The organism is Parvularcula maris (assembly GCF_024505085.1).
In the GTDB taxonomy this organism is placed as follows: domain Bacteria; phylum Pseudomonadota; class Alphaproteobacteria; order Caulobacterales; family Parvularculaceae; genus Parvularcula; species Parvularcula maris.
This window is the reverse complement of sequence record NZ_JANIBC010000010.1, coordinates 1-57671: the sequence shown is the minus strand read 5'-3', so window position 1 is coordinate 57671 and position 57671 is coordinate 1. Positions and strand designations below refer to the sequence as shown.

Here is a 57671-nt window from a genome sequence, read left to right as displayed (position 1 = left end):
GCCTCGGTCAGGAGAGAGCACCATGCAGAAGAGCCCGTCCCCCAAGCCGGTCGTCCGCCCGGTCCCCACCCCCAAGCACAGCCCCGCCGCCATGGCGTCCAAGGGCAAGCCGGTGGCCGAGCGCCGCTCCCCCAACGCCGCCAATTTCGGCAGCTTCCTCGGCGCCGCTCCCTGAACCTCGGGGAACTTGTCCCCTAGGGCTGGACCTCAGGCACGATCGCGGCAAAACCCCGAGCTTCAGGCGGCGCCGGACGGCGATGCCGAGATCGGAAGGAGCGAAGCCGTGGCCCTGATGGACAGTCTCAACCCCGCGCCCGCCGACCCCCTTCTGGGGCTGATGCTGGCGGCGAGAGCGGATGAGAGGCCGGGCAAGACCGACCTCGGTGTCGGCATCTACAAGACCGAAGCGGGCGATACCCCCGTCCTCCGTGCGGTCAAGGAGGCGGAGCGCCGCCTTCTCGAGACCGAAACCACCAAGGCCTATGAAGGCCCTCACGGCAATCCTCTCTTCTGCGAAGCCATTGGCGAGCTGACGCTTGGCGGGCTCGGCGACCGGCACACGGCGTTCACGACGCCCGGCGGCTGCGGCGCGCTCTTCATCGGCATGCAGGCAGCCAAGCTCGCCTCGCCTGATGCGCGGCTCTTCCTCTCCGACCCGAGCTGGCCCAACCATGAGGGCATCGCCGCCGCCTTGGGCATCGAGACCGTCTTCTACCCCTATGTCGGAGACCGGACGGGCGCGCCCGACATGGATCTCGTGCTGAAGGGCCTGGAGGGTGCGAGGGCAGGGGACATCCTCCTGCTGCAGGGCGCCTGCCACAACCCGACGGGCACGGACTTCTCGGCCGAGCAGTGGGTGCGCCTCGCCGAAGAGGTGGAGAAGCGCGGTCTCCTGCCTTTCGTCGACACCGCCTATCAGGGGTTCGCGCGGGGCCTCGAAGAGGACGGGGCGAACGTAAAGGCGTTTCTGGAGCGTATACCCGAGGCGATCCTGACCTACTCCTGCTCGAAAAACTTCGGCCTCTACCGCGAGCGGACGGGTGCACTGATCATCCAAGCCCCAGGCGCGAAGGCGAAGGACGCCGTCGCCACCCAGACGGCGGCGCTCGTGCGCGCCTCCTACTCCATGCCCCCCTCCCACGGCGCCGCCATCGTCGCGACGATCCTGAACGATGCCGAGCTTCGCCGGTCTTGGGAGGAAGAGCTAGGCCAGATGCGCGGCAGGCTGAACGGTCTGCGCGAAGGGTTCGCAAGCGCTCTCGTGCGCGCCACGAACGACGACAGCCTTTCCCGGATCGCCGAGGAGAAAGGGATGTTCTCTCAGCTTCCCATCGAGGCGGAGGACACGCTGGTTCTGCAGCGCGAGAAGGGCATCTACATGCCAGGCTCCGGGCGTGTGAACATCGCCGGTCTCAAGGAAGACCGGTTGGGTGAGCTCGCCGCCGACCTCGCTTCCTACCTAGTCCGGTAGGCTGATCTTCCCCATGCCGATGGCCGGCGCACCGAGAATGCGGCTCTCGAAGACGGCAGGGTCGCCGGCCACCAGCTCGTTGGCGAGAAGCGCAAACAGCACCGCCTCCTTCGCATCGGGGTTCATCCCCAGCCTGTCCGTCGTATGAAGACCGACACTAGGAAGCGCCTCGGCGATCTGCCCACGGAGCAGCGGGTTGTGCGTGCCTCCGCCCGAAAGAAACACCGCATCGGGACGAAGCGGCGCGATGGCCTGGGCGATCGAGTGGGCGGAGAACCGGTTGAGGGTGGCCATAGCGTCCTCATGGGAGAGGCCGGGGGCCGTCTCTTCTTTCTTCGCCTCGAACCAACCTAGACTGAAAAGCTCCGGACCCGTCGTCTTGGGCACGGGCAGCTTCAGGAACGGCTCTTGAAGAAGGCGGACTAGAAGCGTTTCGCAGACCGTGCCGCGCTTCGCGACCAATGCGTCCTCATCATAGGCGAGGGGCGCGAAATACCGCCTCATATAGCCGTCCATGATGGTGTTGCCGGGGCCGATATCGGTGGAGAAGGCCCGGTCGTCTTGGTCCGCCCTCGGCAGAAAGGTGATGTTGGCGATGCCGCCAATGTTCAGCAGCACCCGCGTCTCGTGATGGTCGCTCATCAGGAGAAGGTCGCCGTAAGCTGCAAGCGGCGCGCCTTCCCCGCCCGCCGCGATCTGCTTCTGACGAAAGTCCGAGAGGGTGATGATCCCGGTGCGGACAGAAAGGTGGTCGCCATCACCTAACTGCAGGGTAGCGTTGGGTTTTTCCGGGCGCCCGTGAAGAGAGCGGGGGGCGTGGTAGACGGTCTGGCCGTGGCTGGCGATGAGGTCGACGCTGTCCTTATCCCTGCGCCAGTCCGCTAGCTGACGGTTGACGAGCTCCGCATGGGTCTCGGCGATGGTGACGTTCAACAGAGTCAGATCCTCGAGCGAGACCTGACCCTTAGCGAAGACCTCAAGCACCGCCTCACGGAACGAGGGCTCGTAGGGCGCCGTGGCGAACGTTTCCAGGGTGAAACGGGTATCGGTGCCCGAACCCTTTAGCCTGCAGAGCGCCATATCGAGACCATCGAGGGAGGTGCCGCTCATCAGTCCCAGGACGAAGCGCTCGCCCTTGGCTGCGATGGCGGAGAGGCGCGCAAGGCTCGCTGCGCTCATGCGGTCTGTTCCAGAAGGTCGAGACTGGCCAGCCGCTCCTTGGTTTCCTGGACCTCCAGCTCCTTCGGTCTAGCGTTCGCAATGGTCCGCACCCGGTCCGCCCGCGCCATGGTCTCCCGGCTGAGGGTTTGGGCCGCCCGCGCCACCTGCTGCATATCCTCCTTCACCCCGTTGCAGTGGCAGATGATCTCGCAGCCGGCGGCCAGCGCACGGCGGCTGCGCTCTTCGATCGTGCCGCCCAGGGCGTTCATGTTGATGTCGTCGGTGAGGATGAGGCCGTCATAGCCCCACTCGTCGCGGATCAATCCCTTGATGATCGTCTCGGACAGGGTGCCGGGGTTGTCCTTGTCGAGCGCATGGTAGAGCACATGGGCGCTCATCAGCATGGGCTCCTTCAGCATACGCTTGAAGGGCAGGAAGTCGCGCTCCTCCAGCTCCTCGCGGGCGGCGGTGACCTCGGGCAGGTTGTGGTGGCTGTCCGCATTGCCCCTGCCATGGCCGGGCGCGTGCTTGATGCAGGGCGCCACCCCTCCCTCCCGCATCCCGACCGCGATCGAGCGGCCCAGAAGCGTGACGAGCTCGGGATCGTCGCCGAGGGCGCGCTTCTGCAGGAAAGGGTGGCCGTCCGCCCCCACGACATCGAGGGTCGGCACGCAGTTGGCGTTGATGCCCACCTCTTTGAGCTCCATCGCCATCAGCCGGGCGTTGAGCCAGACGGCTTCGCTGGCTGTCTCGGGATCCTCCCTCGCCATCTCGGCGAAGCGGTGGGGGGAGGGGGGGTGGCGGAAGTTCGGCCCCTTGAGCCGCGCCACCGTGCCGCCCTCCTGGTCGACGAAGACAGGCGCCAGGGGATCGCCCGATGCCTCGCGCATCTCGTCCGTCAGACGGCGGAGCTGCTCGGCACTGTCGATGTTCCTGCCAAAGACGATGAAGCCGAAAGGCTGCTGCTCGCGGAAGAAGCCTTTCTCCCAATTGGTGAGGGTCAGTCCTTCGCAGCCATAGATAGCCGAGGTAAGTCCGCTCATCGGGCCTGTCTTCCTTCGCGTTGCGACCGCCCTTCCTCTCAGCCGATCTTAGCGCAAATGAGGCAGGAGCGGGGTTAAATCTCCCCCTTTGATTGTCGCGACAAGGTTAAGAGAGTCCGTAAAAATGTTCAGATCGGCAGCGCATCCGGCAGCGAGCTGTCCAAACTCACCCTCCCGACCCAAGAACCGGGCGGGTTCGAGGGCGGCGCAGCGGACAGCCTGGTGAAGGGGCAGGCCGAGACGGCTGACGGCATGACGGACAGCGGTGAGCATGGTGAGGTTCGATCCGGCGAGCGTGCCTGCGTCATCGGTCAAACGGCCGTTCTCTTCCCTGATCGTTTTGCCGTCGAACTGAAAGCTGCGAAGGTCCGTACCCGCAAGCGACATGGCATCGCTGACCAGGATCATCCGCCCGTCTGCCTTGGCCCTGAAGGCGAGCTTCAGGACAGCGTCGTGGATATGGTGCCCATCGGCGATGACCATGCACCAGGCCTCGCTCTCTAGGGCGGCCGTGACCGGTCCGGGCTCCCGGCTGAGAAGCGGCGGCATGGCGTTGAAGAGGTGGGTGAAGCCGCTCACCCCCGCACCGAGCGCGCCTCGGGTCTGATCGTAGTCCGCCGCGGTGTGGCCGGCGGAGAGCACGGCCCCCTGGGCCGCAAGCTGACGAAGGACAGAAGGCTCGTGCCGCTCCGGCGCGAGGGTGAGAAGGAGGCTGCCTCCCGGCGGCGGGGCGAGGGACCGGGCCTCTTCGGCGTCCAGCGTTCGGAAGTGCTTGTCGTTGTGGATGCCTCTTTTAGCAGGGGCCAGATGCGGCCCTTCGAGGTGGAGCCCGATCACGCCGGGGACGTTCTCCTCCAGCGCCGAGCGGATGGCCGCCGTCGCCGCCGCGCTCTTCGCCGGTGTGTCGCTGATCAGGGTGGGCAGGAGGCTGGTCGTGCCAAACCTACGGTGCGCCTCTGCGATCCGCATCATCGTCGCGACTGAAGGGTCGTCGTTCAGCAGCACCCCGCCGCCGCCATTGACCTGAAGATCAACGAAGCCAGGGGTTACGGTCATGCCCGAGAGGTCGTAGGTCTCGCCATTAGCGGGTAGGTCAGCGGAGAAGACCAGCCCCTCGATCAGCCCGCCGCGCAACAGCAGGGCCAGATCGTCCGCGACCCGGTCCGGCAGGACCAGGCGAGCTCCGGTCAGTGCGGTGAGAGCGGACGCCATCGAGATGGCCTGCGCTCAACCCGCGTTCTTCGCAAGGGGGGCCTGGCCGCCGCGGCCCTTATAGGTGGCGGCAATCGACTCCTTGAGATCCTCCGGCTTGACCGGCTTGGAAAGGTAGTCGTCCGCACCCGCCCCCATCAGCTCCTCGCGGGCTTCGGCGAAGGCGTCGGCGGTCACGGCGATGATCGGGATTGCCCGCTCGGGACCCTCCAGCGCCCTGATACGCCTGATCGCCTCGACGCCGTCCATGACCGGCATCTGCTTGTCCATCAGCACCACGTCGAAGCCGCCATTGGTGACCGCGGTGACGGCCTCCGCGCCGTTCTCGACGATGGTGAGCCCGCTGACCTTGTTCTTCAGGATGGCCTGGATCACCATGGCGTTCACCGCGTTGTCCTCCGCCGCGAGGATGCGCAGGGGGCGGAGGGTCTCTTCAGACGGTTCCTCGGCGCTCTCCTGCTCCTCCTCTTCGAGCGCGCTGACGGGGGCGTCGCTCGGCGGGATGGTGACCGTGATGCTCGTGCCCCGGCCCACGGCGCTCTTGACGGTGATGTCGCCGCCGAGAAGATCGGTGATCTGACGGCAGATGGCGAGGCCCAGCCCCGTACCCCCGAAGCTTCTGGTGCTGCCCGCGTCGATCTGGCGGAAGCTCTCGAAGATGCAGGCCTGGTCGGCGGGTGCGATGCCGATGCCGGTGTCCGAAACCGTCAGGGTGAGGTCGTCCTCGCCGCCGCCGGAAAGGCTGAGCTTGACCGAGCCCTCCTCGGTGAACTTCACTGCGTTGGAGAGAAGGTTGGAGAGGATCTGACGCAGGAGCTTGTCATCGGTGGGGAAGAGCTTCGCCGAGGGGCTGAAGGCGACCTCGAAGCCGATCTTCTTCTCCTTGGCCTTGGGCGACCAGAGGTTCGCCACGTCCGTCGCGGTGCGGACGACATCCACTTCGCTGATCCGCGCCTCCACCCGTTTGCCCTCGAAACGGGCCACATCGAGCACGTCGCTGACGATCGCGTGCAGGTGCTCGGCCGAGCGAAGGGCGGTGGAGAGCTTGAGATGGGCGTCGGTGCCCTTGGGCAGGCCCTGGACCACATTGGCGGTCAGGTTGATGACGGCGTTGAGCGGTGTACGGACCTCATGGCTGGTCGTGGCCAGAAACTCCGTCTTGGCGGCGTTCGCCTGCTCCAGGGCGGCGTTGCTCTCGCGGAGCTGGTCGTTGACGTCCTCGAGCTTGGCGTTGTGGGCCTTGGTGATGCGCTGCAGCCTGATCGACTGGCGGATGCGGGTGACGAGGAACAGGACCAGGGCGAGGGCCGCGAAACAGGCCGCGGTGCCGAGGGCGAGCTGCTGGCGGCGTTTGGCCTCGGACGCGGCGACTTCGGCCTCGAGGCGCTGGGAGCGCTCGTTCGAGATCTCCAGCTCCTTGGCGGAGAGCTCGAACTCGGCGTTGAGGATGGCGAGGTTGGCCGAGGCCGCGATGTCCCGCTCGGCATCGACGAGGCGCTTATAGGTCTCCAGATGCGCCAGCGCCCGGTCGGTCACGCCGAGCTCGCGGTAGAGGGCGTAGACCATCTGATGGGCCTCGCGTGAGGCTTCGGTGGCGGTCTTCAGGCTCTCGGCGGGGAAGTTGTTTGCGAGGGAGGCAAGGGCTTCCTGCGGCTTTCCCGCAGTGGCTAGAAGTCGGGCTTCGATCGCCCCGGCATTGGGGGGCAGGGAGAGGGAGGGGTTCTCGGCGATCAGCGCCTTCACCCCGGACAGGGCGTCTGCGGCGGCAGCCATCTCTCCGGCCTGCCACTCGACGAGGGCGAGGTTCGACTGGATGGTGAGCTGCCAGAAGGGGAGCGCCCTGACCGCCTCCATCTCCAAGGCCTCGCGCAGGAGCCTCCTTGCGATGTCGAGACGACCGGCGAAACGGTGGGCGTTCGCGGCGTTGTTGAGCCCGGCCACGGTGAGCATCGGGTCGTCGGCGCCGATGGCGCGGCTGCGCTCGATATATTCGATGGCGCGGTCGTACTGGCGGGCGTTCTGGTAGAGCGTGCCGATGGCCTGCAGCGAGATCGCCATGTAGCGGCGGTCGCCGAGCTCGGCGAAGACCGTGAAGGCCTCCTGGAAGTCCTTGAGGGCGCGGCCGTCCTGGCCGAGGCTTCTGGCGATGCGGCCATCGGCGATCAGCAGCTTGCCGTAGACCGGCGTGTTCTCCGCCTCGATGGTGGCGAAGACGTTGTCGAGATGGGTGCCCGCTTCCTCCAGGCGGCCCAGGCGGAACAGGGCTTCGGCCTCGAGCCAGGCCGCGCGCTGCAGGACGGCGGAGCGCGGCGTCGGGCCGGCCATCTCGAGGGCCGCGGCCTCGCGCGCCAGGGCAAGACCCGTTTCGGTGTCGGAGGGGACGGCAGCCTGGGCGCGTTCGAGCAGCGAGACGGGTCCCGTGCCGGCCTGGTTACCGGCGGCGGGCTGCAAAGCGGCTGCGCTCATTAGAGCAAGCAGGGCCGCGAGGGTTCTTTTTTGGCTCATGGTCGAAGCCTCGCTCACGGGAGGTCTCTAGATCACAAGGCATTAAGAATGTCTTCGCGGCTCCCCTCCTGGTTGTGCCCACGAAAAACCCGCCCGCCAGAGGGGAGCGGGCCATTGTCTTCCAGAGAAAGCCAGTGAGGCGTCAGAAAGCGGAGCGGAACCGGATGCCCGCCGTGGTGCCGCTCTGGCCCGCGGTCAGCAGCGGATCGGTGTCGTGCTGGGCGAAGAGGCTCAGCTCGGACCGGCCATCGAGCACCGGGCGGCCGTAGAGAACTTCCGCCACATAGCGGCGGTCGGCGCGGTCGACGCCAATGAGGTCGGCGGTGACGGCCCGCTCGCCGGTCTCACGGTCGATCACGTCAAGGGTGCGCAGGGCGAGATCGCCGCTCTCCACATGGAGGGGCTGGGCGATCGAGAAGCGCACCCGGTCCTCGCCGAAGAGGCCGCGCTTCGACACGGCGAGCTGGTAGGACGAGGTGAGAATGCCGCCCTCGTCGATACCGAGAAGCCCGCTGGCCGCGCCCGCCCCCGTGGTCCGGCCTGCACTGGCCGAGCCGGAGAGCTGGAGGCCGAAGGGCAGGGCGCTTTCGACGCCGACGGTCACCGCCCCGGTCTGCGCTGCCTCGCCGAAGCTCAAGCCGCCGACGCTCTGCCCGCCAAGGAAGCCCTGGCGCTCCTGTAGCAGCGTGTAGCCGAAGGTGAAGCTCGTGCCCTCGGTGACCGCGTAGCCCAGCGCAGCGTTGACGGCGGAGGCGCTGTAGCCCTCCGTACCCGCGACGCGCTCGGTCAGCTCGCCCGAGAACGGGTTGACCACGAGGTCGGCGTCCTGGCGGTGGGTGATGCCGCCCGAGAAGCTGAGGCGGCCCGTAAGCTGGCCTTCAAGCTGCAGGTAGGCGCCGCCCGAGGCGAGGCCGAGGACCGGGTTCACGCCGCCGGTGAGGACGTCGTGGTCGGAGACCATGGCGAAGCTGTCGCCGGTGAAGGCAAGGGCACCGGCACCGTGGCCGAAGCGGAAGGCAAGGCCGGTGCGCTCCGAGGTGAGCTCGCCATGGGTCTCGAAGGGCACGGCGCCTTCAGGCACGGCCAGGCCGTGGGCGGGCTTGCGCGCCTCGAGGGTAAGGGTGAAGCCCTGACCCTCGCCACCGAAGAACTGGCTGGCGACGGCGCCTGCATCGGTGAAGCCCTGACCGGCCACCGAGAGACCGGCCACCGACTGGATGGTGCCGATGGGCGTGCCCAGGCGGCCAGCGAAGACGGTCTCCGCCGCGGTCTCGAGGCTGACGCCGGGGTCGATGACCGAGGTGGTGAGGACGCCGACGGGGATCTCGAAGTCGCGGAACGTATTGCCGACGGTCTCGAAGGCGGTGAGGCTGGCGGTGGGATCGACCCGCGCCATGAGCTGCGGGGTGAGGCCTGCGCCGATGACGGAGGTGCCTAGCCCTGCGCCCTCGAAGCGGAGGGCGTTGATGTCCAGGGGCCGTTGCGAGGCCGAGACGTTGAGGAGGCCGTGGCCGTAGACCGCGTCCACACCCGGTGCGCCGAGGTCGTCGGCGGAGCGGAAGAGGATCTCGGCGGTGGCCTCGGGCTCCTGCTGCAACCACTCCCAGCGGCTCTGCAGGAGGGCTGCGGCGCCGGAGACGATGGGCGTCGCGAAGCTGGTGCCGGAGGTGCGGCCGATGCCGTCCTCGGTGGCGACCAGGAGCTGCTGGCCAGGGGCGACCAGGAAGCGGCTGGCCATGGAGACGCAGTCGCTGCCGACGGTGAAGCAGGCATCGCCGGGGGTGTTGGAGAAGCTGGCGATGTTCCCGCGCGGGTCGATGGCGCCGACCAGGATGATCCGCTCCACGGCGCCGTGGGTGCCGTTCATGTTGACGTCGAACTCCTGGACGACGCCGTCATTGCCGGCGGCCAGGACGAAGAGCGCGTCGCGGGTCGCTTGGGCGACGCGGCCGTTCTGGAAGACCTCGTCCCAGCCCTCGGCAAAAGTGGCACCGCTCTCGCCGATGGAGAGGTTGATGATCGAGGCACCTGCGCGGCCCACGGCGGTGATGGAGGCCATCACATCCTGCTCGTCGGCGTAGCTCTGCGCATCGAAGGGGTTGGAGAGCGTGACGGTGGCGTTCGGCGCCACGCCCATTACGCCCTCGCCGTCCAGCGCCCCGGCGGCAAGACCCGCCACGGCGCGGCCGTGGTTCTGTCCGGCGAAGATGCCGCCGTCGAGCTCGGGGGCTTCGGCCAGGGGGCCTGCGCCTTCGAAGGCCTGGTCGACGACGCCGATGGTGACGCCCTCGCCGTAGCCCGCGATCTCGGAGAGGCGCGGCGACCATTTGACGGCGCTCATCCAGTGGTCAGGGTGGTCGACGCCGACAAAGGTGAAGAGCTGGTCGTTGAAGTCGATCAGGAAGCGCGTGCGGTCGGCCTCGCTCATGGCGAGGAAGTCGCCGAAGCCCGAGCCTTCAAGACCGTGCTTCTCGAAGAAGCCTTCCAGGAAACCTTCGGTGAAACCAAGGCCCGTTTCGGCTTCGATCAGGCTGCCGTAGCGCTCTTCGGCGCGGGTGTAGAGGTCCTGATAGGTGTCGTAGGCACCGATCAAGGAGCCCACGGCGCTGGCCACCTGGGTCATCTGCTGGGTGAGGCCGGAGAGACCACCCATCGCGCCCATCACCCGCTGCACCTCGGCAAAGGCGAGGGGGTCGAGGTGCATTTCGAGGGCGACCATGTCGAGGCTGCCCAGGGTCTGTTCGAGAGCGGCGAGTTCCGCGGCCAGATCACCGAGCTGACGCAAGGGATCGAGGTGCATCTCGAAGCGCTCGAAGGAGATGCCGTCGCCCGAGAGGCTGAGCGCGTTCAGGGCGCGCAGCATAAGCGGATCGAGATGCATCTCCAGCGGGTCCAGATGCATTTCGAGGGGGTCGAGGTGCATCTCCAGGGTCCGCAGGTGGGCACTCAGCACGTAGAGCTGCACGGCCAGCGGATCGAGATGCATCTCCAGGGGGTCCAAATGCATTTCGAGAGGGTCGAGGTGCATCTCAAGCGGATCCAAGTGCATCTCCAAGGGATCCAGGTGCATCTCAAGGGGATCGAGATGCATTTCGAGCGGATCCAGATGCATCTCTAGAGGATCAAGGTGCATCTCCATGGCAGAGGCGAACAGGCCCAACGGGTCGAGATGCATCTCCAGGGGGTCCAGATGCATCTCCAGCGGATCGATGAAGAGCGCCAGCGGGTCGAGGTGCATCTCAAGGGGATCAAGGTGCATTTCGAGCGGATCGAGATGCATCTCCAAGGGATCCAAGTGCATCTCCAGCGGGTCCAGATGCATTTCGAGAGGATCGAGGTGCATCTCCAGCGGATCGATGAAGAGCGCCAGCGGGTCGAGATGCATCTCAAGGGGATCGAGCTGCATTTCGAGCGGATCGAGCTGCATCTCCAGCGGGTCCAGATGCATTTCGAGAGGATCGAGGTGCATCTCCATGGGCCGGAAGGTACCCCAGAAGAGGCTGCCCTGACCGGACATCATGGCCTGGTTGCCGCTCAGACTGCCGTATTGAAGGGCGACGAAACCGAGAGCGAGGGGATCCAGATGCATTTCGAGCGGGTCAAGATGCATCTCCAGCGGATCCAAGTGCATCTCCAGCGGATCGAGATGCATTTCCAAAGGATCCAGATGCATCTCCAGGGGGTCCAAATGCATCTCGAGCGGGTCCAAGTGCATCTCTAGGGGATCAAGATGCATCTCGTTGGCGGTGAAGATCGTGGAGCCGAGAATCTTGCTCAGCGGATCTAGGTGCATTTCCAGGGGGTCGAGATGCATCTCTAACGGATCGAGGTGCATTTCGAGCGGATCCAAATGCATCTCAAGAGGGTCGAGGTGCATCTCCAGCGGGTCCAGATGCATTTCGAGAGGATCGAGGTGCATCTCCAGAGGGTCGAGGTGCATCTCCAGAGGGTCGAGGTGCATCTCCAGAGGGTCGAGGTGCATCTCCAGCGGGTCCAGATGCATTTCGAGAGGATCGAGGTGCATCTCGCGGACGGTGAAGTCCGTTGCAAACGCCGTGCTGCCGACGATTCCTGCGACCAGTGCCGCGGCGCAAGTGCTGACCAGATACTTCTTCATGTGTCTGCTCCCGGCGGGCGTAAACACGCGGCGCCCCTGCGCCTGCCCGCACATTAGGAATCTGTTAGGGCACAATCTCAACTTTTACGCAACCATAGAGTTTGGTTCCGGGACGGAAACCGGTCAGGTATCTCGGTTAGCGTGACTCGTTCACAGCCCAGTCGCCGCCTGGGTTAAGCGGTTAAAGGTTAAACTTGTTAGGTTCTCACAGTGAATCCCGTTAACCTTCGATATGGTTTCACGCTACAACCTGGAGTAGAGACGCGGATTTCCGGCTTGCGCGGAGTGGTCCTTGTCGGGCATAGGCTGGCCCTCCCGGACGCGACCTAAAGGTTCCCATGCGCCTCACCATGCTCAAGGCGAAGCTCCACCAGGCGACGCTGACCATGACGGACCTCCACTATGAGGGCTCGATCGCCATCGACACCGAGCTGATGGAGGCTGTGGGCCTGCTGCCCAACGAGAAGGTCGATGTGTGGAACATCACCAACGGTGCGCGGCTGACGACCTATGCCCTGCCGGCGGAAGCAGGCAGCCGCCAGATCATGCTCAACGGCGCCGCAGCTAGGCACGCCCACGCAGGCGACCGGGTCATCATCACGGCCTTCTGCGAGGTGGACGCCGAGGAGGCGGAGACCCACCGCCCCGTGGTGGCGCTGATGAACGAGGACAACAGCGTGAAAGAGGTGATCAGGGGGTAGGGTGTGTCATCGAAGGCAGCATGTCGGTGTGCGAAGCCTCGAGTCCTTATTGAGCGCTTTCCCATGGCTTGTCCGTGGGACCCATCACCGGAAGTCTCACTCGGTCATCTACTTTGAGGAGTTGGGCACCACGGTCTCCGGCTTCGCCTGCGCCGTGGTGAAGCGTCGTTAAGAGGCTTTCAGCAGCTCGATCCGGTTCGAAGGCAGGCGGTCAGGTATCCGGAAGTCCTGCCCCTCCCGCTTGGCAGATGGTTCCCCATCGGCCATGTCAGGCGTCATGAAAAGCCATGTTCTCAAGGCTGCTGGTGCAGTCCTGGCGCTGAGCGCCGCCCTCTCCCCCGCCCTCGCCGAAGAGCTGACCATCGAGCGGCTCTATGACAGCCCCTCCCTGACCGGCGCCGCGCCTAGGGCGCTGGCCTACTCGCCGGACGGCTCCATGCTGACCTTCCTGCGCGCCAATGAGGAAGATCAGGCGCGGCTCGACCTCTGGGCCTATGATGTAGAGACCGGTGAGGCGTCGATGCTGGTCGATTCGAAGACGCTGGAGCCCGACGACTTCGAGCTCTCGGAGGAGGAGAAGGCGCTGCGCGAGAGAAAGCGCATCGCCAGCTCCAAGGGCATCGTGCAGTATCAGTGGGACAGCCAGGGCGAGCAGATCCTGGTGCCTTCGGCCGGGGACCTGTTCCTGGTGAACGTTGCCGACAAATCGGTCCGCCGCCTGACCGAGACCGAGGGCTTCGAGTACGATGCCAAGGTCTCGCCGTCCGGGGGCTATGTCAGCTTCCTGCGGGACGGCACGCTCTACGCCATCGACCTCGCCAGCGGACGCGAGCAGCGCCTGAGCCCTCGCGGAGAGGGCGCGGTCTCATACGGCACGGCGGAGTTCGTCGCCCAGGAGGAGATGAGCCGCTACACCGGCAACTGGTGGAGCCCCGACGATTCTTACGTCGTCTATACCCGCACCGACGAGAGCACGGTGGACATTATCCCCCGCTTCGACATCGCGGCGGGCGACGTGACCGTCATCGAGCAGCGCTATCCCCGTGCAGGGCGCCCGAATGCGGTGGTGGACCTCTTCATCCGCGAGCCGGGCAAGAGGCGGCAGGTGAAAGTGGAGTGGGGTGCCTCCCCCGACACCTACCTGGCCCGTGTGCACTGGGCCGGGGCGGAACGTCTCTTCATCGAAACGGTGAACCGCGACCAGACCGAGCTGACCCTCTCCAGCGTGGACCTACGCTCTGGCGAGGTGACCGAGGTGCATACCGAACAGCAGCCAGCCTGGATCAACCTGTCGGACGATTTCCGCAGCCTCGACGAGGGGTTCCTGTGGACCACGGAGGAGACGGGCTACCGCCACATTCTACGCTTTGGCAAGGACGGCGAGCCGGTGCAGGTGACCTCCGGCGACTGGCAGGTGCTGGGGATCAGCGCCGTGGATAAGGAGGCGGGCGAGGTCTACTTCACGGCCAACCGCGAGACGCCGCTGGAGCGCCACCTCTACAAGGTGAGCTACCTCGAGCCTGGCGAGCCGGAGCGGATCACCGAAGAGGGCCGCACTTGGTCGGTGCGCATGGCGCCTGACGGCAAGAGCTTCGCGGGCACCTCGCAGAACGCCAACACCCCGCCCCAGACCGGGCTCTATACGGCCGATGGCGAGCTCATCACCTGGGTGGCAGAGAACGCTTTGGATGAGGACCATCCCTACGCGCCCTATCTCGACGCCCACTCGGCGCCGGAGTACGGCACGATCGAGGCCGAGGACGGGCAGGTCATGCACTACCGCCTGATCAAGCCCTATGACTTCGAGCCGGGCAAGGAGTATCCCGCAATCCTGCAGGTTTACGGCGGCCCCCATGTGCAGCGGGTGACCAACAGCTTCACCGGCGGCTCGCTGCAATACATGCAGCAGCAGGGCTATGTGGTGTTCCAGCTCGACAACCGCGGCTCCTATAACCGCGGCAAGACGTTCGAGGACGTCATTCACCGGCAGATGTCGGATATCGAGGTGGCGGACCAGCTGCAGGGTGTGAAGTGGCTGGCTTCCCAGGACTTTGTCGATGCGGATCGGATCGGCGTCTCGGGCTGGTCTTACGGCGGCTACATGACCCTGCATCTGGCGCTGCGCGCGCCCGAGGGGACGTTCGGCGCGGCCGTGTCCGGTGCGCCGGTGACGGACTGGTCGCTCTACGACACATTCTATACGGAGCGCTACATGGACACGCCCGAAGGCAACCCTGAGGGCTATGAAAGCTCGTCCGTGTTTCCTTACTTGGATGATCTGGAGACGCCGCTTCTGATGATCCACGGCATGGCGGACGACAACGTGACCTTCGACAACTCGACGCGTGTTTTCGCCATCCTTCAGGAGGGCAACAAGGAGTTCGAGATGATGACCTATCCCGGCCAACGCCACGGCGTGGGCGGGGAGGGCATCTCCGAGCACCGGCTGGGGACGACTATGCGGTTCTTGGATAAGTATCTGAAGGCTGTGGAGTAGTTTCTTGCGCCTCCCTCTCCCGCCCCGCGGGAGAGGGACCGAGGGTGAGGGTGTTCTGAGCGCAGGTTTCAGTGTTCAGCGCAGCGGTACGGCTTCGCCGAAGCCCTCACCCGAAATCAGATAGATTTCGACCTCTCCCGCAATGCGGGAGAGGTGAAGTAGCTGCCCACTACAATTCAATCTAAATCCTCCGCCTTCCTACAACCTCCCCTCAACACCTCGCCCCCACGCTTTCTTCTTGGTGCTGGGGCGGGGCTGTTCATGGGAGGGACTTCCGTGCCTGATTTTCTTACCGGCAATATGGCCGGAACCGCGCTGGTCATCGCTGGCGGCATGACCGCGCTCTATCTGGCGCGGGCGCCGATGCGGGGCGTGCTGACCGATACCAGTTCAGCGCTCGGCAGCGGCCTACGCTTCGCCTCGCGCTCGCTCCTGTCGCTCCGTAAGCGGCTCGTCGACCGTAACCGAGAGGTGCTCCTTTCCGCAGGCCGTGAGGCAGCGGCGCGCATGGTGGAGCGTGAATATGAGCGCTTCTCCGACAAGGTGCATCGCGACCTCGGCGACTATCCGGCGCTGCACCAGTCCCTCGCGGAGCGCGCGGGGCAGCTTGATGAGGACTATGCCAAGTCCGCTTCGCAACCCCCGGAGCCGCCAGGTTGGGCCGAGGCCGTCGAAGCTGTCGCGCAAGTGCCGGGTACGTCGGAAGGCGTGCGCAGCCAGGTGCTCGAATCGATCCACAGCTCGTTCAAAAAGGCGGGCGAGGAGGCAGGCCGTGCGTACCGGGAGGACTCCCGCCAGCGCCATAAGCACCTGCACGACATGGCGCCGCACTGGCGCGAGAGCGTGAAGCTGCTCGGTCAGGTCAAGACGCGGATGGAGAGCCTCCAGGCTCGCGCGGCCAGCGTCGATGAGCAGATGACGCGCTTCGAAAGCATCCACCAAGACACGGACGAAGCGGCGATCAAGCTGCAGAGCTCCGCCCTCGTGCAGTTCTTCACGGCAGGCCTCGTCTTGCTGATCGCGGCGGGCGGCGCGGTGGTGAACTTCCACCTCATCGCCCGGCCGATGTCGGAGATGGTCGGCGGCAACACCTATATCGGCACGTTCAAAACCGCCGATATCGCCGCCTTGGTCATCATCCTGGTCGAGCTCTCCATGGGCCTCTTCCTGATGGAGTGCCTACGGATCACCTCGCTCTTCCCGGTGGTCGCATCGCTCGCCGACAAGACACGCCAGCGCCTGGCGATCGTTAGCTTCGCGCTGCTTCTGTCGTTGGCATCCGTCGAGGCGGGCCTTGCCTATATGAGGGAGCTCTTGCTTCAGGACGAGCTTGCCACCGCCGCCGTCCTTCGCGGCGAGGCGAGCCAGGGCGCGGCTTTCCTGTGGATCACCACGGCGGCGCAGATGGGGATGGGCTTCATCCTACCCTTCGCTTTGACCTTCGTGGCCATCCCGCTGGAGACCTTCATCCACTCCATGCGCGCCGTGCTCGGATGGTCGGCGTCGGGTGTGCTGATGGTGACTGCCTTCACCTTTCGGGTGGCCGCACGCCTCTTCGAGGAAGCGGGCAAGGTGGCGGTCCAGCTCTACGACGTGGCGATCTTCGCGCCGCTCTGGATCGAGGGCCGGGTCAAGGCGCTACGCGGTGACGATTTGGAGGTCGTCGGTGCAAGGAGGGTGCTGAAAGATGCGGAGAGCCGCTTGAAAGGCCCTGCTGCGGAAGCGGCTTAGTCGCCTCCGCCGTCATCCCGGAAAGCCGCAAGGCTTATCCGGGACCCATGGACCACCGGCTGTTCATTCTTGCAGCCTCAGTCCATGGGTCCCGGCTCAAGGCCGGGATGACGACTGGAGAGACGAGATGCCGCCCATCTTACACGAGGGAACCACACCATGAGAAAACTCATCCTGGGACTGACCGCTGCTGCATCCGCCGTTCTCGCCGGTTGCGGGCAGCCGCCCAACCGCTCCACCGGAGTCTACATGCTGATCGATACGTCGGGAACGTATACGAAGGAGATCCAAGAGGCACAGGCGATCATCAACGTGATCCTCGCCACGCTCGAGCCCTCCGACGCCTTCGCCGTGGCGCGGGTCGATACGGCCAGCTTCTCCGAGAAGGATATCGTGGCGAAGATGCAGTTCGACGACCGGCCTTCGGTGGCGAACCAGCAGAAGCGTCAGTTCAAGGAGGACATCGACAGCTTCGTCGGCGGCGTCGCGCCCTCCTCGCATACGGACATCACCGGCGGGGTGCTGCAGGCCTCCGAGTTCCTGATGGAGAAGGGGTCGGGCAGGAAGGTGATCTTCATCTTCTCCGACCTTCAGGAGGACCTGCCCGAAGGCTATGTGCGCGACCTGCCGCTGGACCTTCGCGGGGTGACGGTGGTGGCGCTCAACGTCACCAAGCTGCGCACGGACAATATCGACCCGCGGCTCTATCAGGGCCGGATCGAGGACTGGCGCACGCGTGTGGAGGCGGGCGGCGGCACCTTCCGCGTGATCAACGATCTCGACGGGCTGGCGCTGCCCTTCTAGCTTGCGCAAATGTCATCGGAGCGCGGGAGAAAAGGTTCCCCTTCCGCCGCCCGCTTCGTTCCGGGTACGAACGCAAAAAGAGGTCTAAGGCGTTAAGAAGCTTAAGCTTTAGCGCGGCGATGTGAGGCCGGGCTTGGGTGACTGGAAGGGCCTCCGGTGGCAGGAGCGGCGGGCCACTTCACCGTTTGGGAGCTGCCCATGCCCACCGCCTTTCGCCCTATCGACCCCCCCGTCCGCGAAGCGTCGGGTCTTGCTTTGAGCGGCGAGGTGGTGGTGCCCCTCGACGCGCCGCCGCTTCTCAAGCTCGCCGAGCATCTTCGCGCCTACGGCCTCGTGGCGGTGGCCTTTCCCGGCCACGTGCTGGTCCTTTTTGGCGGCAGGGACGGCTGCTGCGGGCTGAACGCCGAGATCCGTATCAGGACCTTCTCCGAGGCGAGGGGGCTCTTGAGGGGCGTGGCCCCCATGCCTCTCACGGCAGCGTGATCCGGCTTGCCCCCTTGAGGGCGGCGGGGTCTGGCCGCTTCACTGGACAGAAGGTTCTTTTCGGCTAAGCCAGGCCCCACTGACAAGATAAAGGGTGTGCTGGTGCGGTTGTTACTTGGTGTTGTTTCTCTCCTCTCGATTGTCTTGCCCGCCCATGCCCAAAAAGACGGCCCGGTCTTTACCGGTGTCGGCTCCGGCGCGCGGGCCTTCGAGCAGCTCGACGACAAGCTGCCGACGCCGAACGTCTATAGGGCCGCCACCGGCGAGCCGGGGCCTGAGTACTGGCAGCAGCAGGCCGACTACGACATCGCCGTGGAGCTTCTGGAGGACACGAAGCGCATCGAGGCGTCGGAGACGATCACCTATACCAACAACTCGCCCCATGAGCTGCGCTATCTCTGGGTCTCCCTCGACCAGAACCGGTTCAAGAACGACAGCCTCGCCCGTCAGTCCGAGCGTCTGGCCGATGCGGGGCGGAGGCCCGGCAGCAACACGGCGCCGCGGCTCTCCTTCGGCTCGCTGGCGCGGGATGAGGCGTTCAAGGAGAACGATTACGGCTTCGAGATCGAGAGCGTGGTGGGCTCGGGCGGGCAGGACCTCGAATACACTATCGTCGACACGATGATGCGGGTGGACCTGCCGCGGCCCCTTCGCCCCGGCGGTCGCTACGAGTTCGCCATCGGCTGGTCCTTCAACATCATCAACGAGAGTGTGGTCGGTGGCCGGGGCGGCTATGAGAGCTTCCCCGTGGACGCCGAGGAGCCGACGAACGACACGATCTACTTCCTTGCCCAGTGGTTCCCGCGCATGGCGGCCTTCACCGACTATGAGGGTTGGCACAACAAGGCGTTCCTGGGGCGCGGCGAGTTCACGCTGGAGTTCGGCGACTACGAGGTGGCGATCACCGTGCCGGACGACCACATCGTCTCGGCCACCGGCGAGCTGCAGAACCCGAACCAGGTGCTTACGGCGGAGCAGCGCTCGCGCCTGAGAGAGGCTGAGAGCGCGGACAGCCCGGTCTTCATCGTCACCCCCGAAGAGGCGGCGGAGAACGAGAAAGAGGGGAGCTCCGGCACGAAGACTTGGCGATTCAAGGCGGACCAGGTGCGCGACTTCGCCTGGTCGAGCTCGCGGAAATTCATCTGGGACGCCATGGGTTTCGAGCAAGAGGATGACGAGAACCCCCTCGTCATGGCCATGAGCTTCTACCCGAACGAGGCCGAGCCGATCTGGTCGCAATACTCGACCGAGGCCGTCATCCACACGATGGACGTCTACAACAAGTTCTCCTTCAACTACCCCTACCCCACCGCCCAGTCCGTGAATGCCTGGGAGCGCGGCGGGATGGAGTACCCGATGATCACCTTCAACGGGTATCGTCCGACCACGAAGGATAATGAGGACGGCGAAGTCACCTACTCGCGAAACATCAAATACGGGCTCATCGGCGTCATCATCCACGAGATCGGGCACATCTACTTCCCGATGACGGTGAACTCGGACGAGCGTCAGTGGACCTGGATGGACGAGGGGATCAACACGTTCCTGGAGTATGTCGCGGAGTATGAGTGGGAGGAGAACTTCCCCATCCTCGGAGGCCGTCCGAACCCGAACGATGTCATCATCGACTACATGACGAGCACGAACCAGGTGCCGATCATGACCCAGTCGGACTCGATCGTGCAGTTCGGCCCCAATGCCTATTCGAAGCCCGCTTCGGCACTGGTGATCTTGCGCGAGACGGTCTTGGGCCGGGAGCTCTTCGATCCGGCCTTCCGTGAGTACTCGCGGCGCTGGAAGTTCAAGAGGCCCGCGCCGGCGGACTTCTTCCGCACCATGGAGGAGGTCTCGGGCAAGGATCTCGACTGGTTCTGGCGCGGTTGGTGGTACACGACCGATCACGTGGACATCGCTGTGACGGGCATGCAGACGCTGAAGATCTCGAGCCAGGATCCCGATGCCGAGGCGGACCTTCAGCGCGAGCAGCGGGCGGCTGATGAGCCGGAGCCTCTCGCTCAGAGGAGGAACCGTGAAGAGGGCATCGAGACGCGCCTCGAGCGCCGCCGCGATCAGCTCACGGACTTCTACAATGAGAACGACGAGTTCGAGCCGAACAACCAGCAGCGCAACGACTACAAGGCGTTCCTGGAGAAGCTGAACCCGCAGGAGCGCGCTCTGTGGGACCGAGTGCAGGAGCGCGATCCCTTCGTGCACATCATCGACTTCCGCAATATGGGCGGGCTGGTCATGCCGATCCCGCTGAAGATGACCTATGCGGACGGCTCGGAAGAGGAGATGGTGCTGCCCGCCGAAGTCTGGCGCTACGATGCGGAGGCGTTCTCCAAGCTGATCATCTCGGACAAGGAGATCGTCAGCGTCGAGATCGACGCGAACAACGAGATCGCCGACGCCGATGAGGGTAACAACGCCTTCCCCGGCAAGCCGCGCCGCAGCCGCTTCGAGCTGTTCCAGGACTCCCGCAGAGGCGGCAGCCAGATGGCGGACAGCATGGTCGAGCTTTCCAGCGACGACGAGGAAGCGGTGAACACGGAGCTTGACGGCGACGACAAAGGCGAGACGGCGGAGGACCAGGGCCCCGACGTGCCGCTCGAACCTGCCGAGGACAACGACGCCCCGGACGGAGAGGATGGCGGCGGTGAGCGCTAGAAGGCTGGGAGTTCGGTGGGCGGCCGCCTCGGCTGCAGCACTCCTCATGCTGACGGGCTGGGCCTTGGCCCACCGCATGCCCGAGGTGCATATCACGGCCGAGAGGGCGGAGCTGGGCGGTGAGCCTGCCACGGCGCTGACCTTCCGCCTCGTGGCTGCCGATGTGCTCGTGCTGCTGGGCCGTGACCGCGAGACGAACACGGATCTTTCGGACGAGGCGCTGCTGAAGGAGGCGGGCGCCCGCGTGCTCCGCGGCATCACCACGAAGGGCGGCGCGGCGCGCTATCTCGGCGCGGAGCTGGAGGACAACCACGTCTTCCTCTACGCGACAGGTCCCGAAGCGCTCGACGTGACCGATGCCAAGGTGCTGGCCTCGGTCTATGATGCGTGGACGAACATCTACAAGGACGAGCGCAAGGACGGGTCGCCCACACGCATGTTCACCCAGTGGGGCAAGCAGGGCAGCCAGCGCGGGCACAGCCATGGGCACCGGCACTGAGCTTGGGCGAGAGCTTCAAATAAAGGGTGCCCGCGAGCGAGCGCTCTTTCCCCATCCCTCGTTTCACTACCCGATCGTCATCCCGGCCTCGAGCCGGGATCCATGGGCCGACTGCGCGGGGTCAAGCCTAAGGGATTGGTCCATGGGTCCCGGATAAGCCTGACGGCTTTCCGGGATGACGGGGCGGCTTATCCGTCGCAGGCAGCAGGGCTGAGCCGTACGGCAGCTATCCCAATCTCTGCCCCAAAGGTGGCGTTTGTATACACTGCTAACAAGGCGGCCCCCTCCCGGCCACTGCCGTGGCCTTCTGCGCCTACATTTGGTCCCCCGGACCAAATGTTTTGCCTGACGGCAAACCAGCTAAGAAGCCCGTTCGGGCACCTCCCCAACAGTGGGGGAGGGAAGCAAAGCCAGTGTCTTTCTCTTGATCGCTCCCCTCTTTAAAGGGGGGAGCTGCCGGCAGGCTGAGGGGGAGGCAGCCTATGCCGTTCAAGAAACATCAGGCCACGTTTGGAGTGTATGCAAGCGCCCCTAGAGATCGCCCCGCTTGATCCAGGCGCCGATCATGGCCTCGTAGGTCTCCTCGGCGTCGAAGCTCTGGCGGACACTAATCTCGCCCTCCTCTTGGAGCTGCACCACCACGGTCATGCCGGTGGTCTGGCCGAAGCGCTTCTGCTCCTCCTCGCGAAATCGCAGGAGGCGCTCATAGCTGCCAATGTAAGTCTGGCCGAGGGGCTCGAGATCGGGGCTGAGAAAGGCGCCGCGCTGGTGGTACTCGGCATGGACGATGGCGAAGCGCTCGGCCCCGCGCTCGGAGGCCGCGTCGGCGGCGCGGGCGAGGACCGCGAACTCCAGATCTTCGATCGGCATGAGGAGGGGCTTGTCGGTGGTCAGCTTGATCCGGTCGTTGCCCAGATAGACCGCCTCGGTGACGTGCTCGATCTGCCGTACCGCCTTGTCCTCCGACAAAGGCGCCGTGGCGCAGGCCGCCGCAGCCAGGGCCATCCCCCATACCATGCGCATGATCGCTCCTCCTGCAGCCGCAACGATCCCGGCTGCTCCATTCCCTCGTCCGTTAACAAATAGCTCTTTCGGTGGCTAGGCAAGCCCCCTCAACGATCGGTCAGGGGTAGCGGGGAGGGGCGGGCGCACCCATAAAGGGCTGTCAGAAAGCCGAGCCCTTGGGGGCCTGAGGGAGCGAAGTTGAAGGACAGGCCGCTGCAGGAGACGCTGAAGCTCGACCCCGAACTGGGCGATGCCGCGACCAAGGAGGAGGCGCTGGCGGAGCTGCAGCAGCTTTTTCTATCCGCGCGCGATGGCTCGAACGCCTATGTGGGGGAGCGCTTGGACGAGCTCTACGAGCTGACCGAGCGGGCGGTGACCCTGGGTTCGAGCTACCCGCTGCCCCTGCCCGAAGAACGCCCGGCGCCGGTGCGGCTCGTGACCGAGCTGCCGCGCCTTTTGGGGCGCTATGGCGGGGGGCTGCTTCTGGCGGCGATGGCGCCGCTGGTCTATGCCGACAGCGTCATGCTGAGCATCGCAGCAGGGGTCGCGGCGGTCCTGACACTAACGACCGGCGGTAGGCCGCGCGAACGCACCCGGCCGAGACCTAAGGGGGTGGACGCCAAGTTCAGAAGCCTCGCCTCCGCCGCCGATCAGGCGCTGGTCTCGATGACGGCCCAGCGCGCTCTGCCGCCCCCGCCGCCCGGTACCAGCGCCGTGCCGGAGGAGGACATGCTGAGCTTTCTGCAGGACGCGGTGATGCTGGAGGGCGATCTGGCAGCGGAGGAAGCGGCGCAGAACGCCGCACGTCTGATCGAGCGGGCGGGCTACCGTATCGTCCGTGAACCGAGGGCGGGGCAGGGCCTCTTCGAGGTGATGACCGACCCCGACCTTCAAGGAGAGCTGATCTTGAAGCCTGCCCTCGTCCACCGAAGCGATCCGAACCGCGTCGTGCCCGGCGTTCTGGTGAGAGGCAGAAGCTGATGGCCAACCACTTTTTAGGCTTCGACCTCGGCCATGCCGACACCGCCATCGCCCTGGTCAGCGGCGACACCCGCGACCGCTTCGCAGCGCCCGCCAATATCGAGATCCACGGCCAGGTCATTCAGCCCACGGCCCTCATCCGCCAGAAGGGGCAGGCGGGGGAAGAGCTGATCGTCGGTACACGGGCGATCCGCGAGGCGGCCAAGTCCGAAGGCGGCAGCGAGCGTGCGGCCCTCAAGGCAGCGTTCAAGGCACGGCCAGCGAAGCTCGGCGAGGCGAGGCGAGACATTAGCGGCTTCTTTGCCGCCTGTCTCGAAGGGACCAACTTCGATCCCGTCCCGCCGGAGGGCTGGGCCGGGGTGGAGATCGCGGTGGGTTGTCCTTCGAGCTGGTCGGCCGACGAGGATATCCAGCAGTACCAGGAGCTTCTGATCGAGGGCATCGCGCAGACGCCCATGAAGGACGCCCGTGTCAGGGTGGTGCCGGAGAGCCGGGCCGCGCTGCTCCAGGCTATCGACAGCCCCAACTCGCCCCTGACCGCCAAGGCGCGGGACGAAAACATCCTGGTCATCGACATCGGATCCTCCACCCTCGACTTCTCGCTCATTGCGCCGGAGCGCAAAGCGGCACCCCTCCTCGATGCGGGGCTCGATCTCGGTGCGTCCTTCTTCGACCGTCAGGTGCTGGAGGCGAATTTGGAGCGAGAGGACGCAGCGAGGCGTTTTCTTCAGCACAACCCCCACTACCGCGACCTCTGGCTCTACTATGCGCGCCGGACGAAGGAGCAGTACTTCCTCGATGCGCCCACCGATCCCGAGGACCGGGTGAGCGGTGCGCCGCTGCAGCCCTACTTCACAGGGGGCAGGCGGCGGAGCCTGGAGATCACCACCAGCGGGGCGGAGATGGAGCGCTTCGAAGTGGCGCCTTACGACCGCGAGCTTCATCCGTCGGCTGAGCTCAACCTCGACCCGCTGATGCTGGAGGGGAAGAGCTGGACGGCGCTCTACGAAGAGAGCCTCCGTGCCCTGAAGGCTGCGATCGAGCGGCGGGGGACCGGCTACGGACAGGTGCTCCTGGCGGGGGGCGCCTCGCGCATGCCTTTCACCAAGGAGCTGGCCGAGCGCGTCTTCGGCACGGGCGGGGAGGTGCTGCGCGACCCCGAGCCGAGCCATCTGGTCAGCCGGGGGCTCGCCCGATGGGGACGCAAGCGGCACGATGTCGAACGCTTCTCCAAGGAGGCGACCATCCTCATGCATGAGCGGCTGCCCTCGCTTGTGGAAGGAGAGTTCCCTGCACTGAAGGCGTCGCTGGCGGCAGGCATGGCTGACCTGGTCTTCGACCGTTTCGTGGTGCCGGTGGTGGAGGACTGGAAGGACGGCGCCTTCAAGACCGGGCAGGATGTGCGCCGGGAGATCGAGCGCAACTACCGCGCCTGGCTGCCCTCGGCGGAGGCGGAGAGCTTCTTCATCGAGCGGATCAACGGTTGGTGGCGCGATCATGTCAAGCACGCCCTCGACGAGGAGCTGGACGGCCTTCACACCCAGTACGGCATCTCTCGCGACATCCAGCTTCAGTTCGACCGCGCCATCGAGCCGGGGGTCTTCGGTTTCAAGGCGGAGGCGATCGAGCTGCCCTTCGAGACCATCATTCAGATCATCATCGTGACCCTCGCTTATGTGGTGACACTGAGCATCGACGCGGCGCTGGGGGGCATCCCGTTCCTCACCGGCGGGCTGACGGCGGCGGTGTTCCTGGGCGGCAGGTTCACGAGGCGCTGGATCGCGAGCCTGGACGTGCCTGCCTTCGCCAGGCGTTTGCCGGACCGGCTGCCCGGCAAGGACAAGCTCTTCAGCGGACAGATCAAGGCCAAGGTGGAGAAGGCACTCTCCTCCTCCCTCGACAAGGCGGAGGAGAGCATCCTCGCTCAGGTCGAGGAGGCCGTCGCCGCCTCTGTTCAGAACCAGACCAGGCGGGCGCAGCTTCTCCTGATGGGAAGCGACGGAGCAGGCGTCAGGAAGGGCGGGGGAAGGTGATCCCCTGCGGGCCGATCAGCGGCGCCTGCCCGTAGACCTTCGCAAGAAGGTCCGGGACCAGAACGTCCGTAGGGGAACCCGTCGCCAGGATGCGGCCCTCGTTCATCAGGGCGACGTGGTCGGCATAGTCCTTAGCCAGGCTGAGGTCGTGCACGATCACCACGACGCAGGCGCCTTCATCGGCCTTCTTGCGCAGAAGGCTCAGCACTTGGTGCTGCTGGGCTGGGTCGAGGGCGGCGGCTGGCTCGTCGGCAAGGAGGTAGGGGGTCTCGGCAGCCAAGGCGCGGGCAACCATCAGTTTGGCGAACTCGCCGCCGGAAAGGGTGGAAGCGGACTGCTCTTTTCGCTCCCATAAGCCCACTCCGGCGAGAACCCGCTTCACCCTTGCTTGGTCCTCTGGCGTCAGACGCTGGGGAACCGCTCCGTAGGCGAAGCGGCCTAGCGCGACCACGGTATGAACGGGGAGCGGCCAGGCCAGGACGGTCTTTTGCGGCATATAGGCGATCAGCCGGGCACGCTCTTGGGGGGAATGATCCGAGAGCTGCCGGTCTTCGATGCCGACGAGGCCCTGCGGCTGAGGGATGGTGCCGAGAAGGGCGCGCAGGAGGGTGGTCTTGCCTGAACCATTGGGGCCGATGATCGCCGTGAGGCCGGGCCTCTCGAACGTCACTTCGGGGACATCGAGGATGATCCGGCCTGAGGCTTCCGCGTAGAGCTTCGAGGCGATCAGGCTCATCGGTGGCGACCCTCCTGCAGTGCGATCCAGACGAAGACCGGTGCGCCGATCAGGCTGGCGATGACGCCCAGGCGCAAGGCGCCGAAGAGAGGGACCGTCTTGAGGAGAAGGTCTGCCAGAAGCAGGAGGCAGCCGCCCAGAAGGGCAGAGGGTACGAGGCTTCGCCCCGGATCGTGCCCGGTCAGCGGTCTGACGATATGCGGGGCTACAATACCGACAAAGCCGATCCCCCCTGCGATGGCGACCGCACCGCCGGTCAGGAGCCCTGCCCCGCCGACCGCCAGAAGGCGGTGACGGCGGATATCGAGACCGGAGACCGACGCGATCTCCTCGCCAAGGGTGAGGAAGGTCAGCCCCCTTCCGGAGAGGAGGCAAAGGATAGTGCCTGCGATGAGGAAGGGGCTCGCGAAGAGGATGTCCTGGAGGCTTCGGTTGGCGACCGAGCCGAAGGACCAGTTGACCATCTCTGCGAGGGTGAAGGGCGTGGGAGAGAGAACGAGAAGCACGCTCATCAGTGCACCAATGAACGAGGAGAGACCGATGCCGAAGAGGATGAGGGTGGAGGTCCGCTTGATCGAGATCGCGGCGAAAGAGATGAGGAGCGTCGCCGCCAAAGCCCCCAGCGCTGCACTAGCCGGAACCGCGAAAAGGGGCGCGGCGAACCCGAAATAGAGTGCGAGGGTGGCGCCGAAGATGGCCGCCGCGGTGACGCCCAGCACACCCGGCTCAGCGAGCGGGTTGCGCAGGAGGCCCTGGAGGGTGGCCCCTGCCATGGCGAGCGCCGCGCCGGTGACGAAGGCGGCGAGGCTGCGCGGTAGGCGGATCTCCTGGACGATGATACGTGCCTGGGCGTCCCCTTGCCCGAGAAGAGCGGTGATGACTTGCCAGGCAGACAACTCCGCCGGTCCTGGCAGGAGGCTGACGGCAAGAAGTAGAAGCGAGGCCGAGACCAGGATGGGCGTGAGGTGCTTCACAGGCCCTCCTCGATCAGGCGCGGCACGGCCAGCATGGGAAAGGCGGCGCAGGCCATGCGGTCGCCGGGAATGTCCGTGCGGGGCGTATCTTCTAGCAGGCCTCTCGCAAGGGGGTGGCGCATCGTGTCCCACCACCCCTCGAACCGGTCGCGGCTGTCGAAGAAGCCCGTGACGATGAGGTCGGGCTTTTGGCCGACCAACTCCTCCAAGGGCAGCTCATGCCAACCCGAGCGCTGCTCGTAGTTGGTGAGGCCCGCCTGCTCCAGCAGCAAGGATGTCAGCGTTCCGCGGCCTGCGACCACGCCCGAGGGGGTGAGGTAGAGGGCCGTGCGGTCTACGCCGCTTCTAGGGGTTTCAGCGAGCGGGCCAGGGGCCTTGCCGCCCAGTCTTGACGCCAAACGCTCCGTGTTGGCAGCAATCTCCTTTGGCGTGGCGGGGAAGCCTATCTCGATGATCTCGACCCCCGAACGGCGCAGGAGACTGACCAGCCGTGCATCCCCGCCATAGGAGCGCACAACGAGGGTGGGCCGGTGGGCGAGGATCGCCTCGGCCTCTGGCGGTACCTTGTGCAGGCCCTTCGCGCGGTCACGCAGGAAGGCGAAGTCACCCTCCGCGCCCTCCGATAGGGCGGCCACCGAGCTTCGCTCGGCGAAGGCCAGAATGTGAAGATCGGCGCAGTGGTCGATACTGACGATCCGCTCGTCAGGTGTAGCGGCCGCTGCACCGAAGAAGAGGAGGGCCGCCAGCATCCACCTCATGGATTAAACCGCAGACCGAGAAAAGCCGAGCGGCCAAGCGTTCCGAACCCGAACACTTCTTGGTAGTCCGCATCGAGAAGGTTTTCGGCTCGGAGGTAGAGCTGCACCTTCTCGCCGATGTCGTAGCTGAGCTGGCTGTCGAGGGTGATCCATCCGGGCGTGATACCGAAACTGTCCTCCTCTTCGCTGTTGGCGCGTAAGGATAGCTGACCGGCGAAGGGACCTTCGGGATCGAAGAAGAGGAAGGTCGTGCCGCTGTGACGCGGGACCCTGGCGAGGCGGTCGCCCTCGCCATTCTCCGCATCGAGATAGGTGTAGGAGAGGGTGGCGGTCACGATGCTGCCGAGGGTCTGGGACAGGCCTAGCTCGACCCCTGTCGTCTCCGCTTCGGCGATGTTGATGTAGGTGCCGCTGGCGAAATCGAAGTCGATGAGGTCGTCCGTGTCTTGCTTGAAGACCGCCACATCGAGGCTGGTCCTCTCACGGACGAAGGCAGCGCCGATCTCGTAGCTACGAGACCGCTCGGGCTGCAGGTCGAGATTGGGCTCCGTCGAGCCGCAGCAGAAGAAGGTCTCCTGAAAGAGGCTCGGGGCCTTGAAGCCCTCGCCGTAATTGGCGCGGAAGGTAAGGTAGTCATGGGCTCGGAACGCCGCTGCCAGCCGCGAGGTGACTTCGGTGCCGAACTCTTCGTGATCGTCGGCGCGAAGGCCTGCGGAGAGGGTTAGGCGCTCGGTGATCTCGGCCTCGCCTACGGCGAAAGCGCTGAGGATGGAGGTGCTGCGACCGTCCGCCTCCCGAAGGTCCGCCTCGCCGCCTAGCGCCGTTCGCAGGGGTGCTTCGCTGGGCGAGTTGAGCTGGTAGCGCAGCGTGGTGCGCTCACCCTTAGCGGAGAAGGTTTCCGTACCCCCCGTCTCGTTCTTGCGGTTGAGTTGCCGGTAGCCAGCGAGGAAGCTCTGGTTCCACCCGCCGCCGAACTCGGGGAAGGCGAAGCGGAGGCTGCCGCCGAACTCCTCCGTATCGGTCTCGTTGTCCGTATCGCCGACATTGCCCGGCGCGCCGGAGACGAAGCCGTCGGTTTCGGTCTCGGCTGTCTGGTAGTGGAAGCTGGTGTCGATCCTAGTCCCGGCGAACTCCGTGTTGCTGCTCAGTGTGCCGCTGAAGCTGTCGAAGCCGTCTTCCTCCGTGTTGCCGGCTTCCTCGTCGGCCTTGGAGATGCCGTCCGAGGTGATGCCGGAGAGGGACAGGCGCACGCCGTTTGCACCGGATGCAGCGGCGGCGGAGATGCCTGCGCGAAGAGTGCCGAAGCTGCCGCCCTCGGCAAAGCCTGCGAGGGGCGCACCGCCCGTCCGCCTGGTGGTGATGGCGACCACACCGCCAATGGCCTCCGAGCCCCAGAGCGCCGATTGCGGACCGCGCAGGACCTCCACCCGCTCGATCTGGGAGGGGGCGAGGCGGGACAAATCGAACCCGCCGCCAGGGCTCGCCGTGTCTCCGACGGGCACGCCGTCGATGAGCACGAGGGTCTGGTCCGTGCCCGCCCCCCTGATGCGCAAGGAAGCAGCGCCGCCCAACGGGCCGTTACGGTTTAAGGTGACGCCGGGAACGGTGGCGAGGCTATCGGCCAGGAACACATCGCCTAGACGGACCAGGTCCTCGCGGTCGATGACGGAGATGGAGGTGCCGCTGTCTAAAAGGCGCTGTTCGAGGCGCGTCCCCCGAACGACGATCTCGTCGGGCGGCGCGACTGCCGCGGCGGTGCTGAGAAGGATAGTGGTAAGTAGCATGGGTGACCTCACCAGGCGGGAGCGCCGCCCGGCCGTTTCGCGTTGAACAAGCCCGGATGCCGGAAGGCTCCCGGATCGTGCCGTTGCAAAGGAGGCTCGCTCCCACCCGAATGGCCTGTTCCCGGACCGCGGGTGAACGACGTGACGGCAGGTCTCCTGGCTCCCCGGTCGCTGCGTCGGGCCGCCTTCCCAAACTTCGCCTAGGCTCGTTCAGTGGCGTCTTGGCCGTCCGCTCACGGGTCACAGTTGCGGGTACAGCGCCGGATCCTCACCGGCTTCCCTCTTCGCCGACCGTTAAGGCCGGAACCATCGGCGGCTCTTTTCGGGGCGGTGCGACAGGCTGTCAATGGACAGGCCGATCACTGCGCGGCAGCACAGACGGCTTGCCTCTCCGCCGAGGCGCGCTAACCCTCGTCCCCGTGGGCTATGCGGCCCCAAGGAGACCTCTATGGAAAGCCTGGCTGGCGACCTTCGCGAGATGCAGCGCACCCCCCTGGCGGACGAGCACGTCGCCATGCTGCGCGAGGAGGGAACGGAGAAGATCTTCGAGAAGGGGGAGATGGTGGTCGAGATGGGCACACCCATGGACCAGTTCATCTTCTGCGAAGAGGGAGAGGTGGAGCTCCTCGATCCCCGCACCGGTGAGAAGGCCGTCGAGGCCACCATCGGGCCGGGTCAGTATCTCGGCGAGATCAACTTTCTCAACGGCGGAAGCTGGCACCTGCCCATGCGCGCGGCGAAGCGGACGCGCTGCACCGTGGTGCCGCGGGAGGTGATGCTGGGCCTCATGTCCCGCGTGCCGGAGATGAGCGACATCATCGTCACGGTCTTCGCAGCGCGCCGTAGGCGGACCTTCGAGGATCAGAACAGCGGGCTGACGATCATCGGCGCGGAGGTGGATACGGAGCTGAGCGAGGTCGCCTCCTTCGTCTCGCGCAACCGCATCCCGCACAAGATGATGACGCTGGGCTCGGACGAAGCCAACGCCTTCTTGGAGAAAGCCGGTCAGCCTCAGGATAAACCGGTGGCGATCGGCGGGGCGGACGAGGTGCTGGAGAGCCTGAAACCGCGCGACGTGGCCCGCTATATCGGCCTCGACCTGCCGCTGTCGAAGAAGGATAGTTTCGACGTGGTGATCGTCGGCGGCGGCCCTGCGGGGATCGCGGCGGCGGTCTATGCGGGTGCGGAGGGATTGTCGGCACTCGTCATCGAGAACCAAGTGATCGGCGGACAGGCGGGCTCCTCCTCGCGGATCGAGAACTATATGGGCTTTCCCACCGGTATCTCCGGCGCCGATCTTTGCCTGCGCGGCGAGATCCAGGCCATGCGGCTCGGCACCAAATTCGTCATGCCCCGGAAAGTCGAGCGGCTGACAGGGCTGAGCGATGCGGACGGTTTCTGCATCGGCCTCGAAGACGGCGAGGAGGTGCGGGCCAGGGCGGTGGTCATCGCCACGGGTGTTCAGTACAGGCAGCTTCCGCTGGACCGGTTGGACGAGTTCGAGGGGAGGGGCATCTACTACGCCGCCACCGATCTCGAGGCGCGGTTCTGCAAGGGGGCGGAGGCCGTGGTCATTGGCGGCGGCAACTCGGCGGGGCAGGCGGCCATGTATCTCTCCCGCTCGGCAAGCCACGTGCATGTGCTGATCCGGGGCAAGGAGCTGGCCTCCTCCATGTCCGCCTATCTCTCGCGCAGGCTGGAGCAGGACCCGAAGATCACGCTGCACTTCGAGACGGAGTGCGTGGGGCTCGGCGGGGATGACCGGCTGAGCCGTGTGACCCTCTCCAAACCGGAGGGCGAGGTGGAGATCGAGACCCCCGCCCTGTTCGTGATGATCGGCGCTGCGCCGTGCACGGACTGGATATGCGAGGAGGTGGCCCTGGACGAGAAGGGCTTCGTGAAAACCGGCGGCCAGGACTACACCCCGTCCGTCTACGCCACCAGCGTGCCGGGCATCTTCGCCGTCGGCGATGTGCGGGCAGGATCGGTCAAGCGTGTGGCCTCCTCTGTGGGCGAAGGATCGGTGGTCATCAGCGAGGTCTGGAACCATCTGCACGGGACGGAAAGTGCCTGAAGGGGCGCCGGAACTGTTCGACCTCACCGGGCAGCGCGCGCTCGTCACCGGGGCCTCTTCCGGGCTGGGGTACGAGATCGCCAAGGGGCTGGCGAGCTGCGGCGCCGAACTGGTCATCAACAGCCGCTCGCCCGAGCGCGCGGGCAGGGCGGCGGCGGAGGTAGGGGGCGAGGCGCTCTGCTTCGACGCCAGCGACCCGGCGGCGGCGGAGGCGGCGTTTCGCGATCTGGAGGCGAGAAAGCCGATCAGCATCTTGATCAACAATGCGGGCCTCAGAAACCGTAAGGGCCTGCAGGAGTACGGCGTTGCGGAGGTCGAAGCGATGCTCCGTGCCAATACCGTCGCGCCCTTCCACCTCGCGCGCGTGGCGGGACGAGCCATGGCCGAGCGCGGGTACGGGCGTATCGTCAACATGACCTCGGTGACCGGCCCCTTGGCGAGGGGCTACGACCACCCCTACGGCATGTCGAAAAGCGCCCTGGAGGCGGCGACCCGGTCCCTGGCTGCGAGTTTCGGCGCGAGCGGGGTGACGGTGAACGCGGTGGCACCTGGCTTCTTCCGTACGAAAAGCAACGAGAGCCTGCTCGCCGATGACGAGCTGATGAAGTGGGCGGAGGCTCGTTTCGCCGTCGGGCGCTGCGGCGAACCGCACGAGATCGCGGCGGCCGCCGTCTTCCTGGCCGGCCCCGGCGCGTCGTTCATCACGGGGCAGACCATCTTCGTCGATGGGGGGATGATGGGCCAGTACTGAAGGGGATCACGCCGGATCGGTTCGTCCCGGATGCAGAACCTTCTGCATCGCCGCCATGACCTCTTCGGGGCCGCAAGGTTTGGTGCAGACCTCCGCGCCTGGGAACTCGCTCAGAAGGGAGGTCGGCTCGGCATGGCCTGAGTGAAAGATGATGCCCGCGCCCCGAGCTTTCAGTAGGGCGGCGGCGTCGAAGGACTTGCCGTCCGGAAGGGCGATGTCGAGGATGGCGACGTCGATCCACTCCTCACCGATCAGGTTCATCGCCTCCTGGCAGCTACCGGCGACCAAGATGTCACCGACGCCGAGGGAAGAGGCGGCGAGTTCGAGGTCCATGGCGACGAGCGCCTCGTCCTCGACGATCAGAAGCCTGAGGTTACGCATGCTCTACCGGTGGTTTCCTGGAAGGCGGATGGTGAGAAGGGCGTGAAGTCCCTCCTCCGTCCACTGCCTTTCGATGCTGCCGCGAAGCTGCCTGACGCTCGCGTCGATGAGTTTCGTGCCGAAGCCGTGCGCGGCGTCCCCCGCACCCTTGCTGGGCTGGCTACCCTTCTCCTTCCACTGAAGGCTGATGCTGCCATCCTCTTCGGTCTTCCAATGGATGGCAAGCTCCGCGTCTTGACTGGACAGGCCGCCATATTTGACGGCGTTGGTGGCGAGCTCGTGGACGATCAGGCTGATCGGGGTGATGGCGTCCACCGGTACGTCGACGGGGGTGCCCTCGAGGGTGACCTCGGCCGCGGTTCCGTGGGGAGCGAGGATCTTCTGCAGGAGAGAGTGAAGGTCCACATTGGCCAGCACGGTCTTGTTCTGGGTAAGCTCGTAGGCCCGGCCTAGGGCGTTCACCCGGTCGCGCAGGGAAACGGCGTAGTCGGGGACGTTGCTGGCTCTCTTGGCGGTGGTGTTGATCAGGGAGGAGACGACCGCGAAGAGGTTCTTCACCCGGTGGTTCATCTCCCGCACCAGGAGCTGCTGGTTCTCGCGGGCCTCCTCCTCGAAGGTGATGTCGTAGTTGAGGCCGAGCATGCGGCGCTGGCCCGCGGGAAGCTGAAGCAGCTGCCCCACGCCCTTCAGCCAACGGACGGAGCCGTCGGGCAGGGGGATGCGGAACTCCTGCTCGTAGGCTCCCCTGTCCCGCCTCGCCTTCTCGAAATCCTGAAGCACGCGGTCGCGGTCGTCCGGGTGGATCTGGTCGATGAAGTCGGTGACGGTGACCTCCTTCTTCTCCGGCATGTCGAAGAGGCGGAGAAGGGTCTCGTCGCACTCGACGATGTCGGTATCGAGGTCGATCTCCCACACGCCGATCTCGCCGATGGACATGGCGAGCCGGAGCCGCTCGGTCTTCTCATAGACGTCGTTCTCGAGACGTTTGAGGCGGGTGATGTCGTTGAAGGTGAGGGTGGCGCCGTCGACCTCTCCGGCAGCGGACTTGTAGGGTAGGATCCGCATAATGAAGGTCATGGTGTTGTCTTTGTTTTCGACAACGCGCTCGACCGGCTCGTTATGCTCGATGCAGTGCTGAACGTCGCTGAGGAGGTTGACCTCGTCGACGAGCAGGTTGATCTCGGAAAGGGGCCTGCCCTTGTCTGCGTTCTGGAAGGGGAAGATCTGCCGCGACTGGTCGGTGAAGGTCCGCACCATGAGGTCGCGGTCAACCACCACCACGGCCATCTTGATCGAGGTGAGGAAGTTGGCAAGGTCGGCATTCACCACGCCCAGCTCGTCGACCTTGTGCTTGAGCTCCTCGTTGACCGTCGAGAGCTCTTCGTTCGCCGACTGAAGCTCCTCGTTCGCCGACATCATCTCTTCGTTGGAGCTCTTCAGCTCCTCATTGGCGGTCTCGAGCTCCTCCACCGCCCCGCGCAGGCGGTAGCGGGTCAGGCGAAGCTCCGCCTCCAGATCGTTGACGCGGTCGTCCGCATCGCCGCCTTCGATATAGTAGTCCTGCAGCTTCTGGCGGAACTGGCCGACATTGATGAAGACGAGGGCGAGCAGCCCCTCGCGCAAGGGTTCGGCGACGACGTCCACGGTCTGGATGCCGAACTGCGACTCCACCTCGATATCCTTCGCCGCCTGCCGCCGCCCCGTCTTCCTAGCCTTCATGATCAGAGGAAAGACAGTTTCCCTCAGACCCTCGCGGGCCAGCCTGAAGATATGCTGGTCGCGCTCTCCGGGGTAGGATTTGAGATAGGGGCTGAGGTCGCCGGACGAGCCCCTGACATCGCCGTCCTCGTTGATGCGGACGAAGGGCGGCGCGAACCGCTCCATGATCTCCGTGTTCGGCGTTTCCGTCCGCTCTTCGAGATGGGCATAGGGGGAGGGGGAAGCGGATCGCGGGGCGGTGACACGCGGCGTATCGACGCCGAGGGGAAGCCGAATGGGCTCACGGGCATGAGTATCTTTGCGTTTGAACAGGCGAGCCTTCTGGTCGATCGGGGCGAAGAGGTCTTCGCGCCGCGCGATGCTCTCCGACGGCCCGAGAAAGAGGAAGCCGCCCGGCCTGAGGCTGTAGTGCATCAGCGGGATGAGGTGCTGCTGCACCTTGTCCGTGAGATAGATGAGCAGGTTCCGGCAGGAGATCAGGTCGAGGTTCGAGAAGGGCGGGTCCTTGACGAGGTTGTGGACGGAGAACCTCACCATATCGCGTACCCTCGGCGCGATGCGGAACTGGCTGTCCATGCCGATCGTGTAGCTGTTGCGGAACTCCTCGGGTATGTCCTTGAGGGCGGCGGTCGGGTAGTGCCCCTCCCGCGCGATGCGGATCATGGTGTCGTCGACATCGGTGGCGAAAATCTGCACGAGAGGTCGCCTGTTCATCCGTGTGCCCACATGATCGAACAGCATGGCGAGGGAGTAGGCCTCCTGGCCGCTGGAGCAGCCCGGCACCCAGACGCGAATCTGGTGGGAGCGAGGGGTGCTCTCCACCAGAGGCTCGACCACCTCCCGCCGCAGGAGGTCGAAATACTCCTTGTCCCGGAAGAAGTTGGTGACGTTGATGAGGAGGTCCCTGAACAGGGCCTCGGAGGCGGCAGGGGAGGCGCGCAGGAAGGCGATATACTCGTCCGGGTCGAGCTTCTCCGTAAGCTGCATGTGACGGGAGATACGCCGGACGAGCGTGGGGTGCTTGTAGCCGGAGAAGTCGTGCCCGACGCTATCGCGCAAGGTACGGACGATCTCGTCGAGCTGGCTTTCGAGCTCCTCTCCGCTACCGAGAAGGGCACCCTTGTCGCGGCTGGAGAAGTAGCGGTGCAGCCGGGCGAACATCTCGCCCGTGGGCATGACGTGGTCGGCAAGCCCTGTGGCGATGGCGGAGTTGGGCATGCCGTCATAGCGGGAGGTCTCGGGAGACTGGACCAGGACGACCCCGCCCATCTCCTTGACCGTGCGAAGCCCCTCCGAGCCGTCGGCGCCGGTGCCGGAGAGGATGACGCAGGCGCAGTCGGCCCCTTGAGCCGCGCCAAGGCTTTCCAGGAAGGTGTCGATCGGCCGCCTCAAGCCCCTCGGCTCGTCGAAGGCGGTCAGGACGAAGCGCCCCTCCTCGATGGAGAGGGCGTTGCCCGGCGGGATGATGTGCAGCGTGTCCGGCTCGATCCGGTCGCCCTTGCGGACCTGGCGCACGCTCAGCCTGGTCTTGCGGCTGAGAAGCTCCGGCAGCATGCTCTCATGGTTGGGGTCGAGGTGCTGAACCAGCACGAAGGCCATACCGGTGTTCGGATCGCCCTCGCGCAGCATCTCCGTCACGGCTTCGAGACCGCCCGCCGAAGCGCCGATGCCGATGACGGGGAAGCTCAGTTGCGGCTCAAACTTCGCCGGGCATTCCTCGGTACCATCCGCGCTCACTACTGGGCTCCTTGCCGTCTCAGCCGTTCGCTACGATCGAGGTGAACGGCTGCCCACCCAAGGTTTTGCGCCCTGTGCGGGGCGAGCACAAGCCTAGCTCACCGAGACTTCAAAGACGCTACTATGTGAGCGAACCAGTCGTCGAACTCGGCGCCCTCGGAGCCCTCCAGCTCGGCGACGAGAAGGGGGTGGAAGTAGCGCACGGCGGAGGTGTGAAAGACGCGCGCCGCCGTTTCGGCATCCACAACACTGAACTCGCCGCTGTCGCAGCCGCGCTCGATGAAGCGGCTGACCTCCTTGAGAAGCCCGCGGCGGTAGGTGGTGACCTCCTGCCAGCGCTCCTCGATGGCGGCGGCGACCATGTGATGCACCCGCTTGTCGTTATCGACCATGATCTTGGTCTGCTCGTAGATCGAGCGGGCGAAGGCGTGCAGGGCAGCCTCGGCCGTCTCGGCGCCGCCCGCCGCCCGCCTGGCCTCGGCGATCTTGCCCGACAGCTTGCGGGCGGCAATGGCCTGGTTGATGGCCGATTTGGTGCCCAGGACCCGGTGCACATTGGCCGTGGAGAAGCCGCAGGCCTTAGCGATGTCGGCGATGGTGGTCTTGTCGTAGCCCACCTCGCCGAACAGCCGCTCGGCCTCGTCCAGCACCAGGTTTCTCGTCTCGTCTTCGGTCAGGTTGAGCCGCGGCAAATGCACCTCCTTAGCGGGATCAGGGCCTTAGACTGCTTTTCATTAGTTGACTAGTGACGAAATACGAATATCGTCACAACGCATTCGTTAGGTGAGGGAGCCTTGATAATGACCGAACGGAACGATGTGCGGGGTGCACGAGGGAGGCGCCCGGCGGCCATCTGGTGGTTCGGCGCGGCCGGCTTGCTCGCGGTCATCGGGGCGTTCGCGCTCTTCAGGCCCATCGACGGCGCGCCTCGCGAGGGCGAGGGCCGGGCGCTCGAAGCGGAGGTCTTCGCAGCGAGGATGCAGGACAGCTTCGAGGAGCGGCGCCTCTTCACCGGCACGCTCTCCGCCTCGGAGGTCAGCGATGTGGGCTTCCAGGTGCCCGGCGAGATCGAGGCCGTGCTGGTGCAGATCGGCGACCGAGTGGAGAAGGGCGATGTCCTCGCCAGGCTCGACCCGGAGAAGATCGACCTTCGCCGCGAGGAAGCCTCGGCCCAGCTCGCTGAGGCGGAGGCCGCCCTTCGCCGTGCCCGGAGCACCGCCGAGCGGGTGCTCGATCTGCGGCGCCAGGGCTTCGCCACCGACCAGGAGCGCGACGATGCCGTGGCCGCCAGGGACAGCGCGGCGGAGCGGGTCAGGCTGCTCCAGCGTGCCAGTGCGAGAGCGCGGGCCGATGCCGAGGATGCGTCGCTCACCGCGCCCTTCGCTGGTTTCGTGGTGCGCCGCTATGCCGATCAGGGCGCGACGGTGGCCGCCGGCGCGCCGGTGCTGCGTCTGTCCGAGAACGCCGCCCAGGAGGCAGAGGTGGCGGTGCCCGACACCCTTTCGGGCCGCCTTCTTCCGGGAGCGGAGCTTCCCCTGATCCACCGCGGCGGTGAGGTCATGGCCAAGGTGACGGGCATCGCGCAGGACATCGACCCCTCCACCAGAAGCCGGATGGTGCGGATGGAGCTGCCCCAAGGCTCGAGCCTCACCCCCGGCGCGTTGGTGCGGCTGGAGCTGACCGATGAGCAGGAGGGGCGCGGCGCATGGGTTCCTCTATCGGCACTGCAGGAGGGCTATCGCGGTCTATGGTCCGTCTACGTGGTAGAGGACGGCGCGGCGGTGCGCAAGGACGTCACCATCCTCTCCCTTAGCGACGACCGGGCCTATGTTTCGGGGACTCTGGAGGACGGCGATCAGGTGATCAAGGCCGCCACCTTCCGCTTCGTGCCCGGACAGAAGGTGACGCCTGTTCCTTCTAGCGGTCCCATCTCCCTCGCCAATGCAGGGGGAGCGTCGCGATGAAGACGATCCTCTACGATCACCCAAGGGCGCTGGCTCTCGCTGTCATCCTGGTGGCGGTGGCGGGCGTCGCCGCCCTTCTCACCATGCCGCAGGCGGAGGATCCGAAGATCCGCAACCGTAACGCCGTCATCCTCACTGCGCTTCCGGGCGCCAGCGCCGAGCGGGTCGAGCGGCTGGTCAGCCAGGTGATCGAGGATGAGCTGCGCGGACTCGAAGAGGTGGATATCGTCAGCTCCACCTCCAGCACGGGGCTTTCCTCCGTATCGGTCACCCTGCAGGATGCGATCAACGAGACCGATCAGGCCTTCTCCAAGGTCCGTGATGCGCTGGCCGATGCGGCGGTGCTCTTGCCCGAAGGGGCAAGCGACCCCCGCTTCATCGACGAGCGAGGCTACGCCTTCACCCTTCTGGCGGCCATCGTCTGGGAGGGGGAGGAGGCGCCCGACCCCCTCATCCTAAAGCGGACCGCCGAAGAGCTGGAGGCAAGGCTGCGCAACGTACCCGGTACGGAGTATGTGCTGACCGAGGGCGTGGGTGACGAAGAGATCAGCGTCACCCTCGACCCGGATCTCGCGGCTTCCCTTTCCCTTGGCGAGGCAGAGATCGCTCGCGCCATCGCCCAGGCTGATGCCAAGCAGTCCGCCGGTCAGGTCTACGGCCAGGGCAACGAGCTCGCCGTCGAGGTGCGCGGTGAGCTGACGGACCTCACCCGCCTTAGGGCCGTGCCCCTGCGCCGGGGCCGTGATGGGGCGCAGCTTCTCTTAGGCGATGTCGCCAGGATCAGCCGCGGCATCGTGCAGCCCGAGCCGCAGGGCGTGCTCGTCAACGGCAAGCGCGCCGTGGTGGTCGGCACTAGGATTGACGACGGCCTCCGCGTCGGCGGCTGGTCGGCGAGAGTCAGGGAGGAGCTCGATGCCTTCGAAGCGGAACTCTCCGCAGGACTTGAGCTGGAGCTGATCTTCGATCAGTCGGTCTATGCGGAGGAGCGCTTCGGCAGTCTTCTGGTGAACCTCTTCGTAGGGATCATGCTGGTGGTGGCGATCCTCTTCTTCACCCTTGGCTTCCGCTCGGCGCTACTGGTGACCGCAGCCATTCCGCTGACGAGCCTCCTCTCGCTAGCAGTGATGAACTTCGTCGGCATTCCCATCCATCAGATGTCGATCACGGGACTGATCGTCGCGCTTGGGCTTCTCGTCGATGCGGCCATCGTCATGTGCGACGCGGTGAGCCGTGCGCTGACGAGGGGTCTGTCACCGCGGGAGGCGGTGGAGGAGAGCGTCGGGAGGCTGTGGCTGCCGCTTCTCTCCTCGACCCTGACGACGGTGCTGGCTTTTATGCCGATCACGCTACTGATTGGGGGCGCGGGCGAGTTCGTGGGGCCTATCGCGGACAGCGTCATCATAGCCCTGATCGCTTCGTTCCTTCTGGCGGTGAGCGTCATCGCGGCGCTCGCAGGCTTCTTCCTGAGACCTGAGAAACCGGCGGCGGAAGGGGGACGGGATCTCTTCGCTCCCATCGGCAAAGCCTTCGAAGGCGCACTTGCAGCAAGCCTCGCACGGCCGCGTCTCTCCATCGCGCTGGCCCTGGTCCTGCCCGTGCTCGGCTTCGTCGGCGCGGGCCGGCTGCCGAACCAGTTCTTCCCCGATGCCGACCGGGCGCAGTTTCACGTGCAGCTCGAGCTTCATCCGCAGGCGTCCTTAGAGGAGACCGAGAGGGCGGTGGCGGCGGCTTCGGCAGTACTCGATGCCCATGAGGAGATCGTCCAGGCTGACTGGTTCACAGGGTCGTCCGTCCCCGCCTTCTACTACAACCTCAAAATGAACCGCGACGGGGCCAAGCACTTCGCCGAAGCCATGGTGACGGCGAGGGAGCTTTCCGGCCTCGAAACGCTGGTCAACGATCTGCAGGCGGAGCTGACCGCTGCGGTCCCGAACGCCCAGGTCAATACGAGGCTTCTGGTTCAGGGTCCGCCGACCAATGCGCCCTTCGAGCTGCGCATCTCCGGCCCGAACCTGGACGAGCTGCGGCGGCTTGGTGAGGAGGCACGGCTTATCCTCTCCGAGATGCCCGAGGTGACGGTGTCGAGTGCCTCTCTCTCCGGCGGCGAGCCGAAGATCTGGGTGGAGGCGGATGAGGAGGCTGCGCTCATCGCCGGAATGCCCCTCGCTGCCGTCAGCCAAGCGATCGCCGCCAAGCTTCAGGGCGCACGCGGAGGAAGTGTGATCGAGGGGCAGAACGAGATCCCCGTGGTGGTCCGCCTCGGTGATGCCCGCGGCTCGATCGAAGAGCTGCGCTCGGCGACCCTCGTCGCGCCCAGCGGCGCGGGCGTGCCGCTCGCCTCCCTGGGAGAGCTGACGCTTCAGCCCTCGGCGGCGAAGATCACCCGCTATGACGGCGAGCGCGTCAACAACGTGTTCGGCTTCATGGAGGCGGGCGCCTTGCCCGCCGTCGCCATCACCCGCTTCGAGGAGGCCATGGCCGAGGGCCGCTTCCAGCTTCCCTACGGCTATGACTACGCCTTTGGCGGCGACGCGGAGGCGCGCTCGGATGCGGTGGGGGCGCTTCTCGCCTCGGTGGGGCTGATCGTCACCCTGGTGGTGGCCGTCGTGGTGCTGACTTTCGGTAGCTTCCGCCTCGGCGCGCTGATCCTGACGGTGGCGGGCCTTTCGATGGGGCTCGGCATGCTGAGCCTGACCCTTGCCGGGTTCGCCTTCGGCTTCCAGCCGATCATCGCCCTGATGGGTCTCATGGGGGTGGCAATCAACGCCGCCATCATCATCGTCACCACGCTGAGGGAAGATGTCGCGGCCTCGCGCGGCGAGCCGGAAGCGGTGCGCGAGGGTGTGCTGAAGACTGCCCGCCACATCACCTCGACCACGCTGACGACCTTCGCAGGCTTCTTGCCGTTGATCCTCTCCGAAGGGGGCTTCTGGCCGCCCTTCGCCACGGCCATTGCCGGGGGTGTGGTCCTTTCGACGGTGGTGTCGTTCTTCTTCGTGCCCCAGGCGTTTCTGCTTCTCGCCAGGGGGCAGGAGCGGCGTGCCTCGTCCCGAAGCCTACCACAGGGAGGGCTCGCCCATGCGTAAGCTCGCTGTCATCCTCCTCGCCTGCTCCTCCGCCAACGCCCAGACGGACCCGCTCCTTCTCCGCCTCACCGACGGCAGCCCCGAGCTGGCCGCCGCCAAGGCCGAGGCGGGCGCGGCGAGGGCGGAGGTGTGGGAGGCGAGGGGCGCGGCGCTGCCGCAGCTCTCCGTCACTGGACAGTTCGGTACGGTGGAGGAGACCTTCACCGTGCAAGGGGCGCCCGGCTCCTTCGCCGCGACGCGCGAGCCCTCGGCGGTCTCGGCCAGCATCCAGCAGACCCTTTTCGCCTCGGGCCGGGTGATGGGCGGGATCAGGGCCGCCAAGGCCAGCGCCCGCCAGTCCGAGGAGGAGGCCGAGGCGGTGCGTCAGGACCTCCTCCTCGCCGGAGCGCTTCTCATGGCGAAGCTGGTGCGCGACCGCGCCGTATTGGAGGAGCGCAGCGAGAACGCCCGCTTAACGGAGGGACGCCTCAGCGAAGCCTCGGCCCGGCGCCGGGCGGGGCTCGCCACCCTCACCGATGAGCGCCAGTCCGAGGCGCGGCTGGCCCTCGCGAGGGCTGAGGTCGAAGCGGCGCGGGCGCAGCTCGATGCGCAGGAAGCCGCTTTTGCCCGCCTGTTCGGCTTCGCCGCACCGCGGGAGCTGACCATGCCGTCCCTATCTACGCCCCTGCCCGGCGAGCTAGAGGAGGCCTTGAACCTTGCCCTGCGCCAGCACCCCTCGCTCGGTGCGGCGAGGGAGCGCCAGGAGGCAGCCAGGCAGGCCGTCCGCGCAGCGCGTGGCGCGACCCTGCCCCAGGTGAGCCTCAACGCCGAGGCCAGTAGCGCCGATGAGCAGCGCTTCGGCATCGAGCTTGGCGAGGCGGAGGTCTACTCCCTCACCGTGCAGGGCCGCTGGGACCTCTTCTCCGGGGGCTCGGGCTACGCGAGGACCAGGGCAGCAGGCCAGCGCCGCCGCGCTGCGGGGTACTTACGCGATGCCGAGGAGCGCCGGGTGAGGGAGGGGGTCCAGGCCTCCTGGTCCCGCCTCATCGCTGCCCGCGCCTCTCTGATGGCTCGTGAGGCGCAAGTCCGCGCGGCGTCGCTTGCAGCCGAAGGGGTGGCGGCGGAGCTGACCGCCGGGCGCCGCACCCGCCTGGACCTCCTCGACGCCGACCGGGAGCGCACGGAGGCTGAGGTGGCGCTTCTGTCCGCCAAGGCCGACGTGACGGCGGCGGAGCATGCGCTTCTTCATGCGGTGGGAGGGCTTTGACGAGCGCCTTCGCCCCCTCAGCCTGCCGGCAGCTCCCCCACTCGTGGGGGAGCGACCTAAAGAGCAGCGCAAGCTCTTCTTTCCTCCCCCTCCATGAGGGGGAGGTGCCCGAAGGGCGGAGGGGGAGCCGATGCAGCGCGCAATCTGCCCACCGTGCCGCCGCGACGACACACCCGCTTTGCTCTTTCGCCGCCGGGCGCTAAGGCGGCGCCAAACTCGGCGCGATTTCGTGCCTCAAACCCTGACCTGGAGGAAGACGATGCCCGTCTACGAAGCTCCCATTCGCGATATGCAGTTCCTGCTGCACGATGTGCTCAAGCTGCAGAACTACTCGAACCTGCCCGGCTTTGCCGATGCCGACAAAGACACGATCGACGCCTTCTTAGAGGAGAGCGGCAAGTGGCACCGCGATGTGCTCGCGCCCCTCAACCGCGTCGGCGACCTTGAAGGCGCGCGGCGCAATGATGACGGCTCGGTGACCACGCCCACGGGCTTCAAGGACGCCTACAAGCAGTTCTGCGAGAACGGCTTCGGCAGCCTCGCCATGGACCCCGAATATGGCGGCCAGGGCCTGCCGGTGACCCTCGCTTACGCCATCAACGAGATGTCTTCTGCGGCGAACCAGGCCTTCGCCATGTATCCGGGCCTCTCGGCGGGTGCCTGGCGCGCGATCCACGCGGCAGCATCCGATGAGCAGAAGCAGAAATACCTGCCCAAGATGACCTCGGGTGAGTGGACCGGCACGATGAACCTGACCGAGCCCCAATGCGGCACGGATCTCGGTCTCATCCGCACCAAGGCGGTTCCCCAGGGCGACGGCACCTACAAGATCAGCGGCCAGAAGATCTGGATCTCCGCCGGTGAGCACGACATGGCGGACAACATCATCCACCTGGTGCTGGCCCGGATCGAGGGCGCGCCTGAAGGCATCAAGGGCATCTCGCTCTTCATCGTGCCGAAGTTCATGGTGGGCGATGACGGCTCCCTCGGTGAGCGCAACGGCGTCTCCTGCGGCGGCCTCGAAGAGAAGATGGGCATCCACGGCAACGCCACGTGTGTCATGAACTATGACGAGGCGACGGGCTTCCTGGTCGGTGAAGAGAACAAGGGCATGCGCGCCATGTTCATCATGATGAACGAAGCGCGCCTTGGCGTCGGCATGCAGGGCTACGCCGCTGCCGAAGTCGCCATGCAGAACGCCGCCGCCTTTGCCCGCGACCGCCTGCAGTCGCGCTCGGTCACCGGCGTTAAAGCGCCCGACAAGCCCGCCGACCCGATCATCGTCCACCCCGATGTGCGCCGCATGCTGATGGATACCCGCGCCTTCGTCGAGGGCGCCCGCGCGCTCACCTACTGGGCGGCGCTCCATGAGGACATGAGCCACAAGGCCCCCGACGAGGCAGACCGTCAGAAGTCGAACGACTACATGGCGCTCCTCACGCCGGTCATCAAAGCCTACCTCACGGACAAAGGCTCGAAGGGCGCGAACGACAGCCTCCAGGTCTTTGGCGGCTCGGGCTATTGCGAAGAATGGGGCATGTCCCAGTTCGTCCGTGATGTGCGCATCGCGCTCATCTATGAGGGCACGAACGGCATTCAGGCCCTGGACCTCGTCGGCCGCAAGCTGATGGCCGAGGGCGGTCGCTACTGGCAGACCTTCTTCGCCGAGATCGACCAGTGGTGTGCCGACAATAAAGGCACGAACGACGACCTCGATGCCTATATCGAGAAGCTGCTGGCCGCTAAGGGGGAGCTCACCGAGGCGACCCAGTGGCTCGGCGCCAACGCCATGGCGAACTTCGACAATGCAGGCGCTGCGTCCACGGACTACCTGCATCTCTTCGGCATCGTGGCTCTCGGCTATATGTGGGCGATGATGACCAAGGAGGCGCTGGAGCATGAAGGTTCGGGCGACCCGTTCTACAAGAACAAGCTGATCACGGCGAAGTACTTCTTCGACCGCGTCATCGTTGAAAGCTCCGTGCACCTTGCCAAGGTCAAGACCGGTACCTCGACCATGATGGAGCTCGACGCGGAAGCGTTCTGATCTCCTGCTACCGACCTAGCCCCCTCCGCCCTTCGGGCACCTCCCCCACCAGTGGGGGAGGGAAGCAGAACCAAGCTTTGCTCTCTATTCGCTCCCCCTCCCCGAGGGGGAGCTGCCGGCAGGCTGAGGGGGAGGGGAACTAGGTGCTCCCCAGATAACCAAAACCCCCGGAGCGGACAGCCGCTCCGGGGGTTTTTTGGAGAAGGATTGGGGGAAGAGAACGCCCGCTCAGGCGTCTTCCTTCTCCGGTTCTTCTTCTGTAGAGGGACGAATGCTCGTCTCGGTCTTCTGCTCCTCGGCGGCCTTAGAGGTGAAGAGCTCCAGAATGCCGGGCTTGGCCTCGCCTTCGAACAGGCGGCCGATCTTCTCCAGCTTGGCAAGGGCCAGGGCGGCGCGGCGGGCAGCCGAGTCCTCGTCCAGGTTCTCCTCCACCCGGTCCTTGATGGTGTCGGTCAGCCGCTCCTCGACGGCACCGAAGAAGGTCTTCCGCCCACCGATCGTGTTCTCGATCTGGTCGAGCTGACGACCGACACGTTCCACCCGAGCCTGCGCCTCGCCGAGAACGGCGCGGGCGCCTTCGGTATCACCCTCGGAGAGCTTCTGGGCGATGACGCCGAGAATGTCGCTGAAGGAGCCCGAGGCGGGGTTCTCCACCTCGACGGTCACGTCGCGGGTGACGGTTTCGGTGCGTGTGCCGACGACTTTATTGAGCTGCTCTTCGGAGAGGGTCTCGATCCGCTCCTGCAGCGTGATCACACGATCGCCGATGGTCTCCTGGCGCTCGGTGATCTTCTCCAGCCGCTCGGTCAGCCTGACCTGGCGCTCCTGGACACGCTCGATGCGCTGCTCGGTGCGGGAGAGACGGTCGTTCGTCTTGGCGAGCCTGTTCTCCTGACGCTCCAGCTCGTCGAGGGAGATGGTGAGACCTGCTTTGTCGGCGGTCTTCTCGGCGCGCTCCAGCGCCTTCTCGCCAGCCGTAAGATTGCCAGCGTCGATCTTGGTCTCGCCCTGCGCCTTGGTCTTCTTGGCACGGTCGAGCTCGCGCTGATCCTTGGAATCGGTCGGGCGGCCACCCGCATCGACGATCCCTTGCTCGATGGTCTCGGCGCGCGACGCCAGACGGTCCGCGCGGGCCTCCAGCAGTTCTTCACGGGCAGCGAGCCGCTCAAGCCGCTCTTGGATGCGCGTCTCGCGGGTGGAAAGGCGTTCCTGACGCTCCTGCAGCTTTTCGATGCGCTGCTCGATGCGGTCCTGTCGGGTGACCTCGACCTCCACCGTCTCGGTGACGGACTGGGTCGTGTACGACACCTTGCGGGCTTCCTCCGTAGGCGAAAGGCCGACGGCCTCGATGCCCACCTGGCGGAAGTCGTAGTTGCCACGCTCCTGCACACCGAAGGTGATGTTGAGGGTCTCGCCCTCCACCAGGAGGTTGGTGCCGGAGAAGCCTGCCTGCTGGACGGCCTTGTTGGCTTCGGCCTGAAGGCCGCTGAGCGCGCCCTTGAACGCGGAGCCGGGGGCGCCCTTCTCGACCGCCGTGATGATGTCCGCGGCGCGGGCGAGGGTATCGGTGATCTGCTCGCTGCCGGAACGCGCGGCGGCCACGGCACCGCGGGCACCGGACAGGCTGGACGCCAGACCCGAAAGGATGGCGCGGTCCGAGCGCAGGACGCCGGAGACGCTGAAGATGGCTTGCGAGGCCGAGCCCCTGAGCCCGCTTCCGCTGGCGCCGAGGCTGAAGCCTTCGAACTGGTTCTTCTTGTTGTTCTGCGCGCCGACGAGCTGTTTCAGTGCCGATTGCGCGTTGATATTGGACAGTCCGCCCATACCCTTGATCCCTCTATACCCAAACCATTGTTGTTGCTGCAAAGAGAGATGCCGTTCAAATCCTAATGTTTCGTATCTGACGAAAAGTAGATCGAATTAGGGCATGAATAAGGCAAGAAGATCGGTTATGGTTACTTGGCTATTTACGACGCCAGGCCCCACAGCCGCCGCATCTGTTGGTTAATAGCTGCCTTGCGAGCTTGAAGGCGTGGGTGAGCGAGGTAGGCTGGTAGTTGCCCGAAAACCACGCAAGGAAACGACCCATGGCCCTCAAAACGACCCGCCGTAGCCTGCTCGCGGGGGCTGCCGCGCTTCCTGCCGCCGCCGCTGCCGCTTCCGCCGCCTCATCGCTGCAGGGGGAGAGCGCGCCCGATCTCTCCGGCACCTCGATCCTCATCACCGGCGCCTCGTCCGGCTTTGGTCGGCTAGGGGCGGAGCACTACGCATCCTTAGGCGCCAAGGTCTTCGCCACGATGCGGAACATGCCGCGGCCCGAGGCGGAGGAGCTGCGCCAGCTCGCAGCCGACAAGGGCTACGACATCGAGGTCATCGAGATCGACGTGACGAGGCCCCGCCAGGTGGAGAAGGGCGTGCGCAAGGCCGAGGAGATGGCGGGCGGCGCCATCGACGTGCTCATCAACAACGCCGGTATCTCCTATGCAGGGCCGATCGAGATGCAGGACATGAAGGCGACCGAGCACACCTTCGAGACCAATGTCTTCGGCCCTCACCGGATGGCGCTTGCGGTCCTACCAGGCATGCGTGAGAAGGGCAGCGGGCTGATCTTCCAGGTGACCTCGCAGCTCGGCCGGATCATCGTGCCCGCCTATGGTCAGTACAGCCCCACCAAGTTCGCCCTCGAAGCGATGGGTGAGCAGATGGCCTATGAGCTGGCGCCGAAGGGCATCGAGGTCTGCATGATCGAGCCAGGCGGCTATCCGACCGAGATATGGGAGAACTCACGTAGACGGACGGAGACGCTTCTGGAGAGAACGCCGGAGGAGCTTCAGGCGACCTATGCGGAGATGATGGGCGGCATTATGGAGGCGGGCGGGGCTTCGCGCGAGACCGACCCGATGGACATCCCCCGCGCCATCGCCGAGATCATCGCCATGCCCAAGGGGGAGCGTCCGTTGAGGCGCGGTGTGCATCCCACGCGCATCCCGCAGGCGGCCATCAACCAGGTGTGCGAGCAGACGCAGGTGGCCGTGCTGGAGGGCATCGGCATGCCCGCTATCGCGAAGGCGGTCTATAACCGCTGAGGAGTAGAGGTTTTCTCCCGGTGTCATCCCGGCCGAAGCGCTAGCGGAGAGCCGGGAGCCACGGCCTGCGGCCAAGTACACGTACAACGGGAGCGAGGTTTGCTGAGCTTCGGTCCATGGGTCCCGGATAAGCCTTTCGGCTTTCCGGGATGACGGTTCATCGGTCCGCCGCCTTCTACGTACTTGTACGAACTATCGGTACAGGGACAGCAGCACCGAAGGACGCTGGCTGGCCTGGCCTAGGCTCTGGATGGCGAGCTGCTCCTGCACCTGGACGGCCTGCAGGCGGCTCGATGCTTCGGCGAGGTCCGCCTCGATCAGCGCCGCCACCGAGCCGTCAAGGCCGTCGGTCAGATCGCCCAGGAACTGCCGTTGACGGACGACCTGTTTCTCGTAGGCGCCGACCTGGGACATGTAACGATTGATCTTCGCACGTGCGGCATCGACGATCAGCATGGCCTGGTCGGGGTTGAGCTGCATCGCCTCCGGGTTGATCGTCTCGATCAGCTCCATGAGGCCTGCGGTCTCGCGACGCTGCGCTCCCTCGATGGGGTTGGTGAAGTAGGGAAGGCTCGAGCCGCCGAGCGCCGTGACCTCCGGGTCGTAGCTTGCGGCTGGGACGGCTGCGACATCGGTGAACTCGAGCCGGTCGATATAGACCCCGTCCTCGCGGCCCCAGATATTGACCGTGTAGATGCCGGGGGTGGCTATGGTCGTCTGTACCCGGACGCCGCCATAGGTCGAGCGGCCCGCCCACTGGGTCGGCGCGGTGGAGGTGAGGCTCTTGACCTGAAGGTTGACCCCGCCGCCATCGGTCAGGCGCACGCCGTCGAGGCCGACATGGATACTGTCGGAGTTGCCGTTGGTCCCGAAGCCGCGCACATTGATGTAGTAGGTGCCGGCATTCTTGACACGGACCTTGTAGTCCATACGGGGCGAGAAGTTGTCGAGCTGGGCCTGGGTGATGTAGCCGTCCTGGCCGACGCTGTCCTGCGCCCAGGTCACATAACCCTGGAGAGGCCCTGGCGCGGTGATCAGCTCCCACGAGTTGATCGGGTCCGTAGTGTTGGCGGTGTCGCTGCCGCTCTTGCTCTCGAAGTTGAAGGCGCTGCTGCCGGGGTCGATGACGAACTGGTTGGCGTTCTCGGTCAAACCATCGAAGGTCCGGCGCAGCATGTCCGCGCCTTCGAGGCTGAGGGTCTGCATGCCGAGGCCGGTACCGTCTCGGTCGAGACCGATGATGCTGGTGGTGGCGCCCTTCTGGGTGAGAAGGTTCGACCCCTGAAAGCCCGACGCGTCGATCACGTCGCGCATCTGGTCGAGAAGGTCGTCGAAGACCACTTCGAGCTGGTCGATGGCGACCCCGTTCTGGGTGACCGGGATCATGTCCGCCATCTGAAGAACGATGGCGTCGAGCTGCCTCAGCCCCGCTGTGGCCGCCTTGAACGAGCCTTCGAGCACGGTGAGGTTGTCGCGCAGACCGTTCAGGACGGCGACATCGCCCTTGGTCTTGCTGGAGACGAGGAAGAAGGCGGGGTTGTCGCCAGCCTTGCGCACCTTGAGGCCGGTGGAGATCTCCGCCCGCACGGTCTCGCCTGCGCGGTTCACCGCGCGTAGCTGCTTGAGCGCGGTTTGCGCCGCGGCGTTGGTGATCAGCGAGACCAATGGTGTTCCCCCCACTCTTTTTTTCTAGGAAGATAAGGGGGAAGGGTAAGTATACGGTGAAGTGCCGTTCGGCAGTCCGCTACCGGAACAGGGAGAGAAGGACTGAGGGACGCTGGTTGGCCTGGGTCAGGCTCTGGGTGGCGAGCTGCTCCTGGACCTGCACGGCCTGAAGGCGGCTGGACGCCTCGGCGAGGTCCGCCTCGATCAACGCGGCGACGCCCTGCTCCATGAGGTCGGTGACGTTGCCGAGATAGGAGCGCTGGCGGCTGATCGTGCCGGCATAGGAGCCGATGACCGACTGGTAGTTGTTCACCCGTGCACGGACGGCGTCGAGGATCTCGAACGCACCCTCGGGGACAAGCTGCAGGGCGGTGGGGTTGAGGAGGCTCAGAAGCTCCACCACCCCGGCCCGGCCGCGTCTCTCCTCGCCCTTGGCAGGATCGGTGTAGTAGGGGATGTCCGAGCCGCTAATCGGGGTGGGAGGCGGCAGCGCGGTAGCCGAAGAGGGGATGCTGGCGTCGTCCTTGATGAACTGCACGCCCTCGATGATCGAGCCGTCCTCTCGTCCCCAGATGTTCAGGGTGTAGATGCCTGCGGTCGGGATATTGATCGCGACCCGTGCGCCGCTCAGCGTATCATTCGTACCCCAACCTTCGCTGTTGGTCGGAAGCTTCACGCCCCCCGTGCCGGTCAGCACGTTGCCGTCGAACCCGACATGGATGCTGTCGGCTGCGCCGCCCTGACCCTCGCCGCGCACATTGACGTAGTAGGTACCGGGCGTGGTGACGCGAAGCCTGAAGTCGATCCTAGGCGCGAAGTTCTCCGCGTCCACGGCTCGGCGGTAGAGGTCGGTCCGGTTGCTGGGACTGTCCGCGCCGCCGCCGCCGCCGACACCGTCGTCGCGCCAGATGAGGCGGCCATCGGGCAGCTCTTCCCACTCGTTGACAAGGCCGTCGGCGCGGCCCACCGCGCTGTGGATGCTGCTGTAGTTGTTCGCACGGACGACGAACTCGCCGTCGAGCTCGACCAGCCCGTCGAAGAAGCTGTCGCGTAGGAAGTCGCCGCCCTGCATGGTCAGGGTCTGCGCCTTGAAGCCGCCATCCGTGCGGTTGAGGCCGATGATGCTGCTGGTGGAGCCTACTTGTGTGAGGAGGTTCGTGCCCTGGAACTCGGCGGCCTCGACCGTGTCGCGTACCTGATCGAGGAGATCCTCGAAGAGGACCTCCATCTCGGCCACGGCGATGCCGGTCTGGGCGACGGGAATGAGGTCGGCGAACTGCAGGGTCAGGCGGTTGATCTCGCGGAGCCCCGCCTCGGCGGCCTTGATGGCGCCCTCCAGCATGGTGAGGTTCTCGGCGAGGCCGCTCTGCACGGCGATGTCGCCGCGCACCTGCTGCGAGACGAGGAAGAAGGCGGGGTTGTCGCCCGCTTGGCGCACCTTGAGGCCGGTGGAGATCTCGGCGCGCACGGTCTCACCCGCGCGGTCGACCGCACGTAGCTGCTGGAGCGCGGTCTGCGCGGCAGCGTTGGTGATGAGTGAGACCAAGCCCTCTGTCCCCTGAACTGACTACACGAGGACAGGTGATAAGCGAAAAATGTAATCTTTCTGATAACGCCGCTTCGCAAGGCGCTGCGGTGGCCCCTGCGGACCAAAGGGGTTGGCCTCCCACAAAAAAGCGCCCGCAGCTTGTGCCGCGGGCGCTCTCAACTCTTGGTTGAAGCAGTAAGGTTTTAGCCTTGGACCGGAACGAGCTGGATCTCGACCCGGCGGTTCTGCGCCTTGCCTTGCTCGGTGGTGTTCGAGGCGATGGGCTGGCGCTCGCCGTAACCCTGGGCGTCGATGCGGCCTGCGGGGATGCCCTGGCTGTTCAGGTAGTTACCCACGGCGACGGCGCGCCGGACCGAGAGCTGGTCGTTATAGCTGTCCGAGCCAGTGCTGTCGGTGTGTCCCTGAACCAGGACAGTGGTCTGGTCGTACTCGGCCAGCACCTTCGACACTGAGTTCAGCGTCGAGTAGAAGTCCTGGCGGATTTCGGACTGGTTCGAGGCGAAGGTGATATTGCCGGGCATGATCAGGGTGATGTTGTTGCCGTCGCGCTGGACGCGCACGCCGGTGGAGGCGAGCTCCTGACGCAGGCGGGCTTCCTGACGGTCCTGATAGGCACCGATGCCGCCGCCTGCGAGGGCGCCTACGGCAGCGCCGATAGCCGCGCCCTTGCCAGCGTCGCCGCCGCCGGTGTTGTTGCCGATCACCGCGCCTGCAATGGCGCCGCCAGCCGCGCCGATGGCGGCGTTGCGGCCGGTCTTGGACGCCTGGCGCTCACCGGTATAGGGGTTGGTGGTGCAGGCGGCGAGAATGAGCGCCGCGCTGGCGGCGAGGGTAAGCTTCTTCATGTGAAACCTCCAATGAGAAGTTGAGCTAGAGTTCCAGCCTTGACCGCTCTTATACCGATGGAACCAATTCGCGCACGACGATTTCGCATCAAAACGTATCAAGGCCCTGGATGACATCTGCCCCCACCAACGGCGAACGGATCGCAAAAGTTCTCGCAAGAAGCGGGGTCGCCTCCCGGCGAGAGGCCGAGCGCCTCATCGCCGAAGGCCGCATCAGCGTTGACGGCGAGGTGCTGACGAGCCCTGCGGTCAAGGTGCTGGGCACCGAGGACATCCGCTTTGACGGGGAGCGGATCGGCGCCCGCGAGGAGGTCCGCCTGTGGCGCTATTACAAACCCGTAGGCCTGGTGACGACCCACCGCGACCCGCAGGAAAGGCCGACGGTCTTCGGCGCCCTGCCGCCGGAGCTTGGCCGTGTCCTCTCGGTGGGGCGGCTCGACCTGACCACCGAGGGGCTTCTTCTCCTGACCAATGACGGCGGCCTGTCGCGCACGCTGGAGTTGCCGAGCACGGGGTGGAAACGCCGCTACCGTGTGCGCGCCTACGGACGGGTGAGCCAGAAGCGCCTCGACAGCCTTGCAGAGGGGGTGGAGGTGGAGGGCGTCGCCTACGGCCCCGTCATCGCCAAGCTCGACCGTCAGCAGGGGGCGAATAGCTGGATCACCCTGTCGATCACCGAGGGTAAGAACCGCGAGGTCCGCAACATCATGCGCCATCTCGACTTGACGGTGAACCGCCTGATCCGCACCGCCTACGGACCGTTCCAGCTAGGGGCACTGAGGGAGGGGGCTACCGAGGAGGTGCCGCGCAAGACCCTGCGTGAGCAGCTCGGCAAGAAGGTCGCGGGCGAGCTTGGGATTTGACGGTCTTCACCCTCTATCTGGCAGCGGACTGGTCGGCGGCGAACAAGCCTACGCGCGGCAAGGACAGCATCTGGCTGGCGACCTCTAGGAATGGTTCCGTCAGTGCTCGAAACATTCCAACGAGGTTCGAAGCGCTTCGCCTGATCGAAGAGCTGACGGTTGAGGAGAAGAACAGGGGAGGGCGGACCTTGGCCGGGTTCGACTTCGCCTTCGGCTTTCAGGAGGGTGTAGCCGAGGCGGTCACCGGCCAGGCGAGCTGGCGGGCGATGTGGCATCTTCTCGCCGAACTCGTCGAGGATGACGAGGCGAACCGTTCCAATCGCTTCGAGGTGGCGGGGGAGCTGAACCGCAGGCTAGGTCGCCCGCGCTTCTGGGGCAAGCCTCATCAGCAGGCGGAGCGCTATCCGCTCGTGCCGTCCACGAGGCCGTCTGCCAGCGTGGCCGATGACCGCCGCTGGATCGAGGGGGTCGTATCTGGAGCAAAGCCCGTGTTCCAGCTCGCCTACACCGGCGCGGTCGGTAGCCAGAGCCTTCTTGGGATCGCCGGTCTGGAGAAACTGCGTCAGCGGATAGGAGCAGCCATCTGGCCTTTCGAGACCCTCTTCACCGACGACTTATCCGCCCACGCTGTTTTCTGCGAGATCTATCCGAGCCTTTTTCTACGCCGCCATTTCGGTGAGGGGACCAAGGACGAGGCCCAGGTCCGGGCCGTGGCGGCTGCCATAGCTGCCTATGACCGGGCCGGCAGGATAGAAGAGCTTCTCGGCCCTCCCCCCGGCGCCGGTAAGGCCGCCCTAGCCGCCATGCTGCGCGAAGAGGGCTCGATCATGGGCGCAGGCGTGCTAGGTAGGTCTGAAGGAGACCTCTCATGCGCATCGTAGGCGGACGGTTCAAGGGAAGGAAGATCACCGCTCCTTCAGGGCTCAACACCCGTCCGACAACGGACAGGACCCGCGAGGCCCTGTTCAACATCCTGGCCCACCGGGAGGGCGTGGAGCTCGAAGGGGCGAGGGTGCTCGACCTCTTTGCAGGCTCAGGAGCCTTAGGCTTCGAAGCGCTGTCACGCGGCGGCGCGTTCTGCCTCTTCGTCGACAATGACGCGGGCGCGAGGGGCGCGATCCGCGACAATATCGAGGCGCTGCAGCTCTTCGGTGAGACGCGGCTCCACCGCCGCCCCGCTGACGCCCTTGGCAAGAAGCCCGCCAATGTGGGCGACCCCTTCGACCTCGTCTTCATGGACCCTCCCTATGGCAAGGGGCTGATCGCCAAGGCCGTCAGTACCGTGATCGACGGAGAGTGGCTGAGCCCAGGCGCGCTCATCGTGGCCGAGCACAGCAAGGGGGAGGCGCTCGACCTGCCGGAGGGGGCGGAGCCCGAAGAGACGAGGGGGTTCGGCGATACCGAGATCACTTTCCTCCGCATCAAGACCGCCTGAACACCACCACATGGTTGTTGGCCGGCACCCGCTCCGTGTGGTCCAGATAGAGGGCGAAGCGCGCCGCCAGCGGCTGCAGCGTATCGTCGAGATCGCGCACACCCCAGTCGGGGTCTCTCGACTTAAGGCTCTCATCGAAGCGCTGGTTGCTCTCTTCCAAGGCGCCGCGCCGCGACATCGGTCCGTAGAGGAACAGGGCGCCGCCTTCACCGAGAAGCCGGGCGGCTCCTTGAAACAGCCCCTCCACCCCGGCGAAGGCGGTGATGTGGATCATGTTGATCGCAACCACCGCATCGTAGGGGCGGCCTGCTTCCTGCCACCACGCCTCCTCGCGGGTGTCGAGGGTCAGGGGCGCGGGCTGCCCTGCCTCTTCCATGCGCACGGTCGTGCTGGCGCGGGCTTCCGCGTCGGGGTCCGAGCCCTGCCAGGACAGGGACGGTTTGCGCATCAGCACCGCCTCTGCATGCTCGCCGCTGCCCGACGCCAGCTCCAGCACCCGCTCGGCCTGAGGGCAGAGGCGCAGGAAGGCCCCGGCGATGATCTCCTTGTTGCGCGCCGCGCTGGTGGAGTAGATTTTGGCGTTCTCGCTCATCTCGATCCTCGTTGACACCGCGGCCCGCCTTGCGCAAACCGATCTCCCTTGGCGGGTATGATGTAATGGTAGCCTGTCAGCTTCCCAAGCTGAACGCGCGGGTTCGATTCCCGCTACCCGCTCCATGTAATTCTTCCCTCATGATAGCAACTCATTGATTTTATGAGCGTATAGTTCGTGCAGCGGGCGTGCCATACCCGTCCACGTACATTTTGCTATACGCAGTGCTATACGTTCCGGGTTTAATCGGGCTGATAGATGTTATAAGGAGGACTGAGCCATGCCGCAGACCAGAGTGGAAGATCGTTTCCTCATTCGCCGCGGACAGACGTGGCACTACTACCGGAGGGTGCCCAAGTCGGTAGCGGCATACGACACACGGCGGCATGTCTTCCGATCACTGAAGACGAAGTCGCTAGAGGTTGCTCGAACCAAAAGGGATGGTCTGGCAGAAGCCGATGACGCGTGGTGGGCACACATCGTTCTTGCCGAGAAAGCAGAGGCGGCAGGAACGCCGATCGATTTGGAAGTAGCGAAGAAGCGCTACGAGGCGGCTAGAGCCAGGGCTGAAGTGTCAGGCTTCGGTTACAAGACGGTCGAGCTGCTTGCGGACCCGACCTCGACGTCGATCGAAGAGCTTACCAAACGCATGCTGGCTTTGGCTGGCACTGATGGTCAGAAGCCGAAGCGCTCGCGGGCGGCGCACCGGTGCCGATCGTCACGGTCAGTCAGGCGTTCGACATCTACCGCCGTGAGATCGTGGCAGCTGACCTGCGTGGAAAGTCACCGCGGCAGCGGCAGATATGGAAGAACACCAAACTTCGTTCGGTGCAGTACTTCACCGAAGTCGTAGGCGACGTGCCGATTCTGGAGATCACGCGCGAAGACGCCCGCCGGTTCCGGATTCACTGGCTCGAGTGTATGCAGGACGAGAAGTCACCAATTTCCGCCAACACCGCGAACCGCCATATGGGCGACCTGCGCGGGCTGTTCGACCGCTACAAGACGTATGTCGGCAGGGAAGAGCTATCCAATCCGTTCAGGGCGCTGAGCTTCAAGGATAAGATCAAGAAATCCGCACCGCGCATCGAGACGGAGTGGGTGAGGAACGTCATCCTCAAACCAGGTGCATTGAGCGGTCTCCGCGACGAGATACGGCTCGTGACGTTCATCATGATCGAAACCGGCTGTCGTCCGGGGGAGGTGGTCAACCTCTTGCCGGAGGACATCGAACTCGATGCGAAGGTTCCCTTCATCCGGATCCGGCCCACGCTCGAAGGAAAGAACAAGCGCGAGATCAAAGCCGAAGCTTCCACAAGGGGCATCCCGCTAGTAGGCATTGCCTTGGCGGCGATGAAGCAGGCGCCCGAGGGCTTCCCGCACTACCGCGACCGCAGCAGTTCGTTCTCGGCGGCAGCGAACAAGTCGCTTAGAAACCGCGGGCTCTTCCCTACGCCCGACCATGTCATCTACTCCTTCCGCCATTCATTCGAAAAGCGCATGCAGGAGGCAGGCATCGACTACGGGCTTCGCTGTCTTCTGATGGGCCACAAGACCGACCGCCCGAAGTATGGGGACGGCGGATCAATGGCCTACCGAAGAGATGAGCTGATGAAGATCGCCCATCCGTTCGATGATAGCTGTGTTGAATGACTGGTTTCGGCCCGTCCGCACGTTGGCTAGTTCTCCCCAAAAGTACGATATCGGACAGTTTTGCTCCGTTCATTATTGAAAGATTTCCGTTCCTCATCCGCCGCGCCAGAAGCCAAGATTTTGTAAGAGCTGTGCGCCTTGACCAAGCCCAGCGTCTGCTAACCCTAACCCGATCAGCTGTGCCTTGCATCGCCAAACTCTACGGATTTACGAACAGAAATTATCTCCGCCGACTGCTACGGCAGCGGACGGGCATATCTTCTGAGGACTACCGGCGGGCGGGGAGTAGGGAACCTTTTCAGCCCACGAATGGTGTTGGTGCCGGGTGTCAGTTCCCCACTCAAATCAAACGAATATCGAGGGTTGTCCAATGGTAAGCGTCCGGCGGTGATCTAAAGAACGATGACCGGGCCCCAAGTTTTGAACGCCCTCAAATCGGCATGGGGCTCCTTACGGCGTTACCGGAGCCGGTCTAGCAGGATGTTGACTATCTCCTCGTTCGAGTTTGCCACTACGTCGAGTGACCGATTCTCCAGTCGCATCAGCGCGATCAGGAGACAGGCTGTAAAGCACCAGAAAGATGAGTCCGCGGGAAGGCGATAATTCCCGATCATCGCCGTCAGCCGCTCAGCTATCGGCGGATATTGGCGGTTGCCCCAATAGGCATGGGTCGGCGTCATCGCGTGGATAATTATAGCCGCGAGCGCGATTCCCGCAGCGCGCTTCTGGTGAACTTCGATGAAGCGATGCCCATGCTTGTTCGCATAGTCCGCAACGCGGCTCGTCATGAATTCGCGAGCATAGGCATCGCAAGCGATTTCTTCTTCTGGTAGAGTTGAGGGTGTATCGCCGTCAGCCAAGTACTTGACGTGTCGAAATTCATGCAGAAACGCGAAGGCGAGGGCTAGACCCACTAGATCGAATGTAGCCTGGTGCTGAGGATCGTCCAGGCTTTCACGATCTGGGGTCGGTTCGTGAATATCTGCGGGCCATGATATATCGCTCGTTTCATCGGCCGCGATGAGAGAATGTGCCCTGGAGATGCGCTGCTTGAAATCCAGCTCGAACGGACCTCGTTCAGGATCGGTGTTGAGCGCCTGTTCGAGCGTTACTCCATGCATCGTAGAGAGCATCAGCGCGGGTGAATAGACCTCAAGGGCGCGTCAGGCACTGAAGCCGAACAGCCAGAAGAAGTCGATTGTCTTAGTATCGAACTGGATGCGCGTGTCGTCGGCGTTCATCGTGACGCCTTTCGTACTGGGCTTGACTTCGACGGCGTGGCCATACCGGCTCCAAAGCTTGCTGATCTCATTATCGCGCTCGGGTACGGCCGCGCGAAGCAGGTGGAGGACGATCGTCCGGACAGACGGCTTGGTTGTCATTCGGCTTGGATCTCCATACTGAGGAAAAGAATAGGTGGCCCTACCATGACGGTCCGATTTCTTCATGCCCACCAGTAGTCATCGCGGCCGCAGTCGGCCAAGTGTTAAAACCCGACCATGACAGTGCTGCTGCAAAGTGATTTCGAGTAGCGGAGGCGCCCCGGTATGAGCCCGCCAACCTGCTAACTCTAACGCTACCGTTGGATCACTCACGGGGTCAGGCCGGTGATGTCCGGACGCTTACGTTAAAGGCACCGAAGAGTCGCTCTGAACAGTCCATTTGAACCTTCCGAACGGACTGCATTCCGGATGTCACCACCGCCGTGGACAAAGCCCTATATGGCGAGAATCGGCCATACGTTCCCTTATATGAGGCACCTCGGCATCTGTGGCCTGACCCCGCGAGGTGGTCCAACGGTAGCGTTAGACCTTGC

General features: G+C 65.2%; 40 protein-coding genes, 1 tRNA gene, 3 pseudogenes and 1 riboswitch. Of the genes and pseudogenes, 24 read left to right on the top strand and 20 right to left on the bottom strand.

The window, feature by feature from the left end; translation table 11 throughout:
• The first annotated feature begins 22 nt into the window (after positions 1 to 22).
• Both NOG11_RS11380 and NOG11_RS11375 read left to right on the top strand, forming a co-directional pair.
• On the top strand, positions 23 to 175 hold the full coding sequence (locus NOG11_RS11380; RefSeq protein WP_256619887.1) for a hypothetical protein: 153 nt from the start codon (positions 23 to 25) through the stop codon (positions 173 to 175).
• A 117-nt stretch (positions 176 to 292) separates the two neighbouring features.
• Positions 293 to 1471 (top strand): amino acid aminotransferase, encoded by a 1179-nt coding sequence (locus NOG11_RS11375; RefSeq protein ID WP_256619905.1) that lies wholly within the window; start codon positions 293 to 295, stop codon positions 1469 to 1471.
• Here the strand turns inward: NOG11_RS11375 and NOG11_RS11370 are convergent.
• From NOG11_RS11370 to NOG11_RS11350, 5 genes are all read right to left on the bottom strand, one after another.
• On the bottom strand, positions 1460 to 2650 hold the full coding sequence (locus NOG11_RS11370; RefSeq protein ID WP_256619886.1) for an anhydro-N-acetylmuramic acid kinase: 1191 nt from the start codon (positions 2648 to 2650) through the stop codon (positions 1460 to 1462). The two genes, NOG11_RS11375 and NOG11_RS11370, sit on opposite strands and share 12 nt — an antisense overlap.
• Entirely contained in the window at positions 2647 to 3675 is a 1029-nt protein-coding gene (gene nagZ / locus NOG11_RS11365; RefSeq protein WP_256619885.1) for a beta-N-acetylhexosaminidase, read from the bottom strand. The genes NOG11_RS11370 and nagZ overlap by 4 nt, the downstream gene beginning before the upstream one ends.
• A gap of 48 nt (positions 3676 to 3723) precedes the next feature.
• On the bottom strand, positions 3724 to 4887 hold the full coding sequence (gene nagA / locus NOG11_RS11360; RefSeq protein WP_256619884.1) for an N-acetylglucosamine-6-phosphate deacetylase: 1164 nt from the start codon (positions 4885 to 4887) through the stop codon (positions 3724 to 3726).
• A gap of 15 nt (positions 4888 to 4902) precedes the next feature.
• Positions 4903 to 7392: a tetratricopeptide repeat-containing hybrid sensor histidine kinase/response regulator gene (locus NOG11_RS11355; RefSeq protein WP_256619883.1), complete on the bottom strand. Its 2490-nt coding sequence runs from the start codon at positions 7390 to 7392 to the stop codon at positions 4903 to 4905.
• Positions 7393 to 7534: 142 nt separating this feature from the next.
• On the bottom strand, positions 7535 to 11509 hold the full coding sequence (locus NOG11_RS11350; RefSeq protein ID WP_256619882.1) for a S8 family peptidase: 3975 nt from the start codon (positions 11507 to 11509) through the stop codon (positions 7535 to 7537).
• Between the two features lie 338 nt (positions 11510 to 11847).
• Here NOG11_RS11350 and panD point away from each other — a divergent pair, with 338 nt between their 5' ends.
• From panD to NOG11_RS11315, 7 genes are all read left to right on the top strand, one after another.
• Positions 11848 to 12210: an aspartate 1-decarboxylase gene (gene panD / locus NOG11_RS11345; protein WP_256619881.1), complete on the top strand. Its 363-nt coding sequence runs from the start codon at positions 11848 to 11850 to the stop codon at positions 12208 to 12210.
• Between the two features lie 277 nt (positions 12211 to 12487).
• Positions 12488 to 14707, top strand: coding sequence for a S9 family peptidase (locus NOG11_RS11340; RefSeq protein WP_256619880.1), 2220 nt, complete (start codon positions 12488 to 12490; stop codon positions 14705 to 14707).
• Positions 14708 to 14983: 276 nt separating this feature from the next.
• Positions 14984 to 16438, top strand: coding sequence for a hypothetical protein (locus NOG11_RS11335; protein WP_256619879.1), 1455 nt, complete (start codon positions 14984 to 14986; stop codon positions 16436 to 16438).
• A gap of 159 nt (positions 16439 to 16597) precedes the next feature.
• Positions 16598 to 17242, top strand: coding sequence for a vWA domain-containing protein (locus NOG11_RS11330; RefSeq protein WP_256619878.1), 645 nt, complete (start codon positions 16598 to 16600; stop codon positions 17240 to 17242).
• Positions 17243 to 17440: 198 nt separating this feature from the next.
• Positions 17441 to 17725: a hypothetical protein gene (locus NOG11_RS11325; RefSeq protein WP_256619877.1), complete on the top strand. Its 285-nt coding sequence runs from the start codon at positions 17441 to 17443 to the stop codon at positions 17723 to 17725.
• 102 nt (positions 17726 to 17827) lie between these two features.
• Positions 17828 to 20392 carry a M1 family metallopeptidase gene (locus NOG11_RS11320; RefSeq protein WP_256619876.1) on the top strand — a complete coding sequence of 855 codons (2565 nt, stop codon included), beginning with the start codon at positions 17828 to 17830 and terminating at the stop codon, positions 20390 to 20392.
• Positions 20382 to 20891 carry a hypothetical protein gene (locus NOG11_RS11315; protein ID WP_256619875.1) on the top strand — a complete coding sequence of 170 codons (510 nt, stop codon included), beginning with the start codon at positions 20382 to 20384 and terminating at the stop codon, positions 20889 to 20891. The genes NOG11_RS11320 and NOG11_RS11315 overlap by 11 nt, the downstream gene beginning before the upstream one ends.
• Positions 20892 to 21422: 531 nt before the next feature.
• Here the strand turns inward: NOG11_RS11315 and NOG11_RS11310 are convergent.
• The gene (locus NOG11_RS11310) at positions 21423 to 21914 is read right to left on the bottom strand and encodes a hypothetical protein (RefSeq protein WP_256619874.1); all 492 of its coding nucleotides are present in this window, start codon (positions 21912 to 21914) and stop codon (positions 21423 to 21425) included.
• 180 nt (positions 21915 to 22094) lie between these two features.
• Here NOG11_RS11310 and NOG11_RS11305 point away from each other — a divergent pair, with 180 nt between their 5' ends.
• The gene (locus tag NOG11_RS11305; RefSeq protein ID WP_256619873.1) at positions 22095 to 22877 is read left to right on the top strand and encodes a hypothetical protein; all 783 of its coding nucleotides are present in this window, start codon (positions 22095 to 22097) and stop codon (positions 22875 to 22877) included.
• Positions 22877 to 24910: an acetate and sugar kinases/Hsc70/actin family protein gene (locus NOG11_RS11300; RefSeq protein ID WP_256619872.1), complete on the top strand. Its 2034-nt coding sequence runs from the start codon at positions 22877 to 22879 to the stop codon at positions 24908 to 24910. The genes NOG11_RS11305 and NOG11_RS11300 overlap by 1 nt, the downstream gene beginning before the upstream one ends.
• Here NOG11_RS11300 and NOG11_RS11295 read toward each other — a convergent pair.
• From NOG11_RS11295 to NOG11_RS11280, 4 genes are read right to left on the bottom strand one after another with little or no spacing between them, the layout of a single operon-like run.
• Positions 24888 to 25646, bottom strand: coding sequence for an ABC transporter ATP-binding protein (locus NOG11_RS11295; protein ID WP_256619871.1), 759 nt, complete (start codon positions 25644 to 25646; stop codon positions 24888 to 24890). The two genes, NOG11_RS11300 and NOG11_RS11295, sit on opposite strands and share 23 nt — an antisense overlap.
• Positions 25643 to 26620: a FecCD family ABC transporter permease gene (locus tag NOG11_RS11290; RefSeq protein WP_256619870.1), complete on the bottom strand. Its 978-nt coding sequence runs from the start codon at positions 26618 to 26620 to the stop codon at positions 25643 to 25645. The genes NOG11_RS11295 and NOG11_RS11290 overlap by 4 nt, the downstream gene beginning before the upstream one ends.
• Complete coding sequence (locus tag NOG11_RS11285) at positions 26617 to 27378, bottom strand: substrate-binding domain-containing protein (protein ID WP_256619869.1); 762 nt, start codon at positions 27376 to 27378, stop codon at positions 26617 to 26619. Before NOG11_RS11285 ends, NOG11_RS11290 begins: the two co-directional genes overlap by 4 nt.
• A complete protein-coding gene (locus tag NOG11_RS11280) occupies positions 27375 to 29162 on the bottom strand; it encodes a TonB-dependent receptor plug domain-containing protein (RefSeq protein WP_256619868.1) in 1788 nt (595 codons plus the stop codon). Before NOG11_RS11280 ends, NOG11_RS11285 begins: the two co-directional genes overlap by 4 nt.
• A 128-nt stretch (positions 29163 to 29290) precedes the next feature.
• A riboswitch (cobalamin riboswitch) is annotated at positions 29291 to 29488 on the bottom strand.
• A gap of 122 nt (positions 29489 to 29610) precedes the next feature.
• Between NOG11_RS11280 and NOG11_RS11275 the strand changes: the two genes are divergently transcribed.
• Both NOG11_RS11275 and NOG11_RS11270 read left to right on the top strand, forming a co-directional pair.
• Positions 29611 to 31236 carry an FAD-dependent oxidoreductase gene (locus NOG11_RS11275; RefSeq protein ID WP_256619867.1) on the top strand — a complete coding sequence of 542 codons (1626 nt, stop codon included), beginning with the start codon at positions 29611 to 29613 and terminating at the stop codon, positions 31234 to 31236.
• Positions 31229 to 31987 carry an SDR family oxidoreductase gene (locus tag NOG11_RS11270; RefSeq protein ID WP_256619866.1) on the top strand — a complete coding sequence of 253 codons (759 nt, stop codon included), beginning with the start codon at positions 31229 to 31231 and terminating at the stop codon, positions 31985 to 31987. Before NOG11_RS11275 ends, NOG11_RS11270 begins: the two co-directional genes overlap by 8 nt.
• Before the next feature lie 6 nt (positions 31988 to 31993).
• Here NOG11_RS11270 and NOG11_RS11265 read toward each other — a convergent pair whose 3' ends face one another.
• From NOG11_RS11265 to NOG11_RS11255, 3 genes are all read right to left on the bottom strand, one after another.
• Positions 31994 to 32368: a response regulator gene (locus tag NOG11_RS11265; RefSeq protein ID WP_256619865.1), complete on the bottom strand. Its 375-nt coding sequence runs from the start codon at positions 32366 to 32368 to the stop codon at positions 31994 to 31996.
• Between the two features lie 3 nt (positions 32369 to 32371).
• A complete protein-coding gene (locus NOG11_RS11260) occupies positions 32372 to 35824 on the bottom strand; it encodes a CheR family methyltransferase (RefSeq protein WP_256619864.1) in 3453 nt (1150 codons plus the stop codon).
• Positions 35825 to 35922: 98 nt separating this feature from the next.
• On the bottom strand, positions 35923 to 36516 hold the full coding sequence (locus NOG11_RS11255; RefSeq protein WP_256619863.1) for a TetR/AcrR family transcriptional regulator: 594 nt from the start codon (positions 36514 to 36516) through the stop codon (positions 35923 to 35925).
• A gap of 108 nt (positions 36517 to 36624) precedes the next feature.
• Here NOG11_RS11255 and NOG11_RS11250 point away from each other — a divergent pair, with 108 nt between their 5' ends.
• The 4 genes from NOG11_RS11250 to NOG11_RS11235 all read left to right on the top strand — a co-directional run bounded on the left by NOG11_RS11250 (position 36625) and on the right by NOG11_RS11235 (position 44167).
• A complete protein-coding gene (locus NOG11_RS11250) occupies positions 36625 to 37788 on the top strand; it encodes an efflux RND transporter periplasmic adaptor subunit (RefSeq protein ID WP_256619862.1) in 1164 nt (387 codons plus the stop codon).
• Positions 37785 to 40874, top strand: a complete 3090-nt coding sequence (locus NOG11_RS11245; protein ID WP_256619861.1) for an efflux RND transporter permease subunit — start codon at positions 37785 to 37787, stop codon at positions 40872 to 40874. The genes NOG11_RS11250 and NOG11_RS11245 overlap by 4 nt, the downstream gene beginning before the upstream one ends.
• The gene (locus tag NOG11_RS11240; RefSeq protein ID WP_256619860.1) at positions 40867 to 42120 is read left to right on the top strand and encodes a TolC family outer membrane protein; all 1254 of its coding nucleotides are present in this window, start codon (positions 40867 to 40869) and stop codon (positions 42118 to 42120) included. The genes NOG11_RS11245 and NOG11_RS11240 overlap by 8 nt, the downstream gene beginning before the upstream one ends.
• Before the next feature lie 259 nt (positions 42121 to 42379).
• The gene (locus NOG11_RS11235) at positions 42380 to 44167 is read left to right on the top strand and encodes an acyl-CoA dehydrogenase C-terminal domain-containing protein (protein WP_256619859.1); all 1788 of its coding nucleotides are present in this window, start codon (positions 42380 to 42382) and stop codon (positions 44165 to 44167) included.
• Positions 44168 to 44395: 228 nt separating this feature from the next.
• Here the strand turns inward: NOG11_RS11235 and NOG11_RS11230 are convergent, their stop codons facing one another.
• A complete protein-coding gene (locus tag NOG11_RS11230; RefSeq protein ID WP_256619858.1) occupies positions 44396 to 45991 on the bottom strand; it encodes a hypothetical protein in 1596 nt (531 codons plus the stop codon).
• 263 nt (positions 45992 to 46254) lie between these two features.
• Between NOG11_RS11230 and NOG11_RS11225 the strand changes: the two genes are divergently transcribed.
• Positions 46255 to 47253: an SDR family oxidoreductase gene (locus tag NOG11_RS11225; protein ID WP_256619857.1), complete on the top strand. Its 999-nt coding sequence runs from the start codon at positions 46255 to 46257 to the stop codon at positions 47251 to 47253.
• A 192-nt stretch (positions 47254 to 47445) separates the two neighbouring features.
• On the opposite strand, the gene NOG11_RS11220 is transcribed toward NOG11_RS11225, so the two are convergent.
• The 3 genes from NOG11_RS11220 to NOG11_RS11210 form a co-directional block, all read right to left on the bottom strand.
• On the bottom strand, positions 47446 to 48918 hold the full coding sequence (locus NOG11_RS11220) for a flagellin (RefSeq protein WP_256619856.1): 1473 nt from the start codon (positions 48916 to 48918) through the stop codon (positions 47446 to 47448).
• A gap of 79 nt (positions 48919 to 48997) precedes the next feature.
• Complete coding sequence (locus NOG11_RS11215; protein ID WP_256619855.1) at positions 48998 to 50464, bottom strand: flagellin N-terminal helical domain-containing protein; 1467 nt, start codon at positions 50462 to 50464, stop codon at positions 48998 to 49000.
• 185 nt (positions 50465 to 50649) lie between these two features.
• Positions 50650 to 51312, bottom strand: coding sequence for a YiaD family glycine zipper/OmpA-like lipoprotein (locus tag NOG11_RS11210; protein WP_256619854.1), 663 nt, complete (start codon positions 51310 to 51312; stop codon positions 50650 to 50652).
• 134 nt (positions 51313 to 51446) lie between these two features.
• On the opposite strand from NOG11_RS11210, the pseudogene NOG11_RS11205 reads away from it, so the two are divergent.
• The 3 genes and pseudogenes from NOG11_RS11205 to rsmD form a co-directional block, all read left to right on the top strand.
• Positions 51447 to 52169, top strand: a pseudogene (locus tag NOG11_RS11205) (pseudouridine synthase); the annotation flags it as partial.
• 2 nt (positions 52170 to 52171) lie between these two features.
• Complete coding sequence (locus tag NOG11_RS11200; RefSeq protein ID WP_256619852.1) at positions 52172 to 53056, top strand: hypothetical protein; 885 nt, start codon at positions 52172 to 52174, stop codon at positions 53054 to 53056.
• Entirely contained in the window at positions 53044 to 53610 is a 567-nt protein-coding gene (gene rsmD / locus NOG11_RS11195; protein ID WP_256619851.1) for a 16S rRNA (guanine(966)-N(2))-methyltransferase RsmD, read from the top strand. The genes NOG11_RS11200 and rsmD overlap by 13 nt, the downstream gene beginning before the upstream one ends.
• Here rsmD and NOG11_RS11190 read toward each other — a convergent pair.
• A complete protein-coding gene (locus NOG11_RS11190) occupies positions 53597 to 54220 on the bottom strand; it encodes a DUF938 domain-containing protein (protein WP_256619850.1) in 624 nt (207 codons plus the stop codon). The genes rsmD and NOG11_RS11190 overlap by 14 nt on opposite strands.
• 33 nt (positions 54221 to 54253) lie before the next feature.
• Here NOG11_RS11190 and NOG11_RS11185 point away from each other — a divergent pair.
• From NOG11_RS11185 to NOG11_RS11180, 3 genes and pseudogenes are all read left to right on the top strand, one after another.
• Positions 54254 to 54327: transfer RNA gene (locus NOG11_RS11185), tRNA-Gly, on the top strand.
• A 155-nt stretch (positions 54328 to 54482) separates the two neighbouring features.
• Positions 54483 to 54620: pseudogene (locus tag NOG11_RS15195) on the top strand (DUF6538 domain-containing protein); the annotation flags it as partial.
• Between the two features lie 290 nt (positions 54621 to 54910).
• A complete protein-coding gene (locus NOG11_RS11180; protein ID WP_256619849.1) occupies positions 54911 to 55855 on the top strand; it encodes a tyrosine-type recombinase/integrase in 945 nt (314 codons plus the stop codon).
• A gap of 458 nt (positions 55856 to 56313) precedes the next feature.
• Here the strand turns inward: NOG11_RS11180 and NOG11_RS11175 are convergent.
• Both NOG11_RS11175 and NOG11_RS11170 read right to left on the bottom strand, forming a co-directional pair.
• Positions 56314 to 57003 (bottom strand): annotated as a pseudogene (locus NOG11_RS11175) (phage exclusion protein Lit family protein); the annotation flags it as partial.
• A 15-nt stretch (positions 57004 to 57018) separates the two neighbouring features.
• Positions 57019 to 57237, bottom strand: coding sequence for a hypothetical protein (locus NOG11_RS11170; protein ID WP_256619847.1), 219 nt, complete (start codon positions 57235 to 57237; stop codon positions 57019 to 57021).
• Between the last annotated feature and the right edge of the window lie 434 nt (positions 57238 to 57671).

Coding starts and splice junctions, on each gene's coding strand:
- NOG11_RS11250 (WP_256619862.1), top strand. CDS start 36,625: ATGACCGAACGGAACGATGTGCGGGGTGCACGAGGGAGGCGCCCGGCG.
- NOG11_RS11340 (WP_256619880.1), top strand. CDS start 12,488: ATGAAAAGCCATGTTCTCAAGGCTGCTGGTGCAGTCCTGGCGCTGAGC.
- NOG11_RS11235 (WP_256619859.1), top strand. CDS start 42,380: ATGCCCGTCTACGAAGCTCCCATTCGCGATATGCAGTTCCTGCTGCAC.
- NOG11_RS11245 (WP_256619861.1), top strand. CDS start 37,785: ATGAAGACGATCCTCTACGATCACCCAAGGGCGCTGGCTCTCGCTGTC.
- nagA (WP_256619884.1), bottom strand. CDS start 4,887: ATGGCGTCCGCTCTCACCGCACTGACCGGAGCTCGCCTGGTCCTGCCG.
- NOG11_RS11170 (WP_256619847.1), bottom strand. CDS start 57,237: ATGACAACCAAGCCGTCTGTCCGGACGATCGTCCTCCACCTGCTTCGC.
- NOG11_RS11375 (WP_256619905.1), top strand. CDS start 293: ATGGACAGTCTCAACCCCGCGCCCGCCGACCCCCTTCTGGGGCTGATG.
- NOG11_RS11225 (WP_256619857.1), top strand. CDS start 46,255: ATGGCCCTCAAAACGACCCGCCGTAGCCTGCTCGCGGGGGCTGCCGCG.
- nagZ (WP_256619885.1), bottom strand. CDS start 3,675: ATGAGCGGACTTACCTCGGCTATCTATGGCTGCGAAGGACTGACCCTC.
- NOG11_RS11325 (WP_256619877.1), top strand. CDS start 17,441: ATGCCCACCGCCTTTCGCCCTATCGACCCCCCCGTCCGCGAAGCGTCG.
- NOG11_RS11370 (WP_256619886.1), bottom strand. CDS start 2,650: ATGAGCGCAGCGAGCCTTGCGCGCCTCTCCGCCATCGCAGCCAAGGGC.
- NOG11_RS11300 (WP_256619872.1), top strand. CDS start 22,877: ATGGCCAACCACTTTTTAGGCTTCGACCTCGGCCATGCCGACACCGCC.
- NOG11_RS11275 (WP_256619867.1), top strand. CDS start 29,611: ATGGAAAGCCTGGCTGGCGACCTTCGCGAGATGCAGCGCACCCCCCTG.
- NOG11_RS11285 (WP_256619869.1), bottom strand. CDS start 27,378: ATGAGGTGGATGCTGGCGGCCCTCCTCTTCTTCGGTGCAGCGGCCGCT.
- NOG11_RS11310 (WP_256619874.1), bottom strand. CDS start 21,914: ATGCGCATGGTATGGGGGATGGCCCTGGCTGCGGCGGCCTGCGCCACG.
- NOG11_RS11355 (WP_256619883.1), bottom strand. CDS start 7,392: ATGAGCCAAAAAAGAACCCTCGCGGCCCTGCTTGCTCTAATGAGCGCA.
- NOG11_RS11240 (WP_256619860.1), top strand. CDS start 40,867: ATGCGTAAGCTCGCTGTCATCCTCCTCGCCTGCTCCTCCGCCAACGCC.
- panD (WP_256619881.1), top strand. CDS start 11,848: ATGCGCCTCACCATGCTCAAGGCGAAGCTCCACCAGGCGACGCTGACC.
- NOG11_RS11280 (WP_256619868.1), bottom strand. CDS start 29,162: ATGCTACTTACCACTATCCTTCTCAGCACCGCCGCGGCAGTCGCGCCG.
- rsmD (WP_256619851.1), top strand. CDS start 53,044: ATGCGCATCGTAGGCGGACGGTTCAAGGGAAGGAAGATCACCGCTCCT.
- NOG11_RS11210 (WP_256619854.1), bottom strand. CDS start 51,312: ATGAAGAAGCTTACCCTCGCCGCCAGCGCGGCGCTCATTCTCGCCGCC.
- NOG11_RS11350 (WP_256619882.1), bottom strand. CDS start 11,509: ATGAAGAAGTATCTGGTCAGCACTTGCGCCGCGGCACTGGTCGCAGGA.
- NOG11_RS11230 (WP_256619858.1), bottom strand. CDS start 45,991: ATGGGCGGACTGTCCAATATCAACGCGCAATCGGCACTGAAACAGCTC.
- NOG11_RS11330 (WP_256619878.1), top strand. CDS start 16,598: ATGAGAAAACTCATCCTGGGACTGACCGCTGCTGCATCCGCCGTTCTC.
- NOG11_RS11380 (WP_256619887.1), top strand. CDS start 23: ATGCAGAAGAGCCCGTCCCCCAAGCCGGTCGTCCGCCCGGTCCCCACC.
- NOG11_RS11265 (WP_256619865.1), bottom strand. CDS start 32,368: ATGCGTAACCTCAGGCTTCTGATCGTCGAGGACGAGGCGCTCGTCGCC.
- NOG11_RS11295 (WP_256619871.1), bottom strand. CDS start 25,646: ATGAGCCTGATCGCCTCGAAGCTCTACGCGGAAGCCTCAGGCCGGATC.